The organism is Sphingobium sp. FW306-1B-F04DB (assembly GCF_058781925.1).
In genome coordinates this window covers 57,672-113,512 of the sequence record NZ_JBYSXE010000006.1, presented here as the reverse complement: position 1 = coordinate 113,512, position 55,841 = coordinate 57,672, and the positions used below count along the sequence as shown (strand labels likewise).

The 55,841-nt window shown below is 63.6% G+C and carries 53 protein-coding genes and 2 pseudogenes; 32 read left to right on the top strand and 23 right to left on the bottom strand.

From position 1 onward, the window contains the following. Nucleotides 1–683: 683 nt before the first annotated feature. The gene (locus AC3WJD_RS05515) at nucleotides 684–986 is read right to left on the bottom strand and encodes a hypothetical protein (protein WP_492745264.1); all 303 of its coding nucleotides are present in this window, start codon (nucleotides 984–986) and stop codon (nucleotides 684–686) included. A 67-nt stretch (nucleotides 987–1,053) separates the two neighbouring features. Here AC3WJD_RS05515 and AC3WJD_RS05510 point away from each other — a divergent pair. The 4 genes and pseudogenes from AC3WJD_RS05510 to AC3WJD_RS05495 form a co-directional block, all read left to right on the top strand. Then, nucleotides 1,054–1,260 (top strand): annotated as a pseudogene (locus AC3WJD_RS05510) (phage tail tube protein); the annotation flags it as partial. Nucleotides 1,261–1,355: 95 nt separating this feature from the next. Then, nucleotides 1,356–1,565 (top strand): hypothetical protein, encoded by a 210-nt coding sequence (locus tag AC3WJD_RS05505; RefSeq protein WP_492745262.1) that lies wholly within the window; start codon nucleotides 1,356–1,358, stop codon nucleotides 1,563–1,565. 225 nt (nucleotides 1,566–1,790) lie between these two features. Continuing rightward, entirely contained in the window at nucleotides 1,791–2,153 is a 363-nt protein-coding gene (locus AC3WJD_RS05500; RefSeq protein WP_492745260.1) for a DUF2793 domain-containing protein, read from the top strand. A 244-nt stretch (nucleotides 2,154–2,397) separates the two neighbouring features. Then, nucleotides 2,398–3,423 (top strand): OmpA family protein, encoded by a 1,026-nt coding sequence (locus AC3WJD_RS05495; protein ID WP_492745258.1) that lies wholly within the window; start codon nucleotides 2,398–2,400, stop codon nucleotides 3,421–3,423. A 386-nt stretch (nucleotides 3,424–3,809) separates the two neighbouring features. Here AC3WJD_RS05495 and AC3WJD_RS05490 read toward each other — a convergent pair whose 3' ends face one another. Continuing rightward, nucleotides 3,810–4,070: a hypothetical protein gene (locus AC3WJD_RS05490; RefSeq protein WP_492745256.1), complete on the bottom strand. Its 261-nt coding sequence runs from the start codon at nucleotides 4,068–4,070 to the stop codon at nucleotides 3,810–3,812. A gap of 145 nt (nucleotides 4,071–4,215) precedes the next feature. Here AC3WJD_RS05490 and AC3WJD_RS05485 point away from each other — a divergent pair, with 145 nt between their 5' ends. Beyond that, on the top strand, nucleotides 4,216–5,214 hold the full coding sequence (locus AC3WJD_RS05485; protein ID WP_492745254.1) for a metallophosphoesterase family protein: 999 nt from the start codon (nucleotides 4,216–4,218) through the stop codon (nucleotides 5,212–5,214). Nucleotides 5,215–5,223: 9 nt separating this feature from the next. On the opposite strand, the gene wecC is transcribed toward AC3WJD_RS05485, so the two are convergent. The 3 genes from wecC to AC3WJD_RS05470 are packed head-to-tail and all read right to left on the bottom strand — an operon-like array spanning nucleotide 5,224 to nucleotide 8,684. Next, on the bottom strand, nucleotides 5,224–6,525 hold the full coding sequence (wecC, locus tag AC3WJD_RS05480) for a UDP-N-acetyl-D-mannosamine dehydrogenase (protein ID WP_492745252.1): 1,302 nt from the start codon (nucleotides 6,523–6,525) through the stop codon (nucleotides 5,224–5,226). Then, nucleotides 6,503–7,648 carry a non-hydrolyzing UDP-N-acetylglucosamine 2-epimerase gene (wecB, locus tag AC3WJD_RS05475; RefSeq protein WP_492745251.1) on the bottom strand — a complete coding sequence of 382 codons (1,146 nt, stop codon included), beginning with the start codon at nucleotides 7,646–7,648 and terminating at the stop codon, nucleotides 6,503–6,505. Before wecB ends, wecC begins: the two co-directional genes overlap by 23 nt. A 34-nt stretch (nucleotides 7,649–7,682) precedes the next feature. Further along, nucleotides 7,683–8,684 carry a GDP-mannose 4,6-dehydratase gene (locus tag AC3WJD_RS05470; RefSeq protein ID WP_492745249.1) on the bottom strand — a complete coding sequence of 334 codons (1,002 nt, stop codon included), beginning with the start codon at nucleotides 8,682–8,684 and terminating at the stop codon, nucleotides 7,683–7,685. Between the two features lie 134 nt (nucleotides 8,685–8,818). Between AC3WJD_RS05470 and AC3WJD_RS05465 the strand changes: the two genes are divergently transcribed. After that, nucleotides 8,819–9,379 (top strand): superoxide dismutase family protein, encoded by a 561-nt coding sequence (locus tag AC3WJD_RS05465; RefSeq protein WP_492745248.1) that lies wholly within the window; start codon nucleotides 8,819–8,821, stop codon nucleotides 9,377–9,379. Between the two features lie 10 nt (nucleotides 9,380–9,389). Here AC3WJD_RS05465 and AC3WJD_RS05460 read toward each other — a convergent pair whose 3' ends face one another. Next, nucleotides 9,390–10,988, bottom strand: coding sequence for a spinster family MFS transporter (locus AC3WJD_RS05460; RefSeq protein ID WP_492745246.1), 1,599 nt, complete (start codon nucleotides 10,986–10,988; stop codon nucleotides 9,390–9,392). A gap of 70 nt (nucleotides 10,989–11,058) precedes the next feature. On the opposite strand from AC3WJD_RS05460, the gene AC3WJD_RS05455 reads away from it, so the two are divergent. Further along, nucleotides 11,059–11,517, top strand: a complete 459-nt coding sequence (locus AC3WJD_RS05455) for a low molecular weight protein-tyrosine-phosphatase (RefSeq protein WP_492745244.1) — start codon at nucleotides 11,059–11,061, stop codon at nucleotides 11,515–11,517. Here the strand turns inward: AC3WJD_RS05455 and thpR are convergent. Further along, nucleotides 11,507–12,043: an RNA 2',3'-cyclic phosphodiesterase gene (gene thpR, locus AC3WJD_RS05450; protein ID WP_492745241.1), complete on the bottom strand. Its 537-nt coding sequence runs from the start codon at nucleotides 12,041–12,043 to the stop codon at nucleotides 11,507–11,509. The genes AC3WJD_RS05455 and thpR overlap by 11 nt on opposite strands. 121 nt (nucleotides 12,044–12,164) lie before the next feature. Between thpR and AC3WJD_RS05445 the strand changes: the two genes are divergently transcribed. Then, nucleotides 12,165–12,893 (top strand): Bax inhibitor-1/YccA family protein, encoded by a 729-nt coding sequence (locus AC3WJD_RS05445; RefSeq protein WP_492745240.1) that lies wholly within the window; start codon nucleotides 12,165–12,167, stop codon nucleotides 12,891–12,893. Nucleotides 12,894–12,954: 61 nt separating this feature from the next. Here AC3WJD_RS05445 and AC3WJD_RS05440 read toward each other — a convergent pair whose 3' ends face one another. From AC3WJD_RS05440 to AC3WJD_RS05425, 4 genes are all read right to left on the bottom strand, one after another. Beyond that, entirely contained in the window at nucleotides 12,955–13,596 is a 642-nt protein-coding gene (locus tag AC3WJD_RS05440; RefSeq protein ID WP_492745238.1) for a glutathione S-transferase family protein, read from the bottom strand. Between the two features lie 53 nt (nucleotides 13,597–13,649). Beyond that, nucleotides 13,650–14,534 carry a dienelactone hydrolase family protein gene (locus AC3WJD_RS05435; RefSeq protein ID WP_492745237.1) on the bottom strand — a complete coding sequence of 295 codons (885 nt, stop codon included), beginning with the start codon at nucleotides 14,532–14,534 and terminating at the stop codon, nucleotides 13,650–13,652. 40 nt (nucleotides 14,535–14,574) lie between these two features. After that, the gene (locus tag AC3WJD_RS05430; protein WP_492745235.1) at nucleotides 14,575–15,267 is read right to left on the bottom strand and encodes a type 1 glutamine amidotransferase domain-containing protein; all 693 of its coding nucleotides are present in this window, start codon (nucleotides 15,265–15,267) and stop codon (nucleotides 14,575–14,577) included. A gap of 81 nt (nucleotides 15,268–15,348) precedes the next feature. Beyond that, entirely contained in the window at nucleotides 15,349–17,415 is a 2,067-nt protein-coding gene (locus AC3WJD_RS05425) for a S9 family peptidase (protein WP_492745234.1), read from the bottom strand. 156 nt (nucleotides 17,416–17,571) lie between these two features. Here AC3WJD_RS05425 and AC3WJD_RS05420 point away from each other — a divergent pair, with 156 nt between their 5' ends. Then, on the top strand, nucleotides 17,572–18,129 hold the full coding sequence (locus AC3WJD_RS05420; RefSeq protein ID WP_492745233.1) for an OmpA family protein: 558 nt from the start codon (nucleotides 17,572–17,574) through the stop codon (nucleotides 18,127–18,129). Nucleotides 18,130–18,169: 40 nt separating this feature from the next. Here the strand turns inward: AC3WJD_RS05420 and AC3WJD_RS05415 are convergent, their stop codons facing one another. The 3 genes from AC3WJD_RS05415 to AC3WJD_RS05405 form a co-directional block, all read right to left on the bottom strand. Next, nucleotides 18,170–19,873 (bottom strand): sensor domain-containing diguanylate cyclase, encoded by a 1,704-nt coding sequence (locus AC3WJD_RS05415; protein WP_492745231.1) that lies wholly within the window; start codon nucleotides 19,871–19,873, stop codon nucleotides 18,170–18,172. A 138-nt stretch (nucleotides 19,874–20,011) separates the two neighbouring features. Next, nucleotides 20,012–22,333, bottom strand: coding sequence for an ATP-dependent Clp protease ATP-binding subunit ClpA (clpA, locus tag AC3WJD_RS05410; protein WP_492745230.1), 2,322 nt, complete (start codon nucleotides 22,331–22,333; stop codon nucleotides 20,012–20,014). 138 nt (nucleotides 22,334–22,471) lie between these two features. Next, nucleotides 22,472–22,669: a DUF1192 domain-containing protein gene (locus AC3WJD_RS05405; RefSeq protein WP_492745228.1), complete on the bottom strand. Its 198-nt coding sequence runs from the start codon at nucleotides 22,667–22,669 to the stop codon at nucleotides 22,472–22,474. 95 nt (nucleotides 22,670–22,764) lie between these two features. On the opposite strand from AC3WJD_RS05405, the gene AC3WJD_RS05400 reads away from it, so the two are divergent. After that, nucleotides 22,765–23,748: an NAD(P)H-quinone oxidoreductase gene (locus AC3WJD_RS05400; RefSeq protein WP_492745226.1), complete on the top strand. Its 984-nt coding sequence runs from the start codon at nucleotides 22,765–22,767 to the stop codon at nucleotides 23,746–23,748. A 21-nt stretch (nucleotides 23,749–23,769) separates the two neighbouring features. Here the strand turns inward: AC3WJD_RS05400 and AC3WJD_RS05395 are convergent, their stop codons facing one another. Beyond that, a complete protein-coding gene (locus AC3WJD_RS05395) occupies nucleotides 23,770–24,105 on the bottom strand; it encodes a hypothetical protein (RefSeq protein ID WP_492745224.1) in 336 nt (111 codons plus the stop codon). A gap of 777 nt (nucleotides 24,106–24,882) precedes the next feature. Here AC3WJD_RS05395 and AC3WJD_RS05390 point away from each other — a divergent pair. Continuing rightward, on the top strand, nucleotides 24,883–30,972 hold the full coding sequence (locus AC3WJD_RS05390) for an autotransporter domain-containing protein (protein ID WP_492745222.1): 6,090 nt from the start codon (nucleotides 24,883–24,885) through the stop codon (nucleotides 30,970–30,972). 176 nt (nucleotides 30,973–31,148) lie between these two features. On the opposite strand, the gene AC3WJD_RS05385 is transcribed toward AC3WJD_RS05390, so the two are convergent. Both AC3WJD_RS05385 and AC3WJD_RS05380 read right to left on the bottom strand, forming a co-directional pair. Next, nucleotides 31,149–31,583 (bottom strand): RES family NAD+ phosphorylase, encoded by a 435-nt coding sequence (locus AC3WJD_RS05385; RefSeq protein ID WP_492745220.1) that lies wholly within the window; start codon nucleotides 31,581–31,583, stop codon nucleotides 31,149–31,151. A gap of 15 nt (nucleotides 31,584–31,598) precedes the next feature. Then, complete coding sequence (locus tag AC3WJD_RS05380; protein WP_492745218.1) at nucleotides 31,599–32,006, bottom strand: Xre family toxin-antitoxin system antitoxin; 408 nt, start codon at nucleotides 32,004–32,006, stop codon at nucleotides 31,599–31,601. A gap of 156 nt (nucleotides 32,007–32,162) precedes the next feature. Between AC3WJD_RS05380 and AC3WJD_RS05375 the strand changes: the two genes are divergently transcribed. The 17 genes from AC3WJD_RS05375 to AC3WJD_RS05295 all read left to right on the top strand — a co-directional run bounded on the left by AC3WJD_RS05375 (nucleotide 32,163) and on the right by AC3WJD_RS05295 (nucleotide 46,323). Next, complete coding sequence (locus AC3WJD_RS05375; protein WP_492745216.1) at nucleotides 32,163–33,029, top strand: UDP-2,3-diacylglucosamine diphosphatase; 867 nt, start codon at nucleotides 32,163–32,165, stop codon at nucleotides 33,027–33,029. Next, nucleotides 33,026–34,051: a glycosyltransferase family 4 protein gene (locus tag AC3WJD_RS05370; protein ID WP_492745214.1), complete on the top strand. Its 1,026-nt coding sequence runs from the start codon at nucleotides 33,026–33,028 to the stop codon at nucleotides 34,049–34,051. Before AC3WJD_RS05375 ends, AC3WJD_RS05370 begins: the two co-directional genes overlap by 4 nt. Nucleotides 34,052–34,159: 108 nt before the next feature. After that, nucleotides 34,160–34,846, top strand: a complete 687-nt coding sequence (locus tag AC3WJD_RS05365) for a DUF1013 domain-containing protein (protein ID WP_492745212.1) — start codon at nucleotides 34,160–34,162, stop codon at nucleotides 34,844–34,846. Further along, on the top strand, nucleotides 34,843–35,970 hold the full coding sequence (locus tag AC3WJD_RS05360; RefSeq protein WP_492745210.1) for an MBL fold metallo-hydrolase: 1,128 nt from the start codon (nucleotides 34,843–34,845) through the stop codon (nucleotides 35,968–35,970). Before AC3WJD_RS05365 ends, AC3WJD_RS05360 begins: the two co-directional genes overlap by 4 nt. A gap of 31 nt (nucleotides 35,971–36,001) precedes the next feature. Then, on the top strand, nucleotides 36,002–37,687 hold the full coding sequence (locus AC3WJD_RS05355; RefSeq protein ID WP_492745208.1) for a long-chain-fatty-acid--CoA ligase: 1,686 nt from the start codon (nucleotides 36,002–36,004) through the stop codon (nucleotides 37,685–37,687). An 87-nt stretch (nucleotides 37,688–37,774) separates the two neighbouring features. Further along, complete coding sequence (locus tag AC3WJD_RS05350; RefSeq protein WP_492745206.1) at nucleotides 37,775–38,023, top strand: exodeoxyribonuclease VII small subunit; 249 nt, start codon at nucleotides 37,775–37,777, stop codon at nucleotides 38,021–38,023. Between the two features lie 7 nt (nucleotides 38,024–38,030). Further along, nucleotides 38,031–38,930, top strand: coding sequence for a polyprenyl synthetase family protein (locus AC3WJD_RS05345; RefSeq protein ID WP_492745272.1), 900 nt, complete (start codon nucleotides 38,031–38,033; stop codon nucleotides 38,928–38,930). Then, nucleotides 38,930–39,436, top strand: a complete 507-nt coding sequence (gene coaD / locus AC3WJD_RS05340; RefSeq protein ID WP_492745204.1) for a pantetheine-phosphate adenylyltransferase — start codon at nucleotides 38,930–38,932, stop codon at nucleotides 39,434–39,436. Before AC3WJD_RS05345 ends, coaD begins: the two co-directional genes overlap by 1 nt. A 74-nt stretch (nucleotides 39,437–39,510) precedes the next feature. After that, nucleotides 39,511–40,290 carry a peptidylprolyl isomerase gene (locus tag AC3WJD_RS05335; protein WP_492745202.1) on the top strand — a complete coding sequence of 260 codons (780 nt, stop codon included), beginning with the start codon at nucleotides 39,511–39,513 and terminating at the stop codon, nucleotides 40,288–40,290. A 1-nt stretch (nucleotide 40,291) separates the two neighbouring features. Continuing rightward, nucleotides 40,292–41,332: a tRNA preQ1(34) S-adenosylmethionine ribosyltransferase-isomerase QueA gene (queA, locus tag AC3WJD_RS05330; RefSeq protein ID WP_492745200.1), complete on the top strand. Its 1,041-nt coding sequence runs from the start codon at nucleotides 40,292–40,294 to the stop codon at nucleotides 41,330–41,332. Beyond that, complete coding sequence (locus AC3WJD_RS05325) at nucleotides 41,329–41,841, top strand: EF-hand domain-containing protein (protein ID WP_492745198.1); 513 nt, start codon at nucleotides 41,329–41,331, stop codon at nucleotides 41,839–41,841. Before queA ends, AC3WJD_RS05325 begins: the two co-directional genes overlap by 4 nt. Before the next feature lie 47 nt (nucleotides 41,842–41,888). Next, entirely contained in the window at nucleotides 41,889–42,815 is a 927-nt protein-coding gene (locus AC3WJD_RS05320; RefSeq protein WP_492745196.1) for a bifunctional helix-turn-helix transcriptional regulator/GNAT family N-acetyltransferase, read from the top strand. Nucleotides 42,816–42,834: 19 nt separating this feature from the next. Further along, on the top strand, nucleotides 42,835–43,974 hold the full coding sequence (tgt, locus tag AC3WJD_RS05315) for a tRNA guanosine(34) transglycosylase Tgt (RefSeq protein ID WP_492745195.1): 1,140 nt from the start codon (nucleotides 42,835–42,837) through the stop codon (nucleotides 43,972–43,974). Continuing rightward, nucleotides 43,967–44,464, top strand: a complete 498-nt coding sequence (locus tag AC3WJD_RS05310; protein WP_492745194.1) for a GNAT family N-acetyltransferase — start codon at nucleotides 43,967–43,969, stop codon at nucleotides 44,462–44,464. Before tgt ends, AC3WJD_RS05310 begins: the two co-directional genes overlap by 8 nt. Nucleotides 44,465–44,810: 346 nt before the next feature. After that, nucleotides 44,811–45,284, top strand: coding sequence for a hypothetical protein (locus AC3WJD_RS05305; RefSeq protein WP_492745192.1), 474 nt, complete (start codon nucleotides 44,811–44,813; stop codon nucleotides 45,282–45,284). 104 nt (nucleotides 45,285–45,388) lie between these two features. Then, nucleotides 45,389–46,024, top strand: a complete 636-nt coding sequence (locus AC3WJD_RS05300) for a peptidylprolyl isomerase (RefSeq protein ID WP_492745190.1) — start codon at nucleotides 45,389–45,391, stop codon at nucleotides 46,022–46,024. Beyond that, complete coding sequence (locus AC3WJD_RS05295) at nucleotides 46,024–46,323, top strand: antibiotic biosynthesis monooxygenase family protein (protein ID WP_492745188.1); 300 nt, start codon at nucleotides 46,024–46,026, stop codon at nucleotides 46,321–46,323. The genes AC3WJD_RS05300 and AC3WJD_RS05295 overlap by 1 nt, the downstream gene beginning before the upstream one ends. Here the strand turns inward: AC3WJD_RS05295 and AC3WJD_RS05290 are convergent. From AC3WJD_RS05290 to AC3WJD_RS05280, 3 genes are all read right to left on the bottom strand, one after another. Continuing rightward, nucleotides 46,313–47,041 (bottom strand): aspartate/glutamate racemase family protein, encoded by a 729-nt coding sequence (locus tag AC3WJD_RS05290; RefSeq protein ID WP_492745186.1) that lies wholly within the window; start codon nucleotides 47,039–47,041, stop codon nucleotides 46,313–46,315. The two genes, AC3WJD_RS05295 and AC3WJD_RS05290, sit on opposite strands and share 11 nt — an antisense overlap. A 101-nt stretch (nucleotides 47,042–47,142) precedes the next feature. Next, on the bottom strand, nucleotides 47,143–48,465 hold the full coding sequence (locus AC3WJD_RS05285) for a DEAD/DEAH box helicase (RefSeq protein ID WP_492745184.1): 1,323 nt from the start codon (nucleotides 48,463–48,465) through the stop codon (nucleotides 47,143–47,145). A gap of 81 nt (nucleotides 48,466–48,546) precedes the next feature. Continuing rightward, complete coding sequence (locus AC3WJD_RS05280; RefSeq protein WP_492745182.1) at nucleotides 48,547–49,038, bottom strand: hypothetical protein; 492 nt, start codon at nucleotides 49,036–49,038, stop codon at nucleotides 48,547–48,549. Nucleotides 49,039–49,131: 93 nt separating this feature from the next. On the opposite strand from AC3WJD_RS05280, the gene AC3WJD_RS05275 reads away from it, so the two are divergent. Then, the gene (locus tag AC3WJD_RS05275) at nucleotides 49,132–50,580 is read left to right on the top strand and encodes an FAD-binding oxidoreductase (protein ID WP_492745180.1); all 1,449 of its coding nucleotides are present in this window, start codon (nucleotides 49,132–49,134) and stop codon (nucleotides 50,578–50,580) included. Nucleotides 50,581–50,643: 63 nt separating this feature from the next. Further along, on the top strand, nucleotides 50,644–51,414 hold the full coding sequence (locus AC3WJD_RS05270) for a SapC family protein (RefSeq protein WP_492745178.1): 771 nt from the start codon (nucleotides 50,644–50,646) through the stop codon (nucleotides 51,412–51,414). 346 nt (nucleotides 51,415–51,760) lie between these two features. Here the strand turns inward: AC3WJD_RS05270 and AC3WJD_RS05265 are convergent, their stop codons facing one another. Then, nucleotides 51,761–52,618 (bottom strand): N-formylglutamate amidohydrolase, encoded by an 858-nt coding sequence (locus tag AC3WJD_RS05265; RefSeq protein WP_492745176.1) that lies wholly within the window; start codon nucleotides 52,616–52,618, stop codon nucleotides 51,761–51,763. 9 nt (nucleotides 52,619–52,627) lie between these two features. Further along, nucleotides 52,628–52,765: a hypothetical protein gene (locus AC3WJD_RS05260; RefSeq protein WP_492745175.1), complete on the bottom strand. Its 138-nt coding sequence runs from the start codon at nucleotides 52,763–52,765 to the stop codon at nucleotides 52,628–52,630. Between AC3WJD_RS05260 and cpdR the strand changes: the two genes are divergently transcribed. Beyond that, the gene (gene cpdR, locus AC3WJD_RS05255; RefSeq protein WP_492745174.1) at nucleotides 52,764–53,141 is read left to right on the top strand and encodes a cell cycle two-component system response regulator CpdR; all 378 of its coding nucleotides are present in this window, start codon (nucleotides 52,764–52,766) and stop codon (nucleotides 53,139–53,141) included. The genes AC3WJD_RS05260 and cpdR overlap by 2 nt on opposite strands. Nucleotides 53,142–53,294: 153 nt before the next feature. Then, complete coding sequence (locus tag AC3WJD_RS05250; RefSeq protein WP_492745172.1) at nucleotides 53,295–54,599, top strand: O-antigen ligase family protein; 1,305 nt, start codon at nucleotides 53,295–53,297, stop codon at nucleotides 54,597–54,599. 43 nt (nucleotides 54,600–54,642) lie between these two features. Here the strand turns inward: AC3WJD_RS05250 and AC3WJD_RS05245 are convergent. After that, a pseudogene (locus AC3WJD_RS05245) lies at nucleotides 54,643–55,465 on the bottom strand (IS5 family transposase). Nucleotides 55,466–55,841 lie beyond the last annotated feature (376 nt).

Here is a 55,841-nt window from a genome sequence, read left to right as displayed (position 1 = left end):
AACACTTTCTCCGCGCTTCCAGCGTTCCCACAGCTCCGCCCTCTGGGCCAACGTGAAATGAACCCGCGATGTCACCAGCACACACCTCCTCATCCTTCAAAATTAGAAGGTGTTGCGATGACCAGTTGAATCCACCCCGACATTTTTGCCGTTCGAGGACGCGTGTGACCGATCCAATTCCGGACGGTCCAGACCCGCCGATCTTATCGTCATCCACGGGATGATCGTATGAGCCCGAAAGCGGTCACCTACGAAGCGAAGATTCTATCAGCGCGACCTCCACATTGCTGGCCGTGAGGCGTAAGTCGAGCCAGTTCGATGCTGGATGCACTCAAAGACCTGTGATGCTCTACGGCGCGACCAACGGCATGTGCGTGACGGTGCCGGCGCGCGACGCCGCCCTATATCCGGCTGGGTGAAAGCCTTGCGGGGGACTGGAGGGACCGAGGGTGCGCGCGGGCGCGAGGTCCGCGTTGCGGTTACGATCATCGACCAGCGGATACACCGGTTGCTGATGATGCCCGAGCGCGCGATCGAGGGCATGGCGCTACGCCGTCGGCGGGAGGCTCGCGAGCATCGCCCTTCTCCGCAGCTGCATCGTGCGCGACGGCCAGCGCGACTGGGTTGGGATGATCGAATATCGCGTACGTGCGATCGAAATGCCCCCGGCCCGTGAAGCTGCGTCAACCCGGCTTGGTGTTGGTGTCGAAATATTCGCGGTACATTATGCGGATATTTGACTGAAAATCGCCAATTTCCTCGGAAATATACTGTTCGGCTTCCTGGCGCGCGACGCCGTCCTTCACATCGTAGTCGATCGCGACCTTCTTGAGCACGCCCTCCTTGTCGGCGCAGGCGGGTGCCAACGCCTTTTCGAATTCGTCGGGCTTCATCTTTTCGTCGAGGCTCTTGCGCAGGAACTGATCGAGACACTGGAGATAGGCCTTGCGCGGCGGATCGCTCGGGTTCGCAGCTGCCAAGAGCATTGTGACAAGCACTATTGAAATCATGGTGAATTCCAATCTCAGAACTTGACTGGCAGGAGGGTGATACATGCCCGCGGAAAAGGGAAGTGCCTTTTTGTTGAAGGTCGGAAACGTTGCAGTTCCGCCGGTCTATGCGACCGTCGCGGGGCTGCGTGCGACGCAGCTGTCGATCAACGGCGAGGCGGTGGTGATCACGCAGCAGGACTCAGGCGGCCGGCGCAAGCCGCTATCGGGCGCGGGCGTGCGATCGATGTCGAATTCGGGCGCGCATGTATCGAACCCGAAACGCTGGCCGCAGTCGACGTTCCGGCTTCGGTTCTGGGCAGCGAGAACGGGATCATGGCCAGCGGGGTGGGTGACGAGATCGCTGTGACGAAAACGATCCTGCCGAGCGGCATATCAGTCGGAGCGCCCGCGCCGTCGGCTTCCGCGCAGCCCGACAGGGCGGGGGGTACCGCCTCCGCTGGATTCGGCGCAGCCGGCTGGGCTGGCTGGGTGGACTCGATCGCCGCGCCGCTTGGCAAGGAGCGCGAGCTCTACTGCATTGCCCAGCTGCGCGCCGGCAGGTCGTCCGCCTGATCGAGAGTGAAGTCGCCGAATATGCCTATCCTGCGGCGGCTGTGACTGCGGACCGCGCGGGTGTGGACTTTCTGACACTGGTGCTGACCCAGGTGTGTTCGCTGGCGCCATCCAAACCGGAAACCAAAACCGCATCACTCGGCTGATGAGACCCGCACGACCATCCCGACGATCGTTCGTCACGCGCTTCCACTGCTTTGGTCGGGACAGGCATAGAAGGAGCTGATGCACAATGAGCCTCCCTTACTGGCAGATTTTCTGATCAGCCCGGTGGCAGAAGAACTTGGTCGCGAGACGCCGCCGGCGACACCCGCAGCGGGGCAGCTATGGATATTGGGTAGTGCCCCGACGGAGGCGTGGACAGAGCGCGCGGGACAGCTTGCCTGCTGGACCGAGGGTGGCTGGCGCTACCAGAGTCCATGTGAGGGGATGCACGTCTGGCTGGGCGACGGTAGCTGTGGGCAGTTCGCTGGACGGCGGCTTGGTCGGCCAGAATTTCGCGTGTGGCCGGGGTGTGGATCGCAGGTCAGCAAGTCCTCGCCGGGCGGCAGCCGGCCATCGGTGAACCTGCCGGTGGCGGGTGGTTGACGAGCAAGCGCGCGCGGCGTTGAGCGTGGTGCTTCGCGTCTTGCGGGCGCACGAATTAATTTCGGCCTGACAACGGACTGGGCGGAACAATATCGACAAAAAGGGGTTCTCTGAGGCGTGCTCAATGGCAAAGAAGTGCGACATTTTAGCCACATGTAAGGCTATTTGGCGGCTTGCACAGAGACCTGGCATTGGGTAGTGAATAAACCGCTGTCCTGAGTGACAACTGAGAAAGGGGAATACTATGCGGAAGCTTGCCATAGCGATGGCACTCGCCTCCACGGCTATTGCCTCGCCCGCTTTGGCGCGAGATGATGCGTGGTACGTCGGCGTGGAAGGTGGCGCGATGCTTGTCGAGGACATGGATCTCGACATCAACGACGTCAATAACGCCGCCACGGTTGATCACGGCTGGGGTTATGACTTCGATGGTATCATCGGTTATGACTTCGGTGGTTTCCGCGCAGAGGCTGAGATCGGCTACAAGGGCGCCAAGCTGGATGGTATCCAGACCCCGGCGTTCGGCGACAACACCGTCGGTGGCTCGAGCAACGCGCTGAGCTTCATGGTCAACGCGCTGGTCGACTTCGGCGACGATGATGGCCTTCAGGGCTTCATCGGCGGCGGTGCCGGTATCGCGCGTGTCAAGGCGGATAGCTGGGGCCTCAACGCGCCCAGCGATTTCGTCAATGATTCGGACACTGGCTTTGCCTGGCAGGCGCTTGCCGGCGTGCGTGCGCCGCTCACCGACAACATCGATGTCGGCCTGAAGTACCGCTTCTTCAACGCGGGCGGTGTCGATCTCGTTGATGCGGCGGGCAACGACGTGAACACGCGCTTCCGTTCGCACAGCCTTCTCGGCAGCCTGATCTTCAACTTCGGTGGTGAAGAGCCGGCTCCGCCTCCGCCGCCGGCAGTGTGCACGCCTGGGCCGTACATCGTGTTCTTCGACTGGGATAAGTCGAACATCACGCCGGAGGCCGCTTCGATCCTCGACAACGCGGTTACCGCGTACCAGGATTGCGGCAACGCGCAGGTAATGCTGGCGGGTCACGCCGACAAGTCGGGCTCGGCCCAGTACAACGTCGGTCTCTCGCAGCGTCGCAACGACGCGGTTCGGGCGTATCTCGAATCGAAGGGCATCCCTGCGGGCGTCATCTCGACCGAAGCGTTCGGCGAAAGCCGTCCGCGCGTCGAGACCGCCGATGGTGTCCGCGAACTGCAGAACCGTCGCGTGGAAATCACCTACGGGCCCGGCTCGGGCATGTAAGTGGTGGGCGCAGCCTTCGGGTTGCGTATCACGACGAAATAAATGGGAGGTCGGCCATTTGGCCGGCCTCCTTTTTTATTGCCCGGCACGTCACGATGACTGTGCAGATGCGCTTGTTCAGAAGCGCGAGGGCTTTCCGGATGGCATTGGGGAACCAGCCCAGGATGGGCGCGAGCGCTGGTTTGTCACGCGTAGCGCGGCAATATGATGAGGCCTGTTCGGGTGGAAGCGGCCACCGAGATGGCTCCTCCAGGCTCGCGCCGATGGAAACATGGTCTGGCGCCACGGTTGGATCCGCAGCCGTGTTCCGCAAAGCGGCACATTGATCAGGCAAAAAAAATGGCGGCCCGAAGGCCGCCATTTCCTTTTGGCTTTACGCCGTCAGCTCAGGGGCTGGCGGGTTCATCGTCACCGTCGGCGAGGATGACGATGCCAGCGATCACCGCAGCAGCGGCGAGAACCGCGAGGATGACGCCGCCACCGGCAGCTTCGCTCTTGCGGTCGACAGCCGCACCGGTGCGGACCGACTTCGAGGCAGCGGCCGAGACCGACAGCTTCGACGCGGGGCTCGCAACCTGGGCGAGAACGGGAGTGCTCGACACCGCGAGCGCAGCCACCGCCGCCATCGTAATTTTACCGAGACGCATAGTTAGCTCCTTACAACGTTACAGGCTCTTCCAACACTCGGGTTGTGCGATGCCACAGCAGCGCAACCATGACAACCCTAAAACGCGATCGTAATGCCCTTGCTGATCGGCCTTTGGCATTTAAAAGCTAACAAAAAATGACGTCGTGCCGGTTTCGTATCGATCAAATTCGAAGAGTTGCGCGCGGGCGGCAAATGAAGCGCAGAACAAAGTCAGTTGTGGGGCGTTGTTTGCAGGCAGGCACGCGGCAGGAGCGCGCGCTCGTCGTTCACCGCCTCCGCGACGCGGTGCAACCGTTCGCCGTCTGGAGGGGGGTGCATATTCGGCGCAGGGCGACTATAGCGCGCTTCCAAACGGGAACCGATACAGACACGAGATGCTCCATTTGAAACTCGCGCGATGGGCGCGCAAAAGCAAGGCAGTCGCAGACGCGCGCATCCCCCACCAGCAACGCGTCTATGCCATCGGCGATATTCACGGACGGCTCGATCTGCTGGACAAGCTTCTGGCACAGATTGATTCCGATAACGCGGCGCGCGACGATGCACAGACTCTCATCATCTTTCTTGGCGATCTGGTCGATCGCGGCCCCGATTCCGCGGGGGTTGTTGAACGCGCGATGCAATTGCGCGATTCGGGAAGGCCTGTTCGCTATCTGCTGGGCAATCATGAGGAAGTGTTCCTGCGCGCTGCACGCGGCGATGCCAGGTCCATAAAGTTCCTCATCCGCATCGGCGGCAAGTCGACGCTTGCGAGCTATGGCATCACCGAGGCCGAATATAACGAGCTCGAATATGCGGACCTGGCCGATGTTTTGACGCAGCGCGTACCGCCGGCACATCTCGAATTTCTGGAATCGTTCGAAGACATGATCGAGATCGGCGACTATGTGTTTGTCCATGCCGGGATTCGGCCGGGCGTCGCGCTCGACGCGCAAAAGGCCTCGGATCTGCGATGGATCCGCGAGGAATTTCTCGGGCATCAAGGCGCGCACGGCCGCGTCGTCGTGCACGGCCACAGCATCAGCGATGCCATCGAACGACGCTCTAACCGGATTGGCGTGGATACGGGTGCTTACGCAACCGGCCGGTTAAGCGCGGTGGGGCTTGAGGGCGATCAATGCTGGTTCCTCGCCACCAGCTGACGGAGGCGTTCAACTCGCGAGGCGGAGCCCCGTGATGGAGACGACATCGCGGCGCGGCTGATCGGGCCAGATGCCGCGTGTGTCATAAACGATCTTGTCGACCCGTTCGTCGACGGGCACCGACCGGAAGACATCGTGATCGACAAGCACGATGAAGATCGGGCAGCTTTCGATCGCGGTGTCGATATCGACGAGCGCAGCGCCAGTGCCGTTGAAATCGGCCGGGAGCGTGCTGGCGTGGGGTTCCACGATCCGCACCCTTTCACCATAACGCTTCGCAAGCTCCGCCGCGACCTTGACCGCGGGGCTTTCGCGGAAATCATCGATGTTGGCCTTGAAGGCGAGCCCGAGGCACGCCACTGCGACGTCGGGTAGATCGTCGATCATTGCAATTGCGCGCGCGATGACATGATCGGTCTTGGCGTCGTTGACCTCCCGCGCGGTGCGGATGAGCGGGGTGTTCTCGGGATCGCCATGCACGATGAACCAGGGGTCGACCGCGATGCAGTGTCCGCCGACACCCGGGCCCGGCTGAAGGATATTGACGCGCGGATGGCGGTTGGCGAGGCGAATGACCTCCCACACGTCGAGCTCCATCGTGTCGGCAACCCTGGATAGCTCGTTCGCAAAGGCGATATTGACGTCGCGATAGGCGTTTTCGGTGAGCTTGACCATTTCGGCAGCCCGCGCGCTTGTCGTCACGCACTGGCCCCGGACGAAGCGGCGGTAGAAAGTCAGCGCCTTGCGGGCGCAGCGCGGAGTAATGCCCCCGATGCAGCGGTCATTGTCGATCAGTTCGACCAGGATGCGGCCCGGAAGAACGCGCTCGGGGCAATAGGCGATCGCGATATCCGCCGCCTCGCCGGTTCTGCCAGGAATGCGGAGGTCGGGGCGGAGTTGGGCGAGGAGGTCGCGGACCTTTTCGGTCGTGCCGACAGGCGAGGTGGACTCGAGGATGACGGTGTCACCGGCCTTCAGCACCGTCGAGATGCTGGTTGCAGCGCTCAGCACATAGGCGATGTTGGGGGCGTGATCGGCCTCGAACGGCGTGGGCACCGCTATGACGAAGATATCGGCTGGCTCGATCTGGGTCGAGGCACGCAACAGCCCGCGCGCCACAACACCCTGCACAAGTCCGTCGAGATCGACCTCCTCGATATGAATGCGGCCCGAAGCGACGGTTTCCACGACATCCGCATTGACGTCGATACCTAGCACGTGACAGCCCGAACGTGCGATCACCGCGGCCGTGGGCAGACCGATATATCCAAGACCGAGAACTGCGACTTTAGGGGTTTGCTCCGAGAGCATCAGCGACGATCCTAGCTATGCGCCGGCTGCTCTTCCCGTCACCGAATGGATTGTGGGCGCGCGCCATGGCTGACCAGGCGGCATCATCGTCGAGTAGCGTAAATATTTCGGAAACGATGCGATCTTCGTCGGTGCCGATGAGCCTGGCGGTGCCCGCAGCGACACCTTCGGGTCGTTCGGTGGTCTCGCGCATGACGAGTACCGGCTTTCCGAGCGCAGGCGCCTCTTCCTGAACGCCGCCACTGTCGGTGAGAACGATGTGGCACATGCCCAGTAGCCGCACGAAATGCGGATAGTCGAGCGGATCGATCAGCGCGACATTGGGGCGATCGGCGACCAGGCCGTGCATTGCCGCGCGGACATTGGGATTGGGGTGGACGGGAAAGACGATCGCGACGTCGTCGCGCTCCGCGATGCGGCAAATGGCGCGCGCGATATTTTCCATGCCACCGCCGAAATTTTCGCGCCGGTGGCTGGTTATGAGCACCACGCGCTTGCCAGCAAAACGCCCCGCAATGTCGTTCAGCCCCTCTGCGAAGCGTGGTTCGACCTCGATCCGCGCGAGGGTTGCGAGCAGCGCATCGATCACGGTGTTGCCGGTGACGTGAACGCTGTCTGGCGCGACATTTTCCTTGAGCAGCGCGGCGGCGGCGGTAGGGGTCGGCGCGAAATGCTGATCCGCGATGCTGCCGACGATCTTGCGGTTCACCTCTTCGGGCCAAGGTTGATAGATGTCGTGGCTCCTGAGCCCCGCCTCGACATGGCTGACCGGGATCTTGCGGTAATAGGCCGCGAGCGCGCCGATCATCGCGGTGGCTGTGTCGCCCTGGACGATGACGCGCGCGGGACATTCGCGATCATAGACCTCGCCAAGCCCCGTCAGCAGCCGCGCGGTCAGCGCATCGAGCGACTGGCCGGGCTGCATCAGGTCCAAATCTATGTCGGGCGCGATGCCGCTGATTTCGAGCACCTGATCGAGCAATCCGCGATGCTGCGCGGTGACGCAGACACGCGTCTCGATCCCGGGCTCGCCGCGCAGCGCCTGGATTATCGGGAATAGCTTGATCGCCTCCGGGCGCGTGCCGAAGACGACGATCACTTTGCTGTTCACGCTGGCACTCATGGCTGCGCCCTAGCGCCACGGCCTTAAGAAGCGTCTAACGCGCGTGATATTCCCGGAACCATTCGACGAAGCGCGGGATGCCCACATCGATCGGCGTGGTCGGTGCGTAGCCGAGGTCGCGCTCGATCGCGCTGATATCGGCATAGGTATCGCGCACATCGCCGGGCTGCATCGGCATCATCTCGGTGACCGCCTTTCTGCTGCACGCGTCCTCCACCACCGAGATGAAGCGCAGCAGCTCTTCCGATCGATGATTGCCGATATTGTAGAGCCGGTGGGGCGCGCGGCTGCCGCCGGCCTTTTCCTGTCCGTCGTCAGGCGGCGGATTGTCCAGGCAGGCGACGATACCCGCGACGATATCGTCGATATAGGTGAAGTCGCGGCGCATATCGCCGTGATTGAAGACCTGGATGGGCTCGCCCGCCAGTATCTTGCGCGTGAAAATCCATGGCGCCATGTCGGGGCGACCCCAGGGACCATAGACGGTGAAGAAGCGCAGCCCCGTCATCGGAATGCGGTAGAGATGCGCATAGGTCTCGCTCATCAGCTCGTCGGACTTCTTGGTCGCGGCGTAGAGCGAGACCGGGTGGTCGACACGGTCCTCGACGCGGAAGGGGAGCGTTTCGTTGTTACCATAGACTGACGAGGACGAGGCATAGACGAGATGGCTCGATCCGCGGTGGCGCGCGAGTTCCATCAGGTTGAGATGGCCGACAAGGTTGGACTGGATATAGGCGCGCGGATTCTGGAGCGAGTAACGCACGCCGGGCTGGGCGCCGAGATGGATGATCCGGTCGAACTCTGCCCCGTCCAGCGCGCCTTCCAAGGCCTCGTGGTCGGCGAAATCGACACGCTTGAAGGTGAAGCGGCCGCTGTTGAGCCGTTCGAGCGCGGCGATGCGATCGTGCTTCAACGCCTGATCATAATAGTCGTTGATATTGTCGATGCCGATCACCGCGCCGCCGCGCGCGAGCAGCGACCGGGTGACATGATAACCGATGAAGCCGGCGGCGCCGGTCACGAGCGTCGTCGTCATTTCGTGCTTTCTCCCTCCCTCCGCCCCCCTTGCCCGATTTTCATCAAGGCGTTTCGGATGTTAGGGAGGGAACTCTGACTGTTTCCGGCGCTTTCTGACCGAACAGGCCGGGTAATGCAATGAAGGAGCGCGCGATGCTGAGACATGATGTGAAGCAATTGGGTTTGGCCGTGGCGATTCTGGCAACGGGCCTGTCGGGATGTGCTGCCAATGACGCGGCGACGGAGACGTCCGCAGCCGCAGCCTCATCGTCTGCGCGCGCGACACTGCAAGGGGCCGATGGCAGCGCCAGGGGCAGCGCGATCATCGAGGATGTCGGCCACGCGCTGAAGCTGACGGTGACGGGCACCGGGCTGCCGCAGGGGGCGCATGGGGCGCACATCCATATGGTCGGCCGCTGCGATGCGCCCGACTTTGCGAGCGCGGGCGCGCACTGGAACCCTGCGGGCAAGCAGCACGGCAAGGACAATCCGCAGGGCGCGCACGCGGGCGACCTGCCCAACCTGCTGATCGGCACCGACGGACAGGGATCGTTCACCATCGACCTGCACGGCGCGAAGATGACGGGGCCGGGCGGACTGCTCGACGACGACGGCGCGGCGCTCATCATCCATGCCAATCCCGACGACTTCAGGACCGATCCCACGGGCAACAGCGGGGGGCGGATCGCCTGCGGGGTCTTTACCGCAGGCTGAATTTCCGCGGCTAGATGATCTCCCCGGCCGCGCGTGCGCGATCGACGACGCTTGCCTCGAGCATCGGGAGCCTGCGGCTGGCAAGTGCGAACAGCGTCAGCGTCACCGGCAGGATGAACAATACCGAGAGCATTGCGAAGCGCAGGTCGCCGGTCACGTCGCTGACGAGCCCGACGACATAGGGACCGAGTCCGAGACCGATGATGTTGGTGCCCAGAAAGAACACCGCGGTCGCGGCGCCGCGCATGCGCGGCAGGACGAGATCCTGAGACGTCGCTGCCACGGGGCCCAGCCACATGATCTGCAGGAAGTTGACGAGGCCGAGCAGCACGTAGAACAGCGTCAGGCTTGCTGTATTTAGCTGCACCCAGAGCAGCATGCCTGCCGCGGTCGCCGCGCCGATGACAACGTAGAGCCGACCCGCAGGGTGCAGCCTGCGCGCCCGGTCGGAGAGCATACCGCCGGCAACGGTGCCAAGCCCGCCCGCAATCGCGAGAATCCAGCCGAGCGTGTAGCCCGCCTCGGGCCCGACCCCGAAGGTCTTGACCGCATAGAGATAGAGGAAGGGTGAGAGGCCGTAACTGGCGAAGGACATCAGCCCGCCGCCGACAGAGAGCATCGCAAAGGTGCCGTTACCGATCAGGCTGGCCGTCGGACGGTCGCGCAGCCGGATCGACTGGATCCAGCTGAAGCTGCAATAGGCGCCGATCGCAATCGCGGTCCACTGCACGACATTGGTGGTGATCGTGAACCCGCCAAGCATTGCAATCGCGGGTCGTTTCGGGGCGGGCAGAAGCCCGTCAGTCCAGGCGATGATCGCCGCGGCGCCGGCGATCACTGCGACGAGCATCACGGCATTGCGGAGCAACGGTGCCCGTGTCGTTGCAGCCCGTGCCAGAGAGACGAGCGAGAAGGGCGGAAACATCGCGCCGAGTTCGCGGGCAACGGCGCGGAAAGGGTGCGGATCGACGGGGCTGGCAAGGCCGTCGATCGCGCCGCGGACGGGTTCGCGCACGGTCAGGCGCATCAGCAGTGCGAGCAGCAGTCCGGGGATGCCGAAGGCGAGGAAGGTCGCCTGCCAGCCCGCGAGACCAAAGGGCTGCGTCGCGGGCGTGAAATGCGTGTCCCAATAGGCGATTACTGCGCCGCCGAAGATCAGCGACGCGCCTACGCCGATGTAGATGCCGCTCGAATAGAAGGCGAGCGCGGTGGCGCGCCTCTCCCTGGGGAAATAGTCCTGGAGCAGCGAATAGGCGGCGGGTGAGGCGCTTGCTTCGCCGATCCCGACGCCGACGCGCGCCGCACCGAGCTGCGCGAAGTTCGTGGTGAAACCGCTGAGCGCGGTCATGCCCGACCAGAAGCTGAGGCCCAGCGAGATCGTCTTCACCCGGTGCCATCCGTCGGCGAGCTTGGCGAGGGGGATGCCGAAAAGCGCGTAGAACAGCGCGAAAGCAGTGCCGAACAGCAACCCCAGCTGCGCGTCCTGCAATCCCAGATCGTCCTTCAGCGATGGCGCAAGGATGGTGATGATCTGGCGGTCGAGGAAATTGAAGGCGTAGATGACCATCAGCAGGCCGAGCACATAATATCGATACAGCCTGCCACCCATCCGCCCGCTCTCCTTTATGTTATCCGGCGGGGAGCTTACAGGGGCGGACGAATTGTCCAAGGAGTTTCGCATGGTATCGGTGCTGTTCGTGTGTCTTGGCAACATCTGCCGCTCGCCATTGGCCGAGGCGGCGTTTCGCGCCGAAGCCGAGCGACTGGGGCTCGATGTCGAAGTCGATTCGGCGGGCACTGGCGACTGGCATCTGGGGCACGCACCCGATCGCCGGGCGCAGGCGGTGGCGCTGCGCAACGGGATCGACATTTCGGGCTATCGCGCACGGCCGATCGAGCAGGCCGATTTCATGCGCTTCGATCACATCGTTGCGCTTGACGAGAGCAATCTCGCCAATCTGCGCGCGATGCAGCCGGCCAAGGCCACCGCGGCGATCAGCCTGCTGCTCGATCATGTCGCCGGGCGCGAGGGCGAAGCGGTGAGCGATCCCTATTATGGAGACGACGCGGGCTTCGACGTGACCTGGGCCGATGTCGTTACCGGCGCGCGTTGCCTTGCCGCACGGCTCAGGGCGTGAGCGCGTACCGCTCCACAACGTCGTAGCGGGCGCCCTCGCTGCCCAGCGTCGATTCGAACAGCATGAAATGCGCAACGGGAAAAGGGGCGCTCGACAGGCCGCCATGGCTTTCGGCGAAGCCATCGATGCGGCCGGTGTCGCGGCTGAAGCGCGCCAGTGTGATATGCGGCAGATAGGCGCGCGTCTCGGGCACGAGACCGATCCGTGCAAGCGCCTGATCGATCTTGTTGTGCAGTAGCGTCAACTGATCGTGCGGCGCGACGCCCGCCCAGAGCGTGTCGGTCCGGCCCCTGCGATCGAAGGTTCCGATGCCCGCGAGCGCGATCTCGAAGGGCGGGTGCCGCACCTGGCCCAGCGCCGCCGCGACGTCGGCGGCGATGTGACGATCGACCTCTCCGATGAAGCGGACCGTAAGGTGAAGCTGGTCGTCGTCCTGCCACCTGGCCCGCGGAACGCCGCCCATCAGGCCGAGAAGACGGTGTCGGATCGCGGCCGGCGGCCGTATGGCGACGAAAAGGCGGTGCATGGAAATAATTTGTAACAGAAGATCAGTGGTTAATCGTGTCCGGTTTTCCTTGAATCTGCACCTGTTTCAACCGATATTGGCACCACCCGGCCCATTGGCCGGCCAAAGGAGACGATTTCAAATGGCAAACTGGTCTGACCCCCGGACGACAGCCGCGCGGTTCCCGGCGCAAGCCGGCGCACGCGATGCCGCATTCGATGCGGGGCTGCGGTCCTACATGCTTTCGGTTTACAACTATATGGCATCGGGCGTGCTGCTGACGGGCATCGTGGCGCTGCTCTTTGCCAGCTCGGGGATGGCCGCCGCGGTGTTTGCAACGCCGTTGCGCTGGCTGATCATCCTTTCGCCGCTGGCGTTCGTCATGGTGATGAGCTTCGGCCTCAACCGTCTGTCGACTTTCGCGCTGCAGGCCTGTTTCTGGGCGTTCGCGACGGTGATGGGCCTGTCGATGTCGACGATCTTCCTCGTCTATACAGGGCCCTCGATCGCACAGACCTTTTTCGCCACCGCGGCGGCCTTCGCAGGACTGAGCCTGTGGGGCTACACGACCAAGAAGGACCTGTCGGGCTTCGGCACCTTCCTGATCATGGGCCTGGTCGGCCTGATCGTGGCGTCGGTCATCAACATCTTCCTCCAGTCGGGGACGATGGCGCTGGTGATCAGCTTCCTGGGCGTGCTGCTCTTTGCGGGCCTGACCGCTTATGACACGCAGCGCATCAAGTCGATGTACGCCTATGTCGCGGGCACTGACATGCTCGGCAAGACCGTGATCATGGGCGCGCTTTCGCTCTATCTCGACTTCATCAACATGTTCCAGTTCCTGCTCAGCTTCCTGGGCAGCCGCGAATAGTTTCGACGGAATTTCCGAACCGAGGCCGACCCGGCAGCCGAGGCTGCCGGGTCTTTTTTTGTCAGACGGCAGGTTGTGGCTGCGCCGGTTGCTGCGGCATCGCGGCGTCGTCGAGCTGGCTCGCGCGAACATGCGCTGCACGCCCGGCGAGCCCGGCGGCATAGGCTTCGAAGGCAGGGCGCTTTGGCAGCGTGCCGAACTGCGTACCCCACATGACGTGCGATCCGATATAGACATCGGCGGCGCTGAACCGGTCACCGGCGATATAGTGCTTGCCCGTGACTGCGCGCTCGAGCGCGTTCACCGCGTCGTCGTAACAGCCATAGCCGGCCATCATCTTCTTGTCGTCGGGAACGTCTACGCCGAGCGTGCGATCCATGATCGCGGCCTCGAGCGGGCCCGCAGTGAAGAACAGCCAGCGATAATAGTCGCCGCGATCGGCGGGCGGAGGGGCGAGCCCAGCCTCAGGAAAGGCGTCGGCCAGGTAGGCGCAGATCGCCGCGCATTCGGTGACGACGGTGTCGCCATGATGGATCGCGGGCACCTTGCCCATCGGATTGATCGCAAGATACTCTGCCCCTTTCATCGTCGTGCCATAATCGAGCAGCTCGGTGCGGTAGGGGGCGCCCACCTCTTCGAGCATCCAGCGGGCGACGCGGCCGCGCGACATCGGATTGGTATAGAAAACGAGTTCCTTTGACATGGCCAATCTCCTTGCGAATCAAGCGTGGAACATAGCGGGAACAGAGTGCTGCGTCACGCGGCCAGATTGCGCTTGAAGAAGGCCAGTGTGCGGTCCCATGCGAGATCGGCCGCATCCTTGTTGTAACGCGCGCTCGAGGTATCATTGTTGAATGCATGCTCGACGCCGGGATAGGTGAAGCTCTCGACGGGCTTGCCCGCCTTTTTGAGCGCAGCAACCCAGGGCTCGCCGGTGCCGTTCACGCGCGCGTCATTCCCCGCATAGTGCAGCAGCAACGGCGTCGCGACCCGCGCGGCTTCTGCGGGTGCGGGTGCAGGACCGTAATAGGCGACCGCGGCATCGAGCTCCTTGCCCGCAGCAAGCGCAAGCTGATTGGTCAATGCGCCGCCCCAGCAAAAGCCGACGGCGCCGACTTTCCCGCTGGTGTTTTCCAGCGTCTTCAGCCTTGCGATCGTCGCCACGCCCTGTGCGATGACCTTTTTGAGATCGGCGCTGCCGATCATCGAGCGCGCCTTGTCCTCGTCGGCCGGTGTGCCGCCCCATGTGGACAGGAAATCAGGCGCTACCACGAAATAGCCCGCCAGCGCGAAGCGGCGCGCGACGTCCTCGATATGCGCGTTGAGGCCGCGATTTTCGTGGATGACCATGACCGCGGGCAGCTTGCCCTTGGCCGTCGCAGGTTTAGCGAAATAGCCGGTCATGCTTTCGCCCGGGCCGAGGTCATAGGGGCCCTTGCGGACGATCAGCCTTTTGTCGTCCGCGGGCACGATCGTCGCGGCGGCGGGGTCGGCGGCGATCGCGAGCAGCAATGCGTTGGCGGCCGCGGCGCTGCCGGCGAGCCGCGTAAGATCGGCCATGAAGGCGCGTCGATCGAGCCCTTCATGCGTATAGCGGTCATAGAGCGCGATAGCCTGCGCGCGAAGAGCCTTGTCGATCATGCATCTTCCCTCCATGCGCCGATGCTGCGCCGCGCCGCGTTCAGATCAACTCGGCGGTCCGGATCAGCTTCAGCAGTTCCTGTGCGCACGCTTCGGATGAAGCCGGATTCTGCCCCGTGAGGAGCAGGCCGTCTATCTCGATATGCGGCGCGAAATCGGACGCCTTGCCGAAGATTCCGCCGCGCTCCCTGAGCTTGTCCTCAAGCAGGAAGGGAACGACATCTTCGAGACCCACCGCAACTTCCTCGGTGTTGGTGAAGCCCGTCACGCGCTTGCCCTTGATCAGCCACTCGCCGCTTTCATCACGCACATTCACGAGTGCGACGGGCGCGTGGCACACGAGACCCACGGGCTTGCCCGCCTTCCAGAACGCCTCGATCAGCGCGATGGAGTCGGGATTGTCGGGCAGATCCCACATCGGCCCATGCCCACCCGGATAGAAGACCGTGTCAAAATCCTTGGCGTCGACATCCGCAAGCTTCAAAGTGGTCGCCAGTTGGGCCCTCGCGTCCTCATCGCGATCGAACCGGTGTGTCCATTCGGTCTGGTTGTCAGGTTCGTAGCTCTTGGGGTCGATCGGTGGCTGCCCGCCGGCGGGTGAGGCGAGCGTGATGTCCGCACCCGCATCCTTCAGGACATAATAGGGCGCGGCGAATTCCTCGATCCAGAAGCCGGTCTTCTTGCCAGTGTCGCCGAGCCGGTCGTGCGAGGTGAGCACAATGAGAATTTTCATGGCGGGACCCCTATCCGGGCGTGCAGCGCGATGGCACGCAGCACGCGCCGAAAACGCGCGGCAAACTGACCGGTTCCGGCTTCAGGGTGCAGGCGCGGCAATCGGGGCTCCGGCGGTTTTTGAGCGATATTTCGCGAACCAGTCGAGGATCGCAGACGCCTTGGCGGCGGACTGCGAAGGCCGTGCAGCGATGCTGCCATGGCTCGCGCCCGGCACCTTGACCAGTGCTGTGGGCACGCCGCGAAGCTGGAGCGCCGAATAATATTGTTCTGCCTCACTCACCGGTGTCCGGTAATCCTCGCTGCCGACCACAACCAGCGTCGGCGTGGTGACGTTGCCGACCAAGGACAGCGGTGAGCGGTTCCAATAGGCCATCGGGTCCTCCCAGGGCAGCTTGCCGAACCAGTATCTGGCAAAGAACGGCGTCATGTCCGCGGTGAGCGCGAAGCTGGTCCAGTCGATCACGGGCTTCTGCGTCGCTGCCGCCTTGAAGCGGTTGGTCTTGCCCACGATCCACGCGGTCAGAACGCCGCCGCCCGAGCCGCCGGTGACGAACAGATTGTCGGGATCGGCCAGCCCTTCGCCGATGGCTGCGTCGACCGCCGCCATCAGGTCGCCATAGTCGTCGCCGGGATATTTGTGATGGATCAGGTTGGCGAATTCCTCGCCATAGGAGGTTGATCCGCGTGGATTGGTGTAGAGCACGACATAGCCCGCAGCCGCATAGAGCTGTGCGTCGGTCGAGAAGGCAGGGCCATAAGCGGCGAAGGGGCCGCCATGAATCTCGAGGATCAGTGGATAGCGCTTGCCCGGCGCATAGTCTGGCGGCGTCACGATCCAGGAGGGCACGGTGCGGCCGTCGGGTGCCTTGACCGCCAACTCGCGCACCTGGCCCAGTGCCTTGGCGCCGAGCAGTTCCTCGTTGAGCCGGGTCAGTCTGCGGCTTTTGCCTCCGTTCGAGACCGAGATGTCTGCGGGGCGAAGCGCCGAACCGCTGGTGAACGCGATCGTGCCGCCACGCGCGACGCTGAAGTCGCCGCCGCTATAGGGGCGATCGAGTTCGCTGCCGGCAAGACCGGTCGCCAAAGTGGTCAGCTTGCCGTCGAGCGCGACACGCGCGACGCGATTGATACCGTGATCGTCATACAGGACGTAGATGGCACGTCCGTCGGGCGCCCAGAGGGCCTTGTCGATGCTGCGATCGAGCGAGCGGGTCAGCGAGCGCGATCCACTGCCGTCGCGGTTCATCACGTAGAGTTCGGCGTTCTGGTAGCCGAGCAGCTTGTCGTCATAGCCGATATAGGCGATCTGGCGGCCGTCGGGCGACACCTGCGGCGCACCGTCGGGGCCATAGCGGCTGGTGAGCGCGGTCATCGCGCCGCTCTCGGCGTCGAGCGCGTGGACCTCCGAATTGGCGGGCTCGCGCTCCCAGTCCTTGCCGCGATTGGCGCTGAACAGGATCTGGCGGCCGTCGGGCGTCCACGATAGCGGACCGCCATCGTGAAAGGCGCCGAAGGTCAGCTGGCGAGGAGCCCCGCCATCGGCCGAGACGACGAAGATATGGTCGAAGCCCGGCTTCACATAGCCGCCGCCGTCGTTGCGATAGACGACCTTGTCGATCACCTCGAGCGGAGGCGCCCAGTTGGCGCCGTCGGGCTTTGCGGGCGCCTTGCCCAGCGTCATGCCGTCGTCGGGCACGTTCATCACATAGGCGATGCGCGCGCCGTCCGGCGACCAACTGATGCTGCTCGGGCTGTCGGGCAGGCCGGTGATGCGCGCGGTGGCGCCGCTGTCCATCCAGCGGACGAAGAGCTGGGGCGCACCGCCATCGGCGGTCGAGACATAGGCGATACGTTTGCCGTCGGGCGACCAGCGCGGTTGGCTGTGTGCGCCCGGGCCGGTCACGAGCGGGGTCTGCGCACCGGTGCGCGCGTCGACCAGCCAGATCGTCGAACGCGCCCGGTCGGTCATGATATCGTTGGAGCGCCGAACATAGGCGATCACCGCGCCGTCGGGCCGGATCTGCGGATCGGCCGCGGCTTCAAGCCCGAACAGGTCCTTGCCCTCAAGGTAACGCGCAGGGCTTGTGGCGGGGGCAGCCGCGGCGGGCAGCGGAGCGGCAGCGAGCAGAAGCGTCTGTAACAGCATGTGGCGCGGCATTCGGGCACTCCGGAAGGTGAGCGATGCCCCACAATGCGAGTTTCGTTCACAAGTTCAAGAGCCTGGCAGGCGGCTTGTCACGCGGACGCGGCTGCGTGATAGTCGGTTTTAAAGTTGGACCCCTCGCGCCCCCGGGAGGCTCTCATGCTGCTGCGCCAATCAATGATCTGCGCCTCCATTCTGGCGCTTGCTGCGTGCGGGCAGCAGGACAAGGCCGAACAGGATGCACCAATCGCGCCGCCCGCCGCGAATGTGCAAAGCCGGCTGATCGGCCTCCCAAACGGTGCGACGATCACGGTCGAACCCGGTTCGACGGGCGAGAAACTGGCGGACTATCTGAGGTCGACAGATCCGGCGCCTCGCAGCTTCGAAATCGGCGGTCAGCAATTCGATGACTGGTCATCGACTGCCGCACCGGCAACGCGCGCAATGGTCCCCGAACTGGTTCAGCTGCTCAAATCCTATCCGGCCGTTCGGCTGCGCATCGTCGGGCATAGCGATGGTGCGGGGGACCCCAAGGACAACCTCAAGGTGTCGGAGGATCGTGCGATCATGGCCAAGGAAATGCTGACGCGCGCGGGCATTCCCGAGCAGCGGATCGAAACGCGCGGCATGGGCATGACCCAGCCGATCGCGAGCAACGACACCGCCGAGGGGCGCGCGCGCAATCGCCGCATCGAGCTGATCGTCATCGCGAAATAGCCGCGGCCTGGGGCGGGCTCGCGGCGCCGCGCAGAACGCTTCAGACCGCGTGCGCCAGGTTGATGCGGAAGCGACCCCCACCATCGCGGCTGGCGCGCGACCGGGCACGGTCGGCATCGCGGTATAGCGCGATCCAGTCGTCCTCGGTGGCGACGGATCCTTCGGCGATGCCGATGCTGACCGTCACCCGGACGCTACCCGGCATGCGGGCATTGCGCACTCGTTCGAGCAACACCGCGGGGGAGAAGGACTCGGCCGACTGCACGGGCACCAGCAGCGCGAACTCGATGCCGCCGAGCCGGGCGAGCGGTACATCGCGCTGCGCGAAATGCTGGAGTGTCTGTGCGACGATCCGCAGCACCTCGTCGCCACCGTCATGGCCGAGCCGCTCATTGATTTCCCGGAATCCGTCTATGTGCAGCAGCAGCAGCCGCTGGGGCTGCTCTCCGCCGATCACCGTCGTCAGGAAGGCGCGGCGATTGGGCAGGCCGGTGACGGGATCGGTATCGGCGATGAGCCGCGCCAGCGTTTCGCTCGCGCGCGCGCTGTCGCGCTCGTCACTGAGCAGGCGAATGCGATAGGCGATCGCGATCGCGCTGAGCAGTGCCTCGGCGCTCATTGCCAGCAGCGTGCTGTTGTCGATCCAGAAGGCGGGCGGGATCAGGCCGAGATTGGCGATGACGCGCACCACCGCGAAGATGAAGGGTGCGGCCCAGGCAATCAGTAAGAGATTGAGAAAGCGGCTCCGTCGGATGCGCGCAAACGCGATCATCGGGATTGCGCAGAACAGGAGGAGGCTGAGCGCGGCCGAATTGGCAGTGTCAAGCATCGCGATCCGCCAGGGTGCGAGCGCAACCACCGCTGTCGTTGCCGCAAGTGAAAGCACGGTTGCCACCCGCGTCAGCCGGATGAGCGAGCGCGGCAGGATGCGGGCCTCGAAGAAATGGCGCACAAAGGCAATGGCAGCGATCACGACAAGCGTGATCAGCCCGTAATTGAGGCGCAGACGGTCGTTGTTGTCGATCGTCGGCCAGACCCAGGCAAGCGCGCCCGAGGACGAGAAGGCATAGCCCATCATCGCCAGCAGCATCGCGCAATAGGCGAGCTGGAAGCGGCGCCGCATCACCGTCCACATCACAAGATTGTGGCAGAGCAACGCGAGGCAAATACCCAGGAAGCCGGCATAGAGCGCGGTCAGCCCCAGATCGCGCCGAGCGGATTCGCTTTTCGTCAGGATTTCGGGGGAGAATAATATACCGCGGACATTCGCGGATCCCTCGACATGCGCGACGATGGCCGTGATGGGCATATTCCTGACGGGTAGGTCATACTGAATAAGGGCGCCGGGGCGGATCCGTCGCGAAGTCGTGGCCGAAGTCGCCGCCGTCTGCGCGGTAAAGCCGTCAGCATAGCGGATCTGGAGTGTTACGGCGTCCTGCCATACGCTCGCGGTTCTCAATACCAGCGGATCCTCGGCCCGGCTGACTGCAGAAAAGCCGCTGAGCAGGACCCAGAAGTTGCCGCTGCCGTGCCAGGTCTGGCGTTTGCTGCAATCGAGCGCGACCGCGCCGTTGAATATATCGGCTTGGGTGAGCGCGCCGCCATCGGCATACACGCAGGGTGTGGGGCGGATCCGCGCATCGGCTTGCGCCGCGGCCGGGTTGATGATGAGCACGGCCAGCAGCGCAAGCATCGCCGTGAGGCTGCGGCCCAGCCATGATCCGGATCGCGAAACCATGATCATGGCGGTAGCATCAAACGGAAAAGAACGGGTTAACCAAATGCCCGCAGATCAACGCTTTGGCGCAAATGGGACGCGGTCGGCATCAAAAAAGAGGCAGGATCGCTTGGACGATCCTGCCTCATTATCTTGCGTTCCGCCTTACTTGGCCTTGGCCGGCTCGGCCTTTTTGCCACCGCCCTTTTTGGGTTTCTTGGGCGCAGCGGGCGTCACCTCGAAGGCCAGCGCCTCGTCCTTCATGTGGACGCGGACCTCGCCGCCGTGGACCAGCTTGCCGAAGAGCAGTTCCTCGGCGAGCGGCTGCTTGATCTTTTCCTGGATCAGGCGACCCATAGGGCGCGCACCATAGAGCTTGTCATACCCCTTGGCAGTCAGCCACGCCTTGGCTTCGTCGTCGAGCGTGATGTGGACGTTGCGATCGGCCAGCTGGAGCTCGAGCTGGAGGATGAACTTCTCGACGACGCGCGAGACCACTTCGGGCGGCAGATAGCCGAAGGGCACGATCGCATCGAGGCGGTTGCGGAATTCGGGGGTGAACATCTTCTTCACCGCTTCCTCGCTCGCATCTTCCTTGGAGATGTTGCCGAAGCCGATGCCCTCGCTCGCCATGTCCGAGGCGCCCGCGTTGGTCGTCATGATGAGGACGACGTTGCGGAAATCGACGGTCTTGCCGTGGTGATCGGTGAGCCTGCCATGGTCCATCACCTGCAGCAGGATGTTGAACAGGTCGGGATGCGCCTTCTCGATCTCGTCGAGCAGCAGCACCGAATGCGGCTGCTGGTCGACCGCGTCGGTCAGAAGGCCGCCCTGATCATAGCCGACATAGCCCGGAGGCGCGCCGATCAGCCGCGAAACGCTGTGGCGTTCCATATATTCGGACATGTCGAAGCGCTGGAGCGGGATGCCCATGATCGACGCAAGCTGGCGCGCCACCTCGGTCTTGCCGACGCCCGTGGGGCCGGAGAAGAGATAGTTGCCGATCGGCTTGTCGGGATCGCGAAGCCCCGCGCGGCTGAGCTTGATCGCGGAGGACAGCGTCTCGATCGCCTTGTTTTGCCCGAATACGACGCGCTTGAGGTCGGTGTCGAGATTGGCGAGCGTCGCCTTGTCATCGGTCGAGACCGATTTGGGCGGGATGCGCGCCATGGTCGCGACAACCGCCTCGATCTCCTTGGGGGTGATCGTCTTCTTGCGCTTGGACGGCGGCACGAGCATCTGCATCGCGCCGACCTCGTCGATCACATCGATCGCCTTGTCGGGCAGCTTACGGTCGTTGATGTAGCGCGCCGACAGGTCCACCGCTGCCTTGATCGCGTCGGGGGTGTATTTGACGTTATGATGCTCCTCGAACGCCGAGCGCAGGCCTGCGAGGATCTTCACGGTGTCCTCGATCGTCGGCTCGTTGACGTCGATCTTCTGGAAGCGCCGCAGCAGCGCGCGGTCCTTCTCGAAATGGTTGCGGAATTCCTTGTAGGTCGTTGAGCCGATGCAGCGGATCGTCCCGCCCGACAGCGCGGGCTTCAACAGGTTCGACGCATCCATCGCGCCGCCCGAGGTGGCCCCCGCGCCGATCACCGTGTGAATCTCATCGATGAACAGGATCGCGTGGGGGAGCTTTTCGAGCTCGGTCACCACGGCCTTCAACCGCTCCTCGAAATCGCCGCGATAGCGCGTACCCGCGAGCAGCGCGCCCATGTCGAGCGAATAGATGACTGCGGGCCTCAGCACGTCGGGCACATCGCCTTCGATGATCTTGCGCGCGAGGCCTTCGGCGATCGCGGTCTTGCCCACGCCGGGATCGCCGACATAGAGCGGGTTGTTCTTGGAACGACGGCACAGGATCTGCACGGTGCGATCGACCTCGGCCGAACGCCCGATCAGCGGATCGACCTTGCCCGCCTTCGCCTTCTCGTTGAGATCGACGGTGAACTGCTTGAGCGCGCTTTCGCTTTTCTGCTTGGGATCGGCCTTCTGGCTCTTCTCTTCCTCGGCGCCCTTCACTTCGCGCTGCTCGGGGATAGCGGTGCCCTTGCCGACGCCGTGGCTGATATAGCTGACTGCGTCGAGACGGCTCATGTCCTGCTGCTGGAGGAAATAGACGGCGTAGCTCTCGCGTTCCGAGAACAGCGCCACGAGCACGTTCGCGCCGGTCACTTCGTCGCGGCCCGAAGACTGGACGTGCAGGATCGCGCGCTGGACGACGCGCTGGAAGCCGCTGGTAGGCGAGGGATCGGTCTCGCCTTCGACCTTCAGCGCGTCGAGCTCGCCGTCGAGATAGGTCGTCACCGCATCGCGAAGTTCACCCAGGTCTACCCCGCACGCGCCCATCACCTGGCTAGCGTGTTCATCGTCAATCAACGCGAGCAACAGGTGCTCAAGCGTCGCATATTCGTGTCGGCGGTTGGACGCGGCCTCGAGCGCCTTGTGCAGCGTTTTTTCGAGCGCGTTGGCGAATGACGGCATTTCAGTCTACTCCATGCGGGGCAACGGATACGCCCGTCCCCGGTTCCGTATATGTCGGAAGTGCTGAACGCTTGATCAAGGACAGGCTCATTGCACCGGAAAATATCGCGTGGTTCGCGTATCGCGGTGCAGCGGCGTTCATCGCTTGAACAGTTCCTCGGCGCTGGCACGGTGACTGGTGGCGCTCGCGATCTTTGCCTCGACGCGCACGATTTCGCCTTTCAGCGCCTCGATCCTGAGTTTCAGCTCGTCAATCGAGAGCCGATCGAGGTCTTCCTTGACCAGCATTGCAAGCGGTTCGCCCGGCCGCTTCGCAAAAAGTTCGTCCAGATCCATATGACAAGCGTTGACCGAAACCGTCTGGCTGTCAATAAACCGCGCGGCGGCTGTTGCCCGCAGTGGGGGATTATATGTCTGCGTTGCCGGAAAAAATGATCGCGATCGACCCCGAGATGGCGGGTGGACCGGAGGTGCTGAAGCCGGTCGAACGCCCCGTGCCCCAGCCGGGTGCCGGCGAAGTGTTGATCCGCGTTGCGGCAGCGGGTGTCAATCGGCCCGATCTATTGCAGCGACGAGGGCTCTATCCGCCTCCGCCGGGCGCCCCGTCCGTCCCCGGGCTGGAGGTCGCGGGCGAAGTGGTCGCGCTGGGTGAGGATGTGCACGATATCCAGCCCGGCCAGGCGGTCTGCGCACTGATCGCTGGTGGAGGCTATGCCGAATACGCAGTCGCGCCCGCCGGCCAGTGCCTGCCGGTTCCCGAAGCGCTGACGATGATCGAAGCCGCGGCGCTCCCGGAAACGCTGTTCACCGTGTGGACCAATCTTTTCGAGCGCGCCTATGCCGTCGAGGGCGATACCGTCCTCATCCACGGCGGGACGAGCGGCATCGGGACGATGGCGATCGCGCTGGGCAAGCTGTTCGGGCTGCGGGTGATCGTCACCTGCGGATCAGACGAGAAATGTGCCGCAGCACTCGGACTGGGTGCCGACCTTGCGATCAACTACACGACGCAGGATTTCGTCGCCGCGGTCAGCGAGTTCACGCAAGGTGCGGGTTGTGCCGCTGTACTGGACATGGTCGGCGGTGATTATGTGCCGCGCAACCTCCAGTGCCTTGCGCCCGAGGGGCGCCACGTCTCCATCGCGGTGCAGCGCGGTGCTACCGCCGAGATCAATATCGGCGCGGTGATGATGAAGCGGCTCGTGCTGACGGGATCGACGCTGCGCGCGCGCTCGGTGGAGTTCAAGACGCTCGTTGCCGACGAGCTTGCGCGCTCGGTCTGGCCATTTGTCGAGGAAGGCAGTTTGAAGCCCGTCATCGATGCCGTATTTCCGCTTGCCGAGGCTGCAAAGGCGCATGCGCGGATGGAGGCCGGCGAGCATGTGGGCAAGATCGTTCTGACCCTGGGCATATGATCAAACCCGGCGCCTCTCGCGTCATTCCTGCGAACGCGGGACTACCTTTGTTATAACTTGGTCGGTCTCGGGTTGCGGGGTATCGTTGACGACGTCGAGAATGGCCATCAGCGCACCGTGGAGCGTGGCATGGATTTCGCCGCGCCGGTCTCCGGGTTTGAGCACGATCCTGCCAATGCGCGCGCGGATGTCGCATAAGGCGTCGAGAAAGGTTTCGGTGGCCTGGAGCGTCTCGACCAGACGTGCGAACTTACGCTTGTAGACTTCGGCGATGCCGGGGTGCACATCGGGGATGTCGCGCGGGGCTTCTGCCATGCGCGCGGTGATCGCGGCCTTGTCGCGTTCGAGCTCGGCCATGCGCACCTTCATTATGGGCTGGTAGAACCGGTCCTCGATCGCGGTCAGGATACCGGTGATGGCGCTCTCGACCCTGGCGAGCGCCTGGACATCGGCGGCTATCCCGGGGCAAGCATCGCATTTTTCTCAAGCGCGAATGCCTCGAATTCCTCCAGCGAAGCTCCAATTTCATGCCGGAGCCAGACGGCAAAGGGGCGACTTCTGGCGGCCAGGCTGCGGCTCGTGGCCGGGCGATACAGGCACTCGGTTTCGCCGGTCGCACGGATCCCTCCGGAGCACGGGATGATCCTTCCCGCAATCAGAAATCCCTCTGCGATCAGGGGCATGGCAAGAGCGACGCCGAGGCCCGCCGAAGGATCGAACGCAGGCACTGCGAGAGCGCCCCACAGCTCAGCCTTCTGCTCCGATGTGAACCATGTCCGGGACGTCACCATCGGCCACCTCCATCAACACAGATTAGATGGTGTTGCGCCGACCGGTTGAACCCGCCCGGCGCACGCAGCCGTTGGCAAGCTGACCTGCGATGGGGGTAGCGCCAAACTGGTCTTTTGCAGAAAATCAAATCAGTTCCGTGGAGCAGCCATTTGTTCATTTTTGCAGCGATGCCGAGCATGACCTGAAGTGTACCCCCCGACGAACTGCTCAGAGGTCAAGCAGTCTCCTCCTTGATTTGTCGGAATTTCCCCCTATGCGTGTCCGTAATTCGGGGGGAGTTCTTTGAAAATGCTGAAGAAAAAGAGCCGGTTTGGGCTGTTGGCGACGTGCAGCTCAACGGCCTTGTTTGCTTTGTCGCAGGCGGCCTTCGCCGCATGCGACGTCAATCCATCGCAGGCAAATGCCACGACTACGTGCACCGGAACCGAAACCAGGGGACTTCTCGTCGAGACCGACAAGTCGCAGGTTCTCATCACTCCAGGAGCGGTGGTCTCGGGCCCCGATACGGGAAGCATCATCGTCAGGTCCGCGCCTGCGGCGCCCGGCCAGTTCGGCTACTCGTCGACAATTACCGTGCAAGGCTCGGTAATGGGCGGCAGCCATAGCGGCATTTTCGTCTCATCGGCCGCGCCCGGTCCCTATAACGGCTACAGCCTCGTTACGCGGCCAACCATTGTCGTCGAGCAGGGCGGTGTGATTTCCGGCGACATCGGCATCGACGTCGCAGCGAATCCGCTGACATGGAACAGTCGCGCCGATGTCACCTTGACGAATCACGGAGCCATCACCGGATCGAGCGGGTTCGCCTTGCGAGGCGACATGTCCGGCAGCGGCCGGTTCGAATCAATCTTCAACGGCTCCACCGGCGTCATCGGTGCGATCAAGGCGCAGGTCGGACAGCTGACGAACGAGGGTCTCATCGACGGCGGAAGCCTCAGCGCCTATAGCGACGCCAGCGGATCGCTCCTCTACTATGGACAGGGCACCGTCATAAATCGCGGGACCATCCGTTCCAGTGGAACCTCATCAACGATCTCCCTGAATCGGAACTTCAATCCTGGAGACTATATTCACAATGCGGGCCTGATCGAGAACACCGGATCGGGCTCGGCGATAAGCGGCGCCTCGATACTCTACCTGACGAACGGAGCGAGCGGAACGATCCGCAGTGACGCGGTCGCCATTTCTGCGCCCTCTTATGTCAGTCTCAAGAACTACGGCACCATACAAGGCGGCGAAGCGGCAATCGGCTCGCAGGGCGCGATCATTCTCGTCAATCGCGGAACGATCATCGGCGACATTCGCAGCACCGCGGGCACGCCATACCCCCGCAGCATCATCGACAATGTCGGCGGGAGGATCGAGGGCGATGTGCTGCTCGGTGCCGGAAATGACGTGTTCATCGCCGAGTTCGGCAGCGAGAGGCCGTTTGGCACGATCGCTGGCTCCGTCGACGCGGGAGGCGGCATCGACTCGCTCCGCTATGTCTTCAGCAAAGACACGACGCTTTCCGGCGCGCTGGAGTTGCCGGCGTCGTTCGAGCGCTTCGAAATTCGCGTCGCGAACAGCTCGACCCTGACGCTTGGCGAAAGCTTCACCTCGTCCCACACGCTTGCAATAGGCGGCGGCGACGTTGGCCTCTTCAATCCCAGCAACAGGCTGATCAACAAGGGGCGGCTGACCACCACCGGGCAAGCGCTGGTCAGCGATGCCGAGGCAGTCGGCGGTCTGACGGTGATCAATGAAGGGACGATTTCGGCTTCGCTCACGGCACCCTCGGACTATGCGGTCAATCTGTCCCGGGAATCCAGCTTCACCAACAGCGGAACGATCACCGCTACGGGCGGCAACGGCGTCCGCGTCACTTACGGCAGCAGCTGGAGCAATAGCGGGACAATCGTGGCGGACGGAACGGCGGTGTTCACCCCGCTTACCCTCGCTAACACGGGCACACTGCGTTCCACGCAGGGGATCGCTCTCGATCTAACCGGTGCTCTCCACGCACCGTCCAGCAACACGGGAACGATCGATGGTGCGCTTGCCGGCGCACGCATCCACTATTCAACACTCCTCAACAGCGGCACGATCTCGTCGGCCACCAATGGTGTCGAAATTGGTATCGCTGGCATCGTCGTGAATCAGCAGGGCGGCGTGATCACCGGCGGTGTGGCCGGCGTTGCACCTTCGCCGCTCTTCGCGGGTGCGGCGCAGGGAGCGCGCATCTACAACGCAGGTGTAATCAATGGCCCCGTGAGCTTTGGCAGCTACCCCTCGTCCTATGGCTCCGGCAACGTGTTCGTTGCGCTGGCTGGCGGCGTAGTGAACGGCGACCTTCATCTCGGAAGTGGCAACGACGTCTTCGTGACGGATATCGTCAATGACGGCTCGGGCGAGTTTGCCGGCGTCACCGGGAAGGTGACGGGAGGCGGGTTCGAGACGATCATCTATCGCGTCTCCGAAGACAGGAATGCCACGCTGGCGCTGCCCGGGATATTCGATGCGATAGGCTATGAACTGGACAAGGGGGCCAAGCTGACGTTGACCGCCGCCTCGCCCCTCGACCGGTCAGTCTCATTCGGTGGCAGCGGATCGGTGGACCTGACTGCCGATTTTTCACGGACCGACAACGCGGCGATAATGACAACCGGCGTGACCTATGCGCCTCCCGGAGTGGAAGCGACCGCGCCGACCGGCGTCACCATCACCAGCCGCGGCACGATCAACGTCAGGCAAACCACGAGCAGCGCATTCGCTTCGGCCGTTCGGATCAGCGAGCTGGACAGCTTCGTCAATGAAGGGACCGTGAAGGTCGTCAGAAGCGGCTCCCCATATGGCGCGGCGCCCGCGATCTCGGGTGGCAAGTCGGTGACCAACAACGGCACGATCCTGGTCGACGGAGTCACCGCAGTTGCCGACGCCAAAACCGTCGTCAACACCGGGTCTATCCGCCAGGTCGAAGGCGGCACGCCGATCGTCGGCTTCACCAATGTCCAGAGCCTGACCAACAGCGGCAGCATCTCGACGGGCGGCAACGTCGTGCTGGACATCTTTTCGAGCGCTCACAGGACCATCTCCAACAGTGGCACGATCGAAAGCCGTGGTGCCGAGGCGATCCGACAGAGCGGATACGGATCGGTGCAGATCATCAATGCGAAAACCGGAGTCATCGCAGGCGGCAACAATATGGCGGCGATTACCTCGACGGGTGGCCGAACGATTGTTGAGAATGCCGGCTTGATAAAGGGTAACGTGCTGCTCGGTTCCGATCCAATGGGTGGTTATTATTCGAGCGGCGACAACGTCTACATCGCGGCGGGCGGCAAGGTCGAAGGCGACGTCCGGTTCGGCAGCGGTGACGATATATTCCTGGTCGATGGGGCCGAGACGGGCGTTGTCGGTGTGATCGACGCCGGCCTCGGCTTCGATACCTATGGACGGAGTTTCCGGACAAGCGGTTCGGTGGCGATCGGAGCAGCGCTTCCTGATTCGTTCGAGGGCGAAGCGGTCGAGGCCATTGGCTCGGGCACGACCGTCACGTTGACGAGCCCTGCCGAAGGAACGTCGCGGGGTATCGCTCTGGCGGGTAACGGGACGATCGTGAACAAGGCCAATTTCGTTGCCGGCAATAATAGCGGCACGATCACGCTGAACGGATCATTTCGTGCGCAGGATGTGGGCGCATTGGCTTTCATCAATGAAGCCAGCAACGTGAATCAAGTGACCGGCGCCGTGCGCAGCTTCTCCAATTCCGGCTCGATCGGTGTCGCCCAATCGGGTATTTCGGCTGTCGCTCTGACGCCAGACGTGCAACAGAATTTCAACTTCACCAACACCAGCACCATTCGAGGCGGCGGGGGCACGGGATCTCCCTATTCCAACGACGCGGTGTCCATCTTCGATGCCTATGACAGCCCTGCGACGTTCAGTTCGACGCTGAGCAACGCCGGCAGCATCGATGGCGGAATTGACGTCGAAGCGCGGCGATCCGTACTCGATTTCACAAATACGGGTACGATCTTGGTCGACCGAGATTTCGGGGTTGCCCTGGACTTGTCCAACCAGTCCGACGAGGGGCCCGCGAGTATCCGGATCAACAACTCGGGGTTGATAACGGCGAACAAGGGTACAGCGGTCCAGGTCTATAGCCGCGGAACCGGGGCTGAGGGAGAAGCGGGCCCGCTTGCCGTGACGTTCATCAACACCGGATCGATCGTCGGCAACGTCGCACTCTACGCATATGCAAGGCCCGAGGACGGCGGTTTTTACACTCCCACTTCGGTATCCGTCGATAACGGGGGTTCAATCGACGGCAGCGTCGCTCTGGGCGGAGGCGACGATCGCTTCCTGCTACGCTCCAACGCGACGGTGAGCGGAATTGTCGATGGCGGTTACGGCGCCAACCAGCTTGTGTTCGAACTGGGCGGCGCCGGCGGTGCGCCCGACTTCGCGCAATTCATCAACTTTCAGAGCTACGCACTCACCGGCACGGGTGTCTTGTCCACGATCGAGAATCTGCCGTTCGATACAATCGGACTGACCGACGGCAGCTTCAGGGTGGCATCCGGGAGCGAGTTGGCGACGCGCGGTGAAACGACGCTGCGCGGCGGCGACGGCAATGAGACGGTCGTCAATGACGGCACCATAGCAGGAGCCGTCGAAATGGGCGGCGGCGATGACAGTTTCGTCAACAACGGCTCGGTCGGGGGCGGCATCGACCTTGGCGGGGGTAATGACCGTTATTCGGCTGTCGCCGACGCGATCGCCGGAGTCGTCGATGGTAGCCATGGTCTGGATACGCTGAGCTTGCGCTTTGTAGGTACGGGCCAGGCGCCGACTCTGTTTGATCCCGCGCGCTATCTCGGCTTCGAAACGCTCGAGATGGTCGCCGGGACGGTTGCCGTTGATGGTCCCCTGTCGTTCGAGCGGTTGATCATCAACGGCGGGCGAGTGACCGGTTACGCCGGATCAATAATCTCGGCGCCGCAGATTGCCGTGGCTCTCGGCGCGACTTTTGGCAGTGCGGGGACCGTCGTAGGCGACCTCGTCGTATCCGGCACGCTGTCGCCGGGCGCTTCGCCGGGCACGATGCGCGTAAACGGAAATGTTTCGCTCGCATCAGGATCGACTAGCCTCTTCGAGCTCACGTCGGGCATCAGCGACCAACTGCTGATTTCGGGCGCTCTCGTGATCAGTGGTGGCGCGACGCTGGCGCTCACCGGTGATCGTCCGCTTATACCCGGAACAACGCTGGATCTCGTCATCGCCGATGGCGGAATCACGGGAACCTTCTCGAACATCACGCAATCCTCCACCTTCGGCTTCATCCGGCAAACCAGCGATCGCATCCAGCTGCTGGGTCAATTCATCAACACCGGATTCCAGCCGCAGACGACCGCCACGATCGATTATGTCAACGCGGTGCTTGTGGCCGGACAGGCGTCACCGGAGTTGTTGCACGCGCTGCCGTCGCTGCTGACACAATCGGGTTCGACCAATGGCGCGGCGTTCGCACTGCTGAACGCAGAGGCCTATGCGTCGGCCACCCAGATCGGGATAGAACATGGTCTGACGCTCGCAAAGGCCGGACGCCTCGGTTTCGTCGCGCCTCGCGAGGGCAGCGGGTGGTTCGGCTTCGGCCAGGGGCTGGGCAACAGACGCGAGTTGGAAGGCCATGTTGCGACCGGCGTCTCGCAAGCTAATGTGAGCAGCTACGGCCTGTTGGGCGGCATTGGCTATGTGGCCGGACCGATTTCGATCGGCGGCTTCATCGGTCATCTCGACAGCGATCAGGACATATGGCGCCTAGGCGCCTCTACCAGCGCTGACGGAGTTTTCGCGGGGCTCGCGGGCCGCTACGCGGGAGGCGCCTTTTCAGCCAACATTCTGATCGGCTATGACGACGGCTCGGCCGAGACGAGCCGTGCTCTGCCCGGCCAGCGCCCCGCGAAGGCGAACTACGACCTGCGCAGCTGGATCGCTGACCTGTCGGCCAGCTACGTCTTCTCGGTCGCGCCCGGCTGGGCGCTGACGCCGCAGGCAGGATACACCTACATCTCCACGCGGCGCGGCGGTACAATAGAACGTGACGGCGGGCCCTTTGCGCTTTCCGTCGCACGGGGGACGCGGGATGCAAACTTCCTCGACATGGCTCTGACAATACAGGAGAACAATGGCGTCGTGCGGCCATGGGCCTCGCTCGGCTTACGCTACCAGCTTTCGGGCAGAAGCCCCAATGCGCAAGCGGCGTTTACAGGCGCGACCGACGATTTCTTGACCCCTGGCGCCGGACGCGCGGCAACCTTGGCCACCATTGGAGCCGGCCTCGCTGCCGATGTCGGCCCGGGCATCAGCGCATTTGGTGCGTACCAAGGCGAATTTGGCCACGCAGGAGCCGGCCACAACGTCAATATCGGGCTCCGCGCAGCCTTCTAGGGATGTCTAGGCCCACCAGCTCCTCGTTTCGGCGAGGAGCCGGTCCGCCACGCATGATGGTCGTCCGTACCACCACTCGTCGGGACTAAACACCTAATTGGGCAGCTGCGGCGGCGCCCTGCGATGACGCAGGTTCGGGGCTCGGGGCATGGACGCGCCTTGCCGCTCATGAACAGCTAGCGTTTGAACAGCCGTTTGTCCCAAGGCCATCGGCTTTTCGCGAGGATTCGCGCGCTGCTCGAAGCGGGATGCAGAGGATTGAGCAGCCAGTTGGTGCCGTCGGGGGCGATAACGGAGGGAACGCGGGCGATCGGCGTTTCCGCAGTCTTTAGCCAGTCATCGCCCCAGGCTCTGCTCTCGGCGATGTCGCGCGGCAGTCGGCTTTCAGGCCACTCGGTCGCTGTCAGGGCGTCGTCAAACGCGACGCGCATCAGCTGAAACGGCGCGGGCATGCTATCGACTTCCAGATGGACGAGCACTTCCACCATTGCGAGTGCGCTCGAATCGGCGGCATAAACGATCGGGTGCCTTTTGCTGTGCCAACGCCCACCGATGATCATTCCGCCAATTCCGTCGAGATCGGCATGCTCGGAAATGCGCCAGACGATCATCGCTATGCAGCGGGCTCAGGCCGAAAAGCCGTGGCGCGCCTGTATCAGCACTTCCTCGACCAGCCGCGTGCCTGCGTCGCTCTTCAGCAGGTCGATCGGTCGGGCCCCGTCGAAACGCTGTTTGGGCGCGTCCAGCCATGCCATCGCCCGCGCGCGATCGCCGAAGATCTGTGCGGCGGTTTGCAGCACGGTCACGAAGCGCGCAAATCGATCGCTTTCCTCGGGCGTCAGCCGCTCGTCCTGTTTGAGCCTCCGGTCCAGCGTACGGCGGGGGCCGACGATGCGCGCCACATCAGCGATGCTGATCGCGGGGTCGGCGACCAGATCGCGGACGGCTTTGACCGGTAAGCCGCGCGCCACGGCCTCCGCCTGTTTGAGCGCCGGCGCTTTAACGAAGTGTTCAAGTGAAAATGCGGTTGCCATATGGCCAACATAGGTAGGCCAAATTGCGAACGCAACCCGCCGCCCGTCGTGGCGCGGCTGCGTCCGATGTCACTAAAGCGTCATCCTCCGGGGATTCGAACTGTAACACGAATCCGCGAAAGCTCCCGGGCAAGGTCAATGTCCGGGGGACTTTGCATGGATGCCATCACCCATATCGCGATGAATGCCGACATCCACGATTTCGGCGGGGCGGAACCGCATTTTCCGGAGCGTTGCCAAAGCAAGCGGCGGCGCTTCCGTACGATCTGGATCTCCGATATCCATCTCGGCACGCGCGGCTGCAATGCCGACATGCTCATCGACTTTCTCGACAGCACCGACAGCGAGACGATGTATCTGGTCGGCGACATCATCGACGGCTGGCGGCTGAAGAAGCGTTTCTACTGGCCCGCTGCGCATAACGACATCGTGTGGCGCATTCTGAAACGCGCCAAGCGCGGCACGCGGATCGTATATATCCCCGGCAACCACGATGAGATGTTTCGCCAGTTCACGGGGCTGCAGTTCGGCGGCGTCGAGATCAAGCGGACGGCGATCCATAAGACAGTCGACGGGAGGCGGCTGCTGGTGCTCCACGGCGACGAGTTCGACACCATCATGCTCGCGCATCGCTGGCTCGCACATGTGGGCGATTTTGCCTATGAAACGCTGATGCGGCTCAACTATGTCGTGAACAAGGTTCGCGCGCGACTGAACCTGCCCTATTGGTCGTTGTCCAAGCACGCCAAGCACAAGGTGAAGAACGCCGTCGAGTTCATCTCCAAGTTCGAGGAGGTGGTGGCGCATGAGGCGGGTGCGCGCGGTGTCGATGGCGTCGTCTGCGGCCATATTCACACCGCCGAGATCCGCGATATCGCCGGTATCGAATATTATAACGACGGCGACTGGGTGGAGGGTTGCACCGCGCTGGTCGAACATTTCGACGGACGGATGGAGGTGCTCCACTGGGCCGACGAAGTCGCCGCGCGCAACGCGGCCGATATCGCGCGGATTGCGGCATGAAGATCTGCATCGTCAGTGACGCCTGGGAGCCGCAGGTCAACGGCGTCGTGCGCACGCTCAAGGCGGTTCGCGCAGAGCTGGAGGGGCAGGGGCATCAGGTCCGCGTCATTTCGCCCGATCTGTTCCTTTCGCTGCCATGCCCCACCTATCCCGAGATTCGGTTGGCGATGACGCGCACCGCGACAGTGGGCTCCATGATCGAAGATTTCGCGCCCGATGCGATCCATCTGGCGACAGAGGGGCCGCTCTGTATCGCTGCGCGGCGCTGGTGTCTGCGTCGCAATTTCCCGTTCACCACCGCCTATCACACGCAGTTTCCCGATTATGTCGAGAAGCGCACCGGAATGCCCGCCGAATGGGTGTGGCGTTATATCGAGTGGTTTCACGGTCCTGCGCGCGCGGTGCTCGCATCGACGCCCTCGATCCGCGCGGCCCTGGTCGCGCATGGCATCCACCAGGTGTACCATTGGGGGCGTGGCGTCGATCTCGACAGCTTCAACCCCGATCAGGGCGCGCCCGCCAGCTATGCGGCGCTCGCGCGCCCCATCCAGCTATATGTCGGGCGCGTTGCAGTGGAAAAGAATATTGAGGCATTCCTGTCCACCAACGAGCCTGGCACCAAGGTGGTCGTGGGCGACGGTCCCGCGCGCGCCGAGCTGGCGGAACGGTTTCCCGATACCGTCTTTCTTGGTTCCCTCTCGGGCAGGGAACTTGCCGGCGCATACGCCGGAGCCGACGTCTTCGTCTTTCCCAGTCGAACCGATACCTTTGGTCTCGTCATGATCGAGGCGCTGGCGTGCGGAACGCCCGTCGCTGCCTATCCCGTGACGGGCCCCATCGACGTGCTTGCGCCTGATGTGGGCAATATGGACCCCGACCTGTCGCGCGCGATCCGCGGCGCACTGACGCTGCGGCGTACGGACTGCGCGGCCTATGGCAGCAGCTTCACCTGGGCGGAAAGCGCGCGGCAATTCCTTGACGCGCTTGCCCCTTTGGACGAGGATTTGCGTGCGGCCGCCTGACGGCGGACTCAAGAGAAACTTGCTCTTGCGGCGCCGGATGTCTAGATCGGGTGCAATATGTCGGCCGCTCCGTGAGGGGCGGCCCTTATTTTGTCTGGAGAATTCACCGTGGCCCAGCCGCTCATGCCCCATGCGACTGCCTCCTGGCTGGTCGATAATACCGCGCTCAGCTTTGAGCAGATCGCCGAGTTTTGCGGGCTGCATATCCTCGAGGTGCAGGCGATTGCCGACGACACCGCTGCGACCAAGCTCACCGGCCGCGATCCCGTCCGCGCGCACGAACTGACGATGGACGAGATCGAGAAGGGGCAGAGCAACCCCAATTACCGGCTCGTCATGTCCAAGGGCCCGGACCAGATCCGCCGTACCAAGGGGCCGCGCTACACGCCCGTGTCCAAGCGCCAGGACAAGCCCGACGGCATCGCCTGGATCATCCGCAACCACCCCGAGATTTCGGATGGCGCGATCGGCAAGCTCATCGGCACGACGCGCACCACGATCCAGGCGATCCGGGAGCGCAGCCACTGGAACATCGCCAATATCGTCCCCAAGGATCCCGTGACGCTGGGCTTGTGTTCGCAGCGCGAACTCGACGTGCTGGTGGCCAAGGCCGCCAAGAAGGCCGGCCTCGAGGCGCCGACCGACAGCCGGATCGAGGGCGATCGTGCCGCGCTGATCGAGGAACTGCGCGCCGAGCGTGACGCCGCTGCACGTGAGGCCGATGCCGCGCTCCATGCCGAGGAACATGGCGCACAGCCGATCGAGCATACAGCGGACAGCCTCTTCAAGAAGTGAGCAGCACGCGATCCTCGCCCGATGCGTCGCTGACGCAGGATGAGAGTTTTGTCGCAACGAGCCACAAGCCCGTCCGGAGCGACGCCGCAGGCGGCGTCGAAGGGGGGCTGACCTATCCGCTCGGGCGTTTTGCGCCCGAGCCGGGCCAACTCCACCGGCTCGACGGCGGTGTGCGCTGGATACGGATGCCACTGCCCGGATCGCTCGGCCACATCAATTGCTGGCTGCTCGACGATGCCGATGGCATCGCGATCGTCGACACCGGCATCCGCAGCCAGGTCTCGCGCGATAACTGGGACGCCGTATTCGCGGGTGAGCTAGCGGGTGAGCGCGTAACGCGGGTGCTCGGCACGCATCTGCATCCCGATCATGTCGGGCTGGCCGGCTGGCTCGCCGAGCGTTTCGACGTGCGCATCTGGATGACGCGCGGCGAATGGCTGACGATCCAGATGCTTTATGCCGATGCGCGCGACGCGGTGCCCCACGAGGTCAATGCGATGCGCCGTGCGGCTGGCTGGTCCGAGGCGCAGATCGCCGAAGCCGCCGTCGATGGCTGGGGGCGCATCCGCAAGATCATGGCGCCATTGCCGCTCAGCTATCGCCGGATGCGTGATGGCGATGTTCTCGATTTCGGCGCTGACCAATGGCGCGTGGTCACCGGGTCGGGGCATAGTCCCGAACATGCCTGCCTGCTCAATGAGGCAGCGGGCGTGCTCATCTCGGGCGATCAGGTACTGCCCAGGATCAGCTCCAACGTCTCTCTGGGCGTCACCGAACCCGAAGCCGATCCGCTGGGCGAGTGGCTGGCCTCGATCGAAAAACTGCTCGCCCTGCCCGACGATCTGCTCGTGCTCCCCGCGCATGGCGAGCCCTTTCGCGGGCTTCATGCGCGCCTCAAGGCGCTGCGCAGCGAGCATCACACGCGGCTCGACGAGCTTGCGGAGTTTCTCGCCGAGCCACGGCGCGCGGTGGACTGTTTTACGCGGCTCTTCCGGCGCAAGATCGACAGCGGCATCCTCGGCCTCGCGACGGGCGAGGCGCTCGCGCATCTGCGGCATCTGGAGGTCACAGGCCGTGCGGTGCGCGACACGCATGACGGCGTCTGGTGGTATCGGGCGGCTTGACCCGGTTCATGGCGTGCCTACACTCCTGTCAATGAGTACACCCGACCCCATCTGGAAAACGCATTACAATCACCCCACCAGCTGGGATCAGAGCTTTCCGCCGCAATCGCTGCCCCAAATGTTCGAGGAAAGCGCGGCAGCGCACGGATCGTCCGATCTGATCGACTTCATGGGCCGGCGCTACAGCTACGCCGAGACGCAGGGCGGCGTGAACCGGGTCGCTTGCGGCCTCAAGGCGATGGGTATCGGCAAGGGCGACCGGGTCGGCCTGTTCCTTCCCAACGTGCCGCATTATCTAGCCGCCTATTATGGGGCGCTCAAGATGGGCGCGACCGTGGTCAATTTTTCGCCGCTCTATACCGTCGAGGAGCTCGCGCATCAGGTAGCGGATTCGGGAACGCGCGTGCTGTTCACCTTGTCCGCCAAGGCGTTGCTGCCGACCGCGCTCAAGGTGATGGAGCAAAGTGCGCTCGAGCATGTCATCCTTGGCTCGATTGCGGGCGTGCTGCCGCTCGGCAAGTCGATTCTCTACCGGCTTTTCAGACGCAGCGAGGTCGCCGAGGCCCCGCGCAGTGACCCGCGCGTCATCGGCTTTTCGCAGCTCATCGCCAATGACGGCAAGTGCGCCTGCGCCCCGATCGATCCGGTCAACGACGTTGCGCTGATCCAATATACAGGCGGCACCACCGGAACGCCCAAGGGTGCGATGCTGACGCACCAGAATCTCAGCGCCAATGCACGGCAGGTCGATCTGCTCGATCCCGATCCGAACGCCCCCGATCGCATCGTCGGCGTACTGCCCTTTTTCCATGTCTTCGCCAATACATGCGTGCTCAACCGCACGGTCCATCGCGGCGGCCTGATCGCGATGCTGCCCCGCTTCGACGCGGCACAGACGCTGGCGCTGGTCGAGCGCGTCAAGGCGACAGCACTGCCTGGCGTGCCGACCATGTATCAGGCGCTGCTCGACCATCCCCATATCGACCGCACCGATTTTTCCTCGCTCCGGGTCTGCATCTCGGGCGGTGCGCCGTTGCCGGCCGAGGTGAAACATAAGTTCGAAGGGCGCACCGGCGCCAGGGTCGTCGAGGGTTATGGCCTTACCGAGAGTTCGGGGGTTGTTTCGACCAATCCCTATGACGCGCTCAACAAGCCCGGCACGATCGGCCAGCCGATCCCTGGCACGCTTGTAAAGCTGGTCGACAAGGAGGATCCGACGCAGCCGCCGCCGCAGGGACAGCCGGGCGAACTCGTCTTTTCGGGGCCGCAGGTGATGAAGGGCTACTGGAACCGCCCCGACGCCGATGCCGAAGTGTTCGTCGACGGCTTCCTGCGTACGGGCGATGTCGCCGAGATCGATGAGGACGGCTATATCCGCATCGTCGATCGGCTGAAGGACATGATCGCGGTCGGTGGTTTCAAGGTTTTTCCGAGCCAGATCGAGGCCATTCTCTACGCCAATCCGGCGGTGAGGGAGGCGCTCGTGATCGGCGTGCCCGATGCCTATCATGGCGAGATGCCCAAGGCTTTCGTCACGCTGGCCGATGGTGCCAAGATCGACGGTGAGGCGCTCAAGACATGGCTCAATCCGCAGTTGGGCAAGCACGAGCGCGTGGTGGCAGTGGAGATCCGCAAGAACCTGCCCAAGACGCTGGTCGGCAAGCTGAGCCGCAAGGAACTGGTGGCCGAGGAAAAGGCGCGCGCGGCGTCGGCCTGAACTTCGCGTCTGCATTCGCGATTTGCCGCCAAGTTCGTGATTTGTGACGCTTGACCCCCGCCTGAGCCGTCGCCACAAGCGAAAACCATGGGACAGGAACCGGATGCCATTGCTGAACTGTCGTTCGAGGACGCGCTGAAGCGGCTCGAGGCTATCGTTTCGCGCCTCGAAAGCGGGGAAGCGTCACTTGACGAGTCGATCACCCTCTATGCCGAGGGCGACAGACTGCGCGCGCGCTGCGAGGCGCGCCTTGCCGAAGCGCAGGCGCGGATCGAGAAGATTAGTTTGGGCCAGGACGGCCGTCCCGCGGGAACCCAGCCTTTCGATGCCGGCTGACAGCATCATGACGCGCGCGCCGATCGATCTGGCACGGGTGCTGGAGCAGATCGCCGTCGATATGGACCGACAGTTCGATCTGCTGTTGCGGGTCCCCGAAGATCCGCGCCGTCAGCTTTTCCAGGCGATGCGCCATGCAGCGATCGGCGGAGGCAAGCGGATGCGCCCGCTGCTGACGGTGGCGACTGCCGAGATGTTCAATGTCGACCGGGAGCGCGCGCTGCGCGCGGCAACCGCGGTCGAGTGTATTCATGTCTATTCGCTGGTCCATGACGATCTGCCCGCGATGGACGATGACGACATGCGCCGCGGCAAGCCGACGGTGCACAAGGCCTTTGATGAGGCGACCGCGGTGCTGGCGGGTGATGCACTCCACGCGCTCGCCTTCGAGATTCTCGCCGATGAGTCAACCAGCCTCGACCCCTTCGTCTGCGCCGAGCTGGTGTTCGAACTCGCGCGCGCAAGCGGCCCCAATGGCATGGCCGGTGGCCAGATGATGGACTTGGCCGCCGAACATCAGAGCTTCGACCTGCCGACGGTCACGCGCCTCCAGCAGCTCAAGACTGGCGCGCTCATCGGCGTCGCGGTCGAGGCCGGCGCGATCCTGGGTCGCATCCCGCCTGAGGGGCGCACGGGGCTGCGCGGTTATGCGCGCGATATTGGGCTGGCGTTCCAGATCGCCGACGACATTCTCGACGTCGAAGGCAATGCCGACCTTGCCGGCAAGACCCTCAACAAGGACATCGCGGCGGGCAAGGCGACCTTCCTCTCGCTGCTCGGCGTGGAACGGGCACGCGCGCAGGCGAACCTGCTCGTGGAGCAGGCAATCCACCATCTGCACGGTTTTGGTCATGAAGCCGATATACTGCGCGCGGTCGCGCGCTATGTCGTTGAAAGGGATCGTTGATGAGCGAACGTGTAGGCGTTTACCCGGGGACGTTCGACCCGATCACGCTCGGGCACATGGACATCATCCGCCGTGGTGCCAAGCTCGTCGACCGGCTTGTGATCGGCGTGACCACCAACCCCTCCAAGACGCCGATGTTCTCGCTCGAGGAACGGATGGACATGGTTCGCCGCGAAGTCGCGTCGATCGGCGGCGACATCCACGTGGTCTCGTTCAATTTGCTGCTGATGGATTTTGCCGAGCGCGAGGGCGCATCGATGATCGTGCGCGGTCTGCGCGCCGTGGCCGACTTCGAATATGAGTATCAGATGGCTGGGATGAACCAGCAACTGAACGACCGGATCGAGACGGTCTTCCTGATGGCGGATGTTTCGCTGCAGCCCATTGCGTCGCGGCTGGTCAAGGAAATCGCGCTGTTTGGCGGCAATATCTCGCGTTTCGTGACGGCGGCCGTAGAGGCGGAAGTGAAGGCACGTGTTGCACAACTTGGCCCGAAGGGCGACTGAGCGTTCAGCGAGCTTTCAGCCCGCCGCGCTATTGCGGCGGTGAGCAATTGGTTCTGGGGATTGGAAAGAACAGCATGAAATCGACATTCTTCGTGGCGGCCACGCTGGCCGGGCTGATCGCAGGCCAGGCAGCGATCGCACAGGACCAACGGCCGTCGCCTACAACCCTGCCCATACCCGCGCCTGCCCCCGCTCCGGCCACCGACCAGCAGAATCTGCTCAATCTCGATCTGTCGACGGGCGGGCGCGTCGTTGTCCAGCTGCGCCCCGATGTGGCGCCCAACCATGTCCAGCGCATGAAGACGCTGGTCTGCCGCGGATTTTACGACGGCATCACCTTCCACCGCGTGATCGACGGCTTCATGGCGCAGACGGGCGACCCCACGGGCACCGGGCAAGGCGGATCCGACTTTCCCGACCTGAAGGCGGAGTTCAACCTGCTGCCGCATCTGCGCGGCACATTGTCGGCCGCGCGCACAAACGAGCCGGACACTGCCAACAGCCAGTTCTTCATCATGCTGATGCCGCGCACCACGCTCGACCGGCGCTACACGGTGTACGGCCGTGTCATCTCGGGCATGCAATATGTCGACGCAATCGAGAAAGGCGAGCCGCCCGCCAATCCCAGCAAGATCCTGAAGGCCACGCTGGCCGGCGGCTGCGAAGGCGTGCCGACGACGGCCCCGGCGCCTGCGCCGACAGCGCCCGTCACGCCCGCGCCTGCGCCGACAACGCCCGTCATGCCCGCGCCGACGGCGCCCGGCGCGCCCGAGGCCGCGCCGCCTGCGCCCGAGACTGCGCCGCCGCCCGCCGAGCCGACGACGCCCGAGGAGCCGGCCACGCCGCCGCAATAAGATGCGCGTCGATCTGTTCGACTTCGAGTTGCCGCCGGAGCGTATCGCGCTTCGGCCCGCAAGCCCGCGCGACAGTGCGCGGATGCTCGTGCTCCACGGTGCCGGGACGGCCGACCTTCACGTCAGCGACCTGCCTGGGCAGCTGCGCGCGGGCGACTTGCTTGTCTTCAACGACACGCGCGTCATCCCCGCCCAGCTCGAAGGCGTCCGCGGCCAGGCGCGGATCGGCGCAACGCTCCACAAGCGCGAGGGACTGAGGCGCTGGCGCGCCTTCATCCGCAACGCAAAGCGGCTGCGCGAGGGCGACGAGATCGACTTCGGTGCGGGCGTCTTCGCCACCGCCGCCGATCGCAGCCAGGACGGCAGCTTCGCACTCGACTTTGCGGGCGACGAGCCGGTCGAGGTCCTGCTCGAGCGCGCGGGCACGATGCCGCTGCCACCCTATATCGCGGGCAAGCGGCCCACCGACGCGCAGGACCGCGAGGATTACCAGACGATGTTCGCGCGCGAGGCGGGGGCAGTCGCGGCGCCCACCGCAGCGCTGCATTTCACACCGCGACTGATCGAGGCGCTCGGCTGGGCGGGGATCGAGAGCGCGACGCTGACGCTGCATGTCGGCGCCGGCACCTTCCTGCCGGTCAAGGTCGGCGATACCGAGGCGCACAGGATGCACGCCGAATGGGGGCGGATCGATGCAGCCACCGCTGACCGGCTCAATGCCGTGCGTGCCGGGGGAGGGCGACTGATCGCCGTCGGGACGACCTCGCTCCGGCTGCTCGAAAGCGCGGCCGGCGACGACAGGGTGATCCGACCCTTCGAGGGCGATACCGCGATCTTCATCACCCCGGGCTATCGCTTTCGGGCCATCGACGGGCTGATGACCAATTTCCATCTGCCGCGCTCGACGCTGTTCATGCTCGTTTCCGCACTGATGGGGCGCGAGCGGATGCAGGCGGCCTATGCACACGCTATCGCAAACGAGTATCGCTTCTACTCCTATGGCGACGCCAGCCTGTTAATTCCCGAAAGGAATGCCGAGTGATCAGAAAGACCGCCATCGGCCTGAGCGCGCTGATCCTCTGTGCGGGCGTCGGCGAGGCACGCAAGCCTCCCAAGATCGATCCGGCCTTGCTGAGCGCGCCCACCATATCGGCGACTCCCGTGGCGGTGATGGTTGCCGGCTTCGACCGCGACGGCGACGCCCGTGTCACGCGCGCCGAGTTCGACGCGGGACTCGAGCGGTCTTTCAAGCATGGCGACGTTAATGGCGACGGGCAGATCTCATTGCTCGAGCTCACCGGCTGGGCGCAGACCTGGCTTGGTAATGCGGGCGCGATCCCGGGGCAGTATGACTTTGACCGTGACGGTGACGACCGCATTTCCTCCGCCGAATACAAGACAGAGTTCGAGCGGCGCTTTGCAGAGCTCGACAGGGACAAGGACGGCGCGATCATCCGCTCCGAACTGATCACGCTGACCAGTCCGCGCTTCCAGCCACAGCAGCGCCGCACGCCCCCCAAGCAGCCGCCGCCGGAGAAGCAGCGCAACTAGCTGCCAATATAGTTGACATCGTCAAGTAATGAGCGCAGGGCGGTCGCATGACCGACCCTGCAATGAATGACGCTGTCACCGCCGTCCGCGCCTTCAACCGCTTCCACACGCGCTTTGCAGGCGTGCTGGAGCCGCATTATATGGGCAGCGAGCTCACCCTGGTCGAAGCGCGGTTGTTCTACGAGATTCTCAGTCGCGAGGTCCCACTGGCCTCAGGGCTGCAGGAAGCGCTTGGCCTCGACGCGGGTTATGCGAGCCGCATCCTCCGGCGGTTCGAGGCGAAGGGCTGGATCGCGCGTGGCCGCGGGACCGATGCGCGCAAGCGGCCGATCTTCGTGACCGAGGCGGGCAAAGCTATGTTCGCGGCGCTTGATGACCGCACGCGCGGCGCGACCGAACGCCAGCTCGAACCGCTGGGCCCTGCGGGACGGGCGACGCTGGTCTCGGCGCTCGACACCGCGCGCGCGCTTTTTGGCGACGTCAATGCGCGCGACTGGACACTGCGCACCTTTGGGCCCGGCGACATGGGAATGATCGCGGGCCGCCAGTCGGCACTCTATGCCGAGCACCACGGCTGGGGGCGCCCGATGGAGGTGCTTCAGGGCGAGATCACCACCAGTTTCCTGCGCGATTTCAAGCCGGGGCGCGAGCAGTGCTGGGTTGCCGAGCGCGCGGGCCGCATGCTCGGATCGATCTTCTGCTGCGATTCGGGCGACAATGCCGCGCAGCTTCGGCTGCTCTATGTCGAGCCCGATGCGCGCGGTCTCGGGATCGGGGAGGCACTGGTCCGCAACTGCGTCGATTTCGCGCGCGACGCCGGCTACGCCAAGATCTGGCTGTGGACGCACAGCGTCCTCTTGAGCGCGCGGCGCATCTACGCGGCGGCAGGCTTCGAAATCGTCTCGGTTGACATGCACGACGCCTTTGGCGAGCCCGAACAGGGCGAGACCTGGGAGTTGGCGTTGACGGGATGACGCGGCTATAGGCGCGCGGATGAGCGAAGCCCCCCGTTTCCAGTTCACCGTCTCCGCCACCGATGGCAAGGCGCGCACCGGCATGATCCGGATGCAGCGCGGCGAGATCCGCACGCCTGCCTTCATGCCCGTGGGCACCGCTGCCACCGTCAAGGCTGTGAAGCCCGAAACCGTCCGCGCGGTCGGCGCCGACATCATCCTCGGCAATACCTATCATCTGATGCTGCGCCCGGGCGCCGAGCGCATGGCAAAGCTGGGCGGGTTGCACGACTTCATGGGCTGGGAGCGCCCGATCCTGACCGACAGCGGCGGATATCAGGTGATGAGCCTGTCCGAACTGACCAAGGTGACCGAAGAGGGCGTTGCTTTCCGGAGCCATCTCGACGGATCGAAGCACATGCTCAGCCCCGAACGCTCCATGGAGATCCAGCGGCTCTTGGGATCGGACATCGTCATGGCGTTCGATCAGCTCGTCCCGACGACCGCGACGAAGGACAAGCAGGCCGCGGCGATGGAACGCTCGATGCGCTGGGCGCGGCGCTCGCGAGAGGGCTTCGACGCAGGTGGAGATCACGCCGCTCGTGCCGCGCTGTTCGGCATCCAGCAGGGCGCACTCGACGAAGCGCTGCGCAAGCAGTCGGCGGACGCGCTGATCGATATCGGGTTCGACGGCTATGCCGTGGGCGGGCTCGCGGTGGGCGAGGGGCAGGAGGCGATGTTTGGCTGCCTCGATTTCGCGCCCGACCAGCTTCCGCAGGACAAGCCGCGCTACCTGATGGGCGTCGGCAAGCCCGATGACATTGTCGGCGCGGTCGAGCGGGGCATCGACATGTTCGATTGCGTGCTGCCCACGCGCAGCGGCCGGACGGGGCAGGCGTTCACCTGGGACGGCCCGATCAATATCCGCAATGCTAAACATGCTGAGGATCTGAGCCCGCTCGACTCCGAATCGCCGACCGCGAGCTGGTCGCGTGCCTATCTGCACCATCTCGTCAAATCGGGCGAAATCCTGGGGGCGATGCTGATGACCGAGCACAATCTCTGGTTCTACCAGCGGCTGATGCAGGAATTGCGCGCGGCGATCGCGGAAGGGCGGTTGCAGGCGTTCGCCGACGGATTCCGCGCACGTTACACCGCGGCACGCAACGGCAATGGCTGAGCCGATCCTGCTGCGCGGTGCCGATGCGCTCGCGCGGGCGGGCGCCGAGGAGATCACCGCGCTGACCGCGGCGGCGACGCGATCCACCTTCTATCGCGATGGGCTGACCATCGATGAAGTGGCGGCGATCCGGCGTGTGGTAGAGATTAGCGCGCCGTGCTGTATCGCGGCCGCCGAAAACGACCATCAGCTCTATGTCGCCGCATTCGTCGGGGCTCGGCTGGCGGGTTATGTGATCGCGACGCGTCATGCGGCGGACAACCTCGAACTTGACTGGATGATGGTTGATCCCGCGAGCCAGGGAACGGGCGTCGCTGCGAAGCTGATGGAGGCCGGCATCGACTGGCTCGGCGCCGACAAGGCCCTCTGGCTCAACGTCATCGCGCACAACACCCGCGCGATCGCCTTCTACCGGCGCTTCGGCTTCGAGATCGATCCCGATGCGAAGACCGCGCATGTCGTACCGCACCTCATCATGCGGCGCGGCTGATCCTTGATCGACGCCCGGTTTCCTGAAGGTCATGAAAGTTCGGGTGCGGAAAAAATCCCCTCGATCAGTACGACTGGATTGGTCGGATTTTTCGATCAATTCCTTTCCTCTCCACTCGCTCGAAGAGCCGATTGCCGAAGGAGCGCGATAGCCAGTTAAGACTGTGATTCGCACGGGAGGCGAGCAGATGACTGGATCGAGCGAACGGAACGGCGCCGGAGCCTGGAATTATTGGGGGATCGCGCGGTGGACCGTGGCATTGGCTTTGCTGCTCACACCGCTGGTGATAATGCAGATCAGCGACGAATAACACTGGACCGTCGGCAGCTTCCTCTTTGCCGGTATCATGATTGTTGTGGTCGGGCTGATCTACGAGCTTGCCGAAAGGGCCAGCGGAAGCCGGGCCTACCGTGCGGGAGTTGCCGTCGCGCTCGTGGCGTCGGTTCTGACCGTGTGGACCACACTTGTTCGCGATGATGGCACTGGCGTCAGCTTTTTCCTGCTGATCATGGCGGCGGTGGTAGGTGGGTTCTCCGCCTGGTTTCGGCCCGCAGGCATGGCGCGGGACTATGCTTGGCGTTGCGATCATGCAGGCATGGCTCAGCATAGCCATTGCGACCGCGCCTTCGACCGCGAGCGTGCCGGATGGCTCGTTCAAGGCTTTATTGTTTGGCGGTTTCTTCGCAGCGCTGTGGCTAATGTCGGCAACGTTTTTTCGCGCCGCAGCGAAAGGGGATCACAAGGCGGCTGCGGCGCATTAGGCATTGGCGGCTGCGCGCTATGCGAGCCCAATGCCACGCTGTTTGCTATGCTCGGCTAGCGGCGGCCGTGGCCATGTGGAAATGGACGAAGTCTGAGGAACGTCCACCCCATGGCTTTCCACGACCTTGCGGACATTCCGGCCCAGGGCGCTAAAGTGCTGGCATGATCAGACGATTCGTTTCGCTGGCACTGCTCTGTGCGTTCGCGGCGCCAGCCTTCGCACAGGGGGTTGCACCCGCGCGGGCCCCCCAGGCGTCCGCTCCCCAGGGCGAGACGGTGCGCGTGCGGCTGGAGACGAGCGAGGGGCTGATCGTGCTCGAGCTGGAAAAGGCGCGGGCACCCGTTACCACCGCCAATTTCCTGCGCTATGTCGACCAGAAGCGGCTCGACGGCACCAGCTTCTACCGCGCGATGAAGTCGGGCGATGTCGGGCTGATCCAAGGCGGCGCGCGCGGCGAGCACAAGCGTGTGCTGCCCGCGATCGTTCATGAACCCACCACGGCGACGGACATCAGGCACGAGGATGGCACGATCTCGATGGCGCGCTATGCGCCCGGCACCGCAACGGGCGATTTTTTCATCACGATAGGCGCGATGGCCTCGCTCGACGCCGATCCCGCCGCGCAGGGCGACAATGTCGGCTTTGCCGCGTTCGGGCGCGTTGTCGAGGGGATGGACGTCGTCCGCCGCATCCTCGCCGCGCCAACATCCCCGACCGAGGGCGAGGGTGTGATGAAAGGGCAGATGCTCGCCAGCCCCGTGAAGATCGTCGCGGCGCGGCGGGTGGCGCCGCAATAATGGCCCATGTGCTCGTCTGGGAATTCCACGCGCCCGCGATGCGCGTTGCGGAATTCGAGGAGGCCTATGGCCCCGACGGCCCCTGGGCGAAGTTGTTCGCGCGCGCCGACGGTTATCTGGGCACCGAGCTGCTACGCTGCACCGAGAGGCCGGGCCGCTATCTGACAATCGACCGCTGGGAATCCGAAACCGCGTTCGAGCTGTTCAAGCGCGTGTTCGGCGCCGAATATCTCGCGCTCGACAAGAGCCTCGAAGGGATCGCCGCGATCGAAACGCGGATCGGGGCGTTCAGCGACTGATCGGCCCCCCGCGCCAAATCGGCATCGCGCGTTCGCCCAGCGATACCTCGAATCCCGCCCGGGCGATCAGACTCGTCGAGTTGAGCGTGGGGAGTGGAGACACCTCCGGACTGATGAGCAGGGGGATCTCGGTGCAGACCAGCGCGACCGCGTCGCAGCCCTCTGCCTTCATCCGCTCGATGATCCCGAGATAGGTGCCGCGCGCGGAATCGGTGACGATGCCGTTGCAAAGCTCCTCGAAGATAATGCGGTTGACGACCTCGCGCTCAGCCGGCTCGGGGATGCGGTGCTCGATGCTGCGCGCGCCGAGCGCGCGGGGATAGACTGGTCCCTCCATCGTATAGGCGGTGCCGAGGATGGCGACGCGGCGATAGCCCTGCGCTACGGCCTCGTCGGCGACGACCTCGGCGATGTTGAGTCCGGGCAGCGCGAAATCGGGGCCGGGCGCCTCGAGCGCGATATGCGCGGTGTTGTCGGGGCAGATGAAGAACTGCGCTCCCGCCGCCTTCAGCCGATCGATGCTGCGAGCCATTGTGACGCGGACAGTCTCATGGTCGCCCGAATCCCAGGCGGGCATCGAGCGCCCCATCGGCACATAATCGAGGGTGAGATCGGCATGGTCATGGACGCCGAAGCGCTCATGACCGAGGTGGCAGAAGGTCAGGTAGCAGAGCGCCGAGCCGTCGGGGCTGTGCGCGAGAATGCCGGTATGGATCATGGTGCCGCCAGCCCCCGTTCAGCGTCGCCCCAACTCCTGCCAAGGCGACATCTCGAGATTGCAGTGCGGAGAAGCTAGGCGCGGGCCGGCTGGCCGGCAAGTCAGCTGCAGAGCTTGACGCTGAGAAAGCCCGGCACCGGCCCGTTCCAGCCGTCATCGGGCTCCTCATCCCGCGGCGCGTGTCGTGGCGCGCGCTGTGGCCTGGCCTCGTCGCGCGCCTTTTTCCGAGGCTCTTCGGCGGCGCGGTCGACCTTGTCAGCCTTCCTGGCCTTTGCCTTAGGCGCCTTTTCCTGGGGCTCTTCGACCGCGGCGGGTTTGCGGACGCGCTCGATCTTCTGACCGATCAACTTCTCGATATTCTCGATCGCCTCGACATCGTCTTTTGTGATGAAAGTGAAGGCCTTGCCCGTCGCGCCAGCGCGGCCGGTGCGGCCGATGCGATGGACATAATCGTCCGGATGCCAGGGGGCATCGAAGTTGAAGACGTGGGACACGCCCTTCACGTCGAGGCCGCGTGCGGCGACATCGGAGGCGACGAGCAGGTTGATCTCGCCCTTCTTGAATAGCTCGAGTTCAGCGAGGCGCGCGGGCTGGTCCATGTCGCCATGGATCTCGCCGGCCTTGTAGCCGTGGCGCTTCAGGCTCTTGGCGAGATCGCGCACTGTGGTCTTGCGGTTGCAGAAGATGATCGCGGTGTTGACGTCCTCGGCGTCGATCAGCGAGCGCAGCGCCTCGCGCTTCTTGCGCGCGTCGACATCGACCAGTCTCTGCGTGATCTGCAGGTTGGCGCTCGCGGGACGCGAAACCTCGATCGACTTGGGATTGGTCAGGAACTTGTCGGCCAGCTTCTTGATCGGCGGCGGCATCGTCGCCGAGAACAGCAGGGTCTGTCGCGTCTTCGGCAGCTTGGTGCAGATTTCCTCGATATCGGGGATGAACCCCATGTCGAGCATCCGATCGGCCTCGTCGATCACGAGCAGGCCGCAGCCGGTCAGGAGGATGTTGCCGCGCTGGAACAGATCCATCAGCCGGCCTGGCGTGGCGATGAGGACGTCAACGCCCTTTTCGAGAGCCTTGATCTGATCGCCCATCGACACGCCGCCGATCAGCAGCGCCATCGAGAGCTTGTGATATTTGCCGTATTTTTCGAAATTCTCGGCGACCTGCGCCGCAAGCTCGCGCGTCGGTTCGAGGATCAGCGAGCGCGGCATACGCGCGCGGCTGCGGCCATGCGCGAGGATGTCGATCATCGGAAGGACGAACGAGGCGGTCTTGCCCGTGCCCGTCTGCGCGATGCCGATCAAGTCCTTCATCATGAGGACCGGTGGAATCGCCTGGCGCTGGATCGGCGTTGGCTCGGTGTAGCCCGACTCGGTCACCGCGCGCAGAAGTTCGTCTGAAAGGCCGAGATCGGCAAAGCTCATAATGTTTCCGGAAATACAGGCGGGCCAAGTTGCCGCCGACTGAGCGTGCGCGTGACCGAAAACCCTTCGATTGTCAAGATTTCAGCGGTCGGGGACCAGCGTGCGGAAGCGCGAAATCTCGCACTGGCCGCCCGAGCGCGAATGGATCATGTCGCGTTCGGCGCACATTTTTCCGTCCTGGGTGGGTTTGATGTAGAAACCTTCGTAGAAATCGAGCGCGGGACAATCGTCGCCGAGTTTGGCGCGCATGCGCGTGCCGCCGCGCAGCACCAGGTCGACACTGTCGCGCGCGTTAACCGCGGCACCCGCAAGCGATTTCAGCGGAATGCAGCGCGGCGCCTTCTTTTCCTTCCACTTCGTCTCGGGCACCTGCGGCATGATCTTGTTGCTCGCGGTGAGCGCATTGGCAGGGGCGCGTCGCTGCTTCTGCGTCTGGACGCGGATGATCACCTGCTCGCGCACCGTGACCTGCGCAAGGCGTTGCGGCGATTGCGCGCGCGCGCTCGACTCCGCAGCAACGGATGCAGCGCCGCTTCCCGCCACCAAAACAACGGCGAGGCGAAGGCCAGTCAAGTATCGAGTCTCATGTCTGCCACCCCATGACGCTACTCGGTTGAACGCGCGATTAATTCCCTTGGTCTGGAGTCTCGTCTAAATGCAAGCGTCATGACCAGACCAGCCCCCGAATTGCTCGACCGACTCGCCCGATTGCTTGGGCCCAAGGGCTTCACGACCGACCGCGACGCGATCGAACCCTGGCTCACCGACTGGCGCGGCCGCTTTCACGGTGACAGCGCGGCCCTCCTATCGCCGGGGGATACCGAAGAGGTTGCCGGGGTGGTGCGGCTGGCACGCGAATTCGGTGTGCCGCTTGTGCCGCAGGGCGGCAACAGTTCAATGGTAGGCGGGGCGACGCCGCCCGAGGACGGCTCAGCGCTTATCCTCTCGCTCAGGCGCATGAACCGGATTCGATCGGTCTCGGCGGAGAACGGCGTGGTCGTTGCCGAGGCCGGGGTGATCCTTGCGCATCTGCACGATGCCGTCGCCGAGCAGGGCATGCGTTTTCCGCTGACACTGGGTGGCAAGGGTTCAGCGACGGTGGGCGGGCTGATCTCGACCAACGCAGGGGGCACGCAGGTGCTGCGCTTCGGTACGATGCGCGCGCTGACGCTGGGCATCGAGGCTATCCTGCCCGACGGATCGCGTTTCGACGGGCTCAACCCGCTCAAGAAGGACAATCGCGGCTATGACATCCGCCACCTGCTGGTGGGCGCGGAAGGAACGCTCGGCATCGTCACCGCCGCCGCGCTCAAGCTCGTACCCGCGATCGTGGACCGCGCGGTGGGCTGGATCGGCGTCGAAAGCCCGCACCACGCGCTGAGGCTGTTGCGGCTGATCGAGGCGCGCGCGGGCGACTTGATCGAGGGTTTCGAGATCGTGCCCGCCGATTCGCTGGCGCTCGTCCTCAAGCATATCCCGGGTACGCGCGCGCCGCTTGTCGGCGAGCATCCCTGGCACGTGCTCGTCGAGCTCGATCGGTCCGACGCGGCGGCAGGGGAACCTGCGGCGCAACTCGAGGCGCTGCTCGAGGCCGCCTTTGCCGAGGGGCTATGCCGCGATGCGACGATCGCAGCGAGCGAAACCCAGGCCGAGGCGTTCTGGAAGCTACGCGATTCGATCTCCGAGGCGGAACGTGCCAACGGTCCCGCGCTACAGCACGACATTTCGGTGCCAGTCGCGGCGATGCCCGATTTCATGCTTGCCGCGGCCGAAGAGATGCGGAGCGCCTATCCTGGCGTCAACGCCAGCGCCTTTGGCCATCTGGGCGATGGCAATGTCCATTTCCACGTCCGCGCGCCCGCCAATCCGCCCCCGGATTGGCAGAAAGACGCGGGCGCCATCATCAGCCCACACGTCCATGATCTTGTCGTTGCGGCGGGTGGCTCGATTTCGGCCGAGCATGGAATCGGCCAGATGAAGCTCGCCGAACATGCACGGCTGTGCGATCCCGCGCGATTGATGGCGCTTCGTGCCATCAAGGCGGCGTTCGATCCGGCGGGCCTGCTCAACCCCGGAAAGCTCGTCCCGCTTGCAACGGACGAAACAGCGCCATAAACGACGCAATCAAAATCTGCCCGACGGGCTATTTAGAACACGTGTTTTCAGGAGAATGGTAAAATGGCCAGCGCGCCGCAGGCGAAGAATCTTCCGCTTTTGTTCAATGATCTGGTTCCGCTATCGACCAGCGAGCACAAGGACTGGAAGGCGCGCAATGTCGAAAACGCGCCCTGGATCGTCGGCCAGCACGCCGTTCCGATCGCCATCGACGAGTTCGTTCATGCCCAGCGCTTTTACCCGATCGTCTTCTCGTCGGGCGAGGATCCGGTGCCGCTGGCACTCATGGGCCTCAACGAAGGCGTCAACATGTTCGTCGACGCTGACGGCAAGCTGATCGATCGTCCCTATGTCCCGGCCTATATCCGCCGCTATCCCTTCATGCTGGCGCGCCTGCGCCCCGACAGCGACGACCTTTCGCTCTGCTTCGACCCGACCGCGGGCGTGGTAGGCGATTTCGAGGAGGGCCAGCCGCTGTTCGACAATGGCGAGATCGGCGAGCCCGTGAAGGCCGTGCTCAACTTCTGCGAACAGTGGGAACAGAGCTGGCAGCGCACCCAGGCCTTCATGCAGGAGGTCAAGGAAGCCAATCTGCTGATCGACGGCGAAGTCACGATCCAGCCCGGCGATTCGGACAAGCCCTTCATCTATCGGGGCTTCCAGATGATCTCGGAAGAAAAACTGCGCGAACTGCGCGGCGATCAGGCGCGCAAGATGATCGGCAACGGCATCCTGCCGCTGCTGTTCGCGCACATCTTCTCGCTCTCGCTGATGAGCGAGCTGTTCCAGAAGCAGATGGCCGCAGGCAAGGTTCCGCTCTCCGCGGCCGCCTGAGGCGCAGTGCCATCGCGCCCGCAGTGGCGCCGACATTGAAAGCCGCCGCCTCGACCATCCCGGGGCGGCGGCTTTTTTGTTTGGAGCCAAAATCTATCCGCCCGAAATCGCCAGATCTTTGGGCTGCGGCGCCTGCAACCGGGAGGTCGTCGCAGCTGCGGCGGAACGTGCCCGCGACCGCGTGAAATCCGTAAATCAACCATCTTGAAAGCGGCTGTGGGTCGTCCTATCTTGCTGTTGATGCGGTGACCGTGCTCCCCCTTTCGCGGTCCCACATTAACACGCCGCTTGGCGTGTTCCTCCCTGAACCTTGGCCACCTCGTGCTCATAAGCGCGGGGTGGTTTTTTATTCGGCGGCAAGCGCGTCGTGCTTGCTCAGCGACTCGGCGCTCAGTGCCTCGGCCATTGTCGCCACCAGCGAATCGATTCCGCCAAGCGCGGCGAGCGGGTTCCGGAGATCGTCTTCCAGATAGAGCGACCGATCGATTTCGAGCTGGAGCGCATGGACGTTGCGTTCCATCCGGGCGTGCGCCGCGAGGATATGGCCGCCCGCATAGGGTATGTTGTTCACGGTGTTGTAGCCCGCACCCGATGCAATCTCGCCGAGCAGTGCGGCGTAGCGCGCCGCTGCGCTCTCGCCGAAGCGATCACCCAGCACGATCTGCGCGGCGCCGCGGCCAAGCGGTGGCATCGAATGGACGTCGAGCAGGATCGCGACGCCGAAGCGATCGCGTGCACGCGCCAGCAGATCCGCAAGCCGCGCATGATAGGGGCGGTGGTCCTCGATGATACGTCGGTCCAGATCGGCGCGCGAGACGCGACCGTGCAATATGTCGCCACCATCGCGCAGCCGTCTGGGCACCAGGCCCAGCCCGCCCGCGACCTTGGGCGACCGGACCAGCGCCTCGCGTCGCATCTTGGGATCGATCATGTCGGGATCGATCTCTCGCTCATGGCGGTTGAGGTCGATCCATGCCCGCGCACGATGCGCGACGATCGCGCTGAAACCCGCCGCGACCGCCTTGCGAACGAGCATGTCGGCATGGCGATCCTCAAGCTGCTCGAGCCGCTTGCGAGGGAGCCGGCTCGCGTCGAGCAGCGCCTGGGGATAGTCACGGCCCGCGTGCGGAACTGACAGGATCACGGGCAGGCGCGGTGTTGGGGAGCCAAGAACGGTGAAGGACGGCATTGCGGGGGCGGCCATGAATCGACGCTAGACAAGCGTGCCGCAGCTTGCAATCGTGCAGCCGATCTCGAAAAGCTGGAAAAAATTAAGTGTACGGCGCATAATGAAGAGCGTCGCCCGCGAGACTGCATTCGCGGGCGCGATTTTGTCGTTGGGGTGGTTCATGGTCCGCATTCTGCTTGCCGAAGACGATGACGCGATGCGCGAATATCTCGCGCGCGCGCTCGAAAAGGCGGGCTATCATGTCAGCGCGGTCGATCGCGGCACCGCGGCGATACCGCTGCTCGAAACCGAGCGCTTCGACTTGCTGCTCACCGACATCGTCATGCCCGAGATGGACGGCATCGAGCTGGCGCAAAAGGCAGGGATCATCGCCCCCGAGACGCGCGTGATGTTTATCACGGGCTTCGCCGCGGTCACGCTGAAGGCCGGCAAGGCCGTGCCGCAGGCCAAGGTGCTCTCCAAGCCCTTCCACCTGCGCGATCTGGTGGCCGAGGTGGACCGGATGTTCGAGGTCGGAAGCGCGACGGGGAACGTCTGACTCTTTCGCGAATGAAGTGAGACACGCCGAGCCCGGAGAAAGGGGCTGCCTCCGACAGGCAGAACGCGCATACACGCGACGCGGGTTAACAGGTTGGAAACCATGGCCGTGGGATGATCTGCCGCGTTACAGAGCGGGAACTTGGGGGCAACAATGAACGGCATGGCGTCGGGCGAAGCAGTTTCCGACGATTCGGCGGTGCCAATGCGCGCCCGGTCAACCTTCGAGCCGCCATGGGTGCTGCTCGCATTGGCCCCGGTCATCATGGCGGCCGTTACCTGGGGCCCGCAGAATTATCACTATGCCGTCCAGATATGGTTGCGCTTCTTCTCGTTGCCCGTCTTGATCATCGAAGCCGTGGTGATCGGCATGGCCATGGCACGGGGCGTTCGGCTGGTCGCAATCTTTCGGGGCATGCCCATACCTGCCCAGTCGGCTTTGGTTGTCTTGATCGCGATCGCACTCGGGACCGCAATGTTCGTAGCGCCTGACCCGGCAAGTGCAATTCTGCGCACCAATGCGACCCTCATTCATATCTGCTTTGGCCTGTCCGTCGCGGGGTTGGTGGCCCAGATGTCCGTACCGTTCGATCGAGATATCTGGGTCTTAATCGTTGCGGGTTTGCTGCTCTATGTACTGCTCTTGATTGTGTACGTCGCGCATATACGTGATCCGGCGCATTTCGAATGGCTGCATTTCGGGCTGGCGGTCTCGAACATCCGATTTGTGGGATTTTTCATTATCGTTGGTGCCAGCGCTTCAATTGCGCTTGCAACATTAGCCGGCGATCGCCGTCACTATTGGGGCTGGGTGCTTGCCAGCACGATCTTCACTACGCTGATGTTCTGGTCCGGATCTCGAAATCCTGTTGTGGCACTTTTCGGAACATGCATGATTGCGATCTTGTTATTGCCGTTGGTCCCTCGAATAAGGCTGGTGAGTGCATGGATTTGCAGCATGATAGGTGGCGCATTAATGTCGTTAGTATATGTCCCTCCGCATTGGGCTTATGGCATACGCCGAATGATTTTCTCCTTCGCTTCAGAAAATGCAACAGTCATTGCTTCCGGCAGACCTGATCTTTGGAAAAGGAGCCTCCAAGCGGTAGGTCAACGGCCTTTGTTTGGCTACGGCGAGGGGCAATATATCTTGGTTGTGCCTAAGGAGACTGGTTTTCATCCTCATAATTTAATATTTCAATTTCTTGTGCAATGGGGTGTCATTGGCGCTGTTTGTGCCCTCGGACTTTTGGCAGCTGCTTGGTGGTATTCACTCCGTAAGACTCGTGAATATACGGCTGATTTATTGCCGAGCTTTTTTGCTTTAAATGCTCTTTTGTTGATGTCTTTATTGGATGGAATTTTTTTCTGGTTATATCCATCGATGATGGTGGCCCTGACAATCGGACTGTTGCTTGGCAGCGCATTGCGTCCGGGATACGTCATTACAAGACCTTAACCTGAAGCTCCCCGCGTTAGGGTCTAAGAATCCGTTTGGAAAATCACGGATGAGCGTTTCTGCGTAGCATGATGCCGCCCATGGCGACCATGATCATGGCCTGCGAGACGTCGATGCACTGCTCGTAATCACGCACAAGGCGCCACCACCGGATCATCCAGCCGAATGTACGCTCGACACCCCATCGCCGGGGCAGCACCCTGAAGCCTTTCTGGTCATCCGAGCGGCGGATGATCTCGACGATGAAGTCGAGATAGCTGGCCTTGTCCATCAGCTTGAGGCGGTCATAGGCCCCATCGGCGAAGAGCTGCTTGACCCAGGGCCAGCGCTTGCGGATGCCGTCCAATATCGCCTGTGCCCCCGCTGTCGGCGATGTCGGCGGGGGTCAGCTTGACCATCAAGAGCCGTCCGTCGGTGTCGACCGCGATATGGCGCTTGCGCCCGACGATCTTTTTGCCCGCGTCATAGCCCCGTGCTTGTGCATGAGGCGCCTTGATCGACTGGCTGTCGATGACAGCCGCGCTTGGGCTCTGTTCGCGGCTCTGCCGTTCGCGGTCAAGAATCATCTCAGCATCGTGGATCGTCTGGAACAGGAAGCGCCGCGCTAGTTCGCGAAACCAGCTGTAGACCGTCTGCCACGGCCCGAAATGAATGGGCAGTATCCGCCATCCGCACCCCGAGCGCACCAGATAGCGCACCGCGTTGATCACCTCGCGGAAATCCACCTCGCGCCGACGGCCACGCCGTCCGGGCCTGGGCATCAGCGGCGCGATCCGCTCCCATTCCTCATCGGTCAAATCACACGGATAGCGCTTCGTCTTGCGCGCAATCGCAGCCTCCCGGCCTCGGCTCTCTTCGGTCCACATCCACGCCCTGAATCATACTTCCAGCGCTTCGGGAATCTGGAGGTTTCTGTGAGGTCGCGCGGCGCTGATCTGAGTGGCAGGCGCGAAGCGCGGCCTCATTGAAGCCGGATTGATCGAACTCGCTGACGCGGCAGGCGCTATGGGTTTAGTGGGTCCCGGTGTGGTCGGGAGCGTGGCACGCGCCGCGTTGGATTGCGGCGGTGAACGGGCGAGCGGGAGCAGCTTCCGGCTATTGGCTGCGTGAAATGCGATGCACAAACTTCCTCTCAGCCGTAAGCCTCGCCACCGTCGCGTTCCGGATTTGAACGATCTGGACCGTAGTCACACTCTGTTACTTACCAACAACCTGAATTTACGATGGCAACTTTTTTGGAGA

Bases quoted from the DNA above. Each gene is read 5' to 3' on its own strand.
- AC3WJD_RS05515 (WP_492745264.1), bottom strand. From the start codon at position 986: ATGCTCTTGGCAGCTGCGAACCCGAGCGATCCGCCGCGCAAGGCCTAT.
- AC3WJD_RS05500 (WP_492745260.1), top strand. From the start codon at position 1,791: ATGCACAATGAGCCTCCCTTACTGGCAGATTTTCTGATCAGCCCGGTG.
- AC3WJD_RS05495 (WP_492745258.1), top strand. From the start codon at position 2,398: ATGCGGAAGCTTGCCATAGCGATGGCACTCGCCTCCACGGCTATTGCC.
- AC3WJD_RS05490 (WP_492745256.1), bottom strand. From the start codon at position 4,070: ATGCGTCTCGGTAAAATTACGATGGCGGCGGTGGCTGCGCTCGCGGTG.
- wecC (WP_492745252.1), bottom strand. From the start codon at position 6,525: ATGCTCTCGGAGCAAACCCCTAAAGTCGCAGTTCTCGGTCTTGGATAT.
- wecB (WP_492745251.1), bottom strand. From the start codon at position 7,648: ATGAGTGCCAGCGTGAACAGCAAAGTGATCGTCGTCTTCGGCACGCGC.
- AC3WJD_RS05470 (WP_492745249.1), bottom strand. From the start codon at position 8,684: ATGACGACGACGCTCGTGACCGGCGCCGCCGGCTTCATCGGTTATCAT.
- AC3WJD_RS05465 (WP_492745248.1), top strand. From the start codon at position 8,819: ATGCTGAGACATGATGTGAAGCAATTGGGTTTGGCCGTGGCGATTCTG.
- AC3WJD_RS05460 (WP_492745246.1), bottom strand. From the start codon at position 10,988: ATGGGTGGCAGGCTGTATCGATATTATGTGCTCGGCCTGCTGATGGTC.
- AC3WJD_RS05455 (WP_492745244.1), top strand. From the start codon at position 11,059: ATGGTATCGGTGCTGTTCGTGTGTCTTGGCAACATCTGCCGCTCGCCA.
- thpR (WP_492745241.1), bottom strand. From the start codon at position 12,043: ATGCACCGCCTTTTCGTCGCCATACGGCCGCCGGCCGCGATCCGACAC.
- AC3WJD_RS05445 (WP_492745240.1), top strand. From the start codon at position 12,165: ATGGCAAACTGGTCTGACCCCCGGACGACAGCCGCGCGGTTCCCGGCG.
- AC3WJD_RS05440 (WP_492745238.1), bottom strand. From the start codon at position 13,596: ATGTCAAAGGAACTCGTTTTCTATACCAATCCGATGTCGCGCGGCCGC.
- AC3WJD_RS05435 (WP_492745237.1), bottom strand. From the start codon at position 14,534: ATGATCGACAAGGCTCTTCGCGCGCAGGCTATCGCGCTCTATGACCGC.
- AC3WJD_RS05430 (WP_492745235.1), bottom strand. From the start codon at position 15,267: ATGAAAATTCTCATTGTGCTCACCTCGCACGACCGGCTCGGCGACACT.
- AC3WJD_RS05425 (WP_492745234.1), bottom strand. From the start codon at position 17,415: ATGCTGTTACAGACGCTTCTGCTCGCTGCCGCTCCGCTGCCCGCCGCG.
- AC3WJD_RS05420 (WP_492745233.1), top strand. From the start codon at position 17,572: ATGCTGCTGCGCCAATCAATGATCTGCGCCTCCATTCTGGCGCTTGCT.
- AC3WJD_RS05415 (WP_492745231.1), bottom strand. From the start codon at position 19,873: ATGATCATGGTTTCGCGATCCGGATCATGGCTGGGCCGCAGCCTCACG.
- clpA (WP_492745230.1), bottom strand. From the start codon at position 22,333: ATGCCGTCATTCGCCAACGCGCTCGAAAAAACGCTGCACAAGGCGCTC.
- AC3WJD_RS05405 (WP_492745228.1), bottom strand. From the start codon at position 22,669: ATGGATCTGGACGAACTTTTTGCGAAGCGGCCGGGCGAACCGCTTGCA.
- AC3WJD_RS05400 (WP_492745226.1), top strand. From the start codon at position 22,765: ATGATCGCGATCGACCCCGAGATGGCGGGTGGACCGGAGGTGCTGAAG.
- AC3WJD_RS05395 (WP_492745224.1), bottom strand. From the start codon at position 24,105: ATGGCCGAGCTCGAACGCGACAAGGCCGCGATCACCGCGCGCATGGCA.
- AC3WJD_RS05385 (WP_492745220.1), bottom strand. From the start codon at position 31,583: ATGATCGTCTGGCGCATTTCCGAGCATGCCGATCTCGACGGAATTGGC.
- AC3WJD_RS05380 (WP_492745218.1), bottom strand. From the start codon at position 32,006: ATGGCAACCGCATTTTCACTTGAACACTTCGTTAAAGCGCCGGCGCTC.
- AC3WJD_RS05375 (WP_492745216.1), top strand. From the start codon at position 32,163: ATGGATGCCATCACCCATATCGCGATGAATGCCGACATCCACGATTTC.
- AC3WJD_RS05370 (WP_492745214.1), top strand. From the start codon at position 33,026: ATGAAGATCTGCATCGTCAGTGACGCCTGGGAGCCGCAGGTCAACGGC.
- AC3WJD_RS05355 (WP_492745208.1), top strand. From the start codon at position 36,002: ATGAGTACACCCGACCCCATCTGGAAAACGCATTACAATCACCCCACC.
- AC3WJD_RS05350 (WP_492745206.1), top strand. From the start codon at position 37,775: ATGGGACAGGAACCGGATGCCATTGCTGAACTGTCGTTCGAGGACGCG.
- AC3WJD_RS05345 (WP_492745272.1), top strand. From the start codon at position 38,031: ATGACGCGCGCGCCGATCGATCTGGCACGGGTGCTGGAGCAGATCGCC.
- coaD (WP_492745204.1), top strand. From the start codon at position 38,930: ATGAGCGAACGTGTAGGCGTTTACCCGGGGACGTTCGACCCGATCACG.
- AC3WJD_RS05335 (WP_492745202.1), top strand. From the start codon at position 39,511: ATGAAATCGACATTCTTCGTGGCGGCCACGCTGGCCGGGCTGATCGCA.
- queA (WP_492745200.1), top strand. From the start codon at position 40,292: ATGCGCGTCGATCTGTTCGACTTCGAGTTGCCGCCGGAGCGTATCGCG.
- AC3WJD_RS05320 (WP_492745196.1), top strand. From the start codon at position 41,889: ATGACCGACCCTGCAATGAATGACGCTGTCACCGCCGTCCGCGCCTTC.
- tgt (WP_492745195.1), top strand. From the start codon at position 42,835: ATGAGCGAAGCCCCCCGTTTCCAGTTCACCGTCTCCGCCACCGATGGC.
- AC3WJD_RS05310 (WP_492745194.1), top strand. From the start codon at position 43,967: ATGGCTGAGCCGATCCTGCTGCGCGGTGCCGATGCGCTCGCGCGGGCG.
- AC3WJD_RS05305 (WP_492745192.1), top strand. From the start codon at position 44,811: ATGATTGTTGTGGTCGGGCTGATCTACGAGCTTGCCGAAAGGGCCAGC.
- AC3WJD_RS05300 (WP_492745190.1), top strand. From the start codon at position 45,389: ATGATCAGACGATTCGTTTCGCTGGCACTGCTCTGTGCGTTCGCGGCG.
- AC3WJD_RS05295 (WP_492745188.1), top strand. From the start codon at position 46,024: ATGGCCCATGTGCTCGTCTGGGAATTCCACGCGCCCGCGATGCGCGTT.
- AC3WJD_RS05290 (WP_492745186.1), bottom strand. From the start codon at position 47,041: ATGATCCATACCGGCATTCTCGCGCACAGCCCCGACGGCTCGGCGCTC.
- AC3WJD_RS05285 (WP_492745184.1), bottom strand. From the start codon at position 48,465: ATGAGCTTTGCCGATCTCGGCCTTTCAGACGAACTTCTGCGCGCGGTG.
- AC3WJD_RS05275 (WP_492745180.1), top strand. From the start codon at position 49,132: ATGACCAGACCAGCCCCCGAATTGCTCGACCGACTCGCCCGATTGCTT.
- AC3WJD_RS05270 (WP_492745178.1), top strand. From the start codon at position 50,644: ATGGCCAGCGCGCCGCAGGCGAAGAATCTTCCGCTTTTGTTCAATGAT.
- AC3WJD_RS05265 (WP_492745176.1), bottom strand. From the start codon at position 52,618: ATGGCCGCCCCCGCAATGCCGTCCTTCACCGTTCTTGGCTCCCCAACA.
- cpdR (WP_492745174.1), top strand. From the start codon at position 52,764: ATGGTCCGCATTCTGCTTGCCGAAGACGATGACGCGATGCGCGAATAT.
- AC3WJD_RS05260 (WP_492745175.1), bottom strand. From the start codon at position 52,765: ATGAACCACCCCAACGACAAAATCGCGCCCGCGAATGCAGTCTCGCGG.
- AC3WJD_RS05250 (WP_492745172.1), top strand. From the start codon at position 53,295: ATGAACGGCATGGCGTCGGGCGAAGCAGTTTCCGACGATTCGGCGGTG.